Source organism: Pontibacter brevis (assembly GCF_054779655.1).
The window spans coordinates 1-57,671 of the sequence record NZ_BAAGXV010000030.1 but is presented as its reverse complement, the minus strand read 5'-3'; the positions used below and the strand labels follow the sequence as shown (position 1 = coordinate 57,671).

The window sequence follows — 57,671 nt, the reverse complement described above, 5'->3', positions numbered from 1 at the left end:
CCATCGTTATCGTTGTTCCAGCCACCAGTTCCACCTACACCTTGAACTGAAAATATAATTTCTGGGTTGTTTTCCCCTTCCAGAAGAAATATACTTTCGAAGTCCTCTTCCAATCTATGCTTACCTGAATTTATGATAGCATTTGTCAGATCTACTACCTCCTGATACTGGTCTTGTGTAGCCCATGGCGTTTCTGAACATCCTTCAGGAGTAGATTGCCAAAGCTTAGACTTAGCCAGAAGAGCTCGTGCAGCACCTTTCGTTGCTCTACCTACGTCCGCTCCACTATAGGATTCGGGAAGTACTTCAATGGCCTCTCTCAGATCCTGCTCTATCTGAGCCCAGTTTTCTGCGACAGACGCCGGACGTGGAACGAAAACCTCCTCTGGGTTAAGTACACTTGTAATGATTGGAACGCGTCCGAAAGCTTTTACCAAGGTAAAATAATAGTGGGCTCTCAGGAACTTCGCTTCACCCAGGATTCTGGCCTTCAGTGTTTCGTCCATCTCAATAGGCGGTACACGCTCCAGCACCAGGTTAGAACGGTAAACACCATCATACAATTGGCTCCACCAGTCATTCAAATCCGCAATACCTGATGTATGGGTAAAGTACTGGAACTGCCGAATCTGGATGTAGTCCTGGTCATCGGTACTTCCTTTGTCCGTATCACCGCCTACTACGTCTCCAATAATCCAGTCCATACGGGAATGTACATCCCACTGCAAAGGGTCGTATGCAGCATTCAGTGCTGCCAGCGCATCTTCCGCTGAAGTGTAGAAGTTGGCAGTTGTTAAATCAGACAGCGGCCTTCTATCCAGAAATTCATCATCACAGGCCTGAAGTGCCGCACCACCCGCGATTAATCCGCCCGCTACTAGAGACAGATAGATCGTTCTTTTTAAATTTATCATTGGTTTGTTTGAGTTAATACATTAATTAAATACCGATGTTTACTCCGAACAGGAATGTTCTTGACTGCGGATAAATACCTCGGTCCACACCTATTTCCAGCACACTGTTAGACTGACCTTCCAGCCATCTTGAAGAACCAATTTCCGGATCGAATCCATCGTCATACCTTGTCCAGGTAATCAGGTTGGCGGCACTTACATACACTCTCAGGCGCTGAATTCTTGCTCTTTGAGAAATTGCTGCCGGCACATTGTAACCAAGCTGAAGGTTTTTAAGACGAACGTAAGAACCATCTCTTATCCATCTGTCAGAATCCGGTCTCAGGTTATTGTTCGGGTCACCGGCAATCAGTCTTGGGAATTCTGCATTCGGGTTATCCGGCGTCCAGGTATTTCCGATTAGGGAACTGAACTTGTTGCCTGGGTCAGCAGAGTAACCGTAAAGTGCGATAGCACTGAATATGTCGTTGCCGACGCTGCTGTTAAACAGGAAGTTCAGGTCGAAGTTCTTGTAAGTCAACTCACCAGTAAGACCCGCTGTAAAGTCAGGAAGCGGATTACCGATAAATGTTCTGTCATCACCGTCAATCTGACCATCTCCATCGCGGTCAACAAATATGATGTCACCTAACTCAGCGTCTGGCTGAACCTGCTGTACACGGTTAAGTTCTTCCTCTGTTCTGATGATACCGGCAGTCTGGAAGCCGAAGAACTGCGCTATTGGCAGACCTTCCTGCGTACGGTTGAAAGGCTGCGTCAGCACTAACCCGTTCAGATCAAGCACCTCGTTGTCAACAGTAGTCAAGTTCAATCCAAAACCATAACCAAAGGCATTGTCCATGTTGCGGTAACCCAGGGCTAACTCGAAACCTCTGTTTCGGATACTACCTGCGTTCGTGAAGGCAGCACCAGGACCAGTACTCTCCGGGATAGGAAGCTGCAGGAGCAGGTCTTTGGTAGTCTTCACAAAGTAGTCCGCAGCAAAGGTCAGTTTGTTATTCAGGAAACCAGTTTCCAAACCGAAGTTAACCTGCTCAGTTGTTTCCCATCTGATATCCGGGTTAACCTGTACTCCCTGGAAGAAACCAGGAACCTGAATCTGATCGGCACCCAACGCATATCGGCCACCACCCTGGATTACACCATAGGTTGGGTAGTTACTGAAGATGTTCTGGTTACCTGTTTCACCCCAGCTGGCACGCAGCTTCAGGTTGCTTACAAAGCCTACATTGTCCTTGAAGAAGTTCTCCTCTGATACTCTCCAACCAATGGAGGCAGAAGGGAAAACACCATACCGGTTATTTGCAAATTTAGAAGAACCGTCTCTTCTGATGTTTGCTGTTAACAGGTACCTGTCACCAAAGCTATAGTTCACCCTGGCTAATTGAGAAAAGATAGCAGATTCAGACGCTCCACCACTCACGAAAAAGTTACTTGTTGCCTGGTTCAAATGCTGGATTTCTGCGTTTTTAAGGAATCCACCACCTCTGGCAAAGGCATTCTGGTAGTAGTTGTCCTGCGCTTCAACACCGGCAAGTACATCAATATCGTGCTGGCCAAAAGACCTATTATAGGTAAAGAGGTTCGTCCACTGCCAATTTCTGTTGGTGCTGTTGTTTACGCCCAGCTGGTTGGCAGTACTAACTCTGTTACCAATCGCATAGGCAGGATCGAAGTTTTGATTCCTGAAGTAGTTGAAGTCCAAGTTAAAGCTTGAACGGAAGTTCAGGCCCTCTATAATCTCTACCTCTCCGAACACAGAACCCAACACACGATAGTTTCTGTTGGTGTTATAAGACTCTAGCGCCAACCAAACCGGGTTTTCAGACTCGCCTTCAAAGTTTCCGGTAGGACCTGCGAAAGAACCATCCGGATTGTAAACAGGAACCGTAGGCAGCTGGCGGATACCACGTGAAAGTACCCCTGTGTTCAGGTCCTCGTTATTCGGAATCAGCGCTTCCTCGGTAGAGCTTAACTGCAGGGTGTTACCAATCTTTACCCTGTTCCCGATTTTGTGGTCTGTGTTTAAACGGAAGGTGTAGCGTTCAAAATCAGTACCGATTACAATACCCTCCTGCTGAAAGTAACCTGCAGACACATACATGGTAGAGGTTTCGCTACCACCAGACCAGGATAACTGATAGTTAGAAATTGGTGCTGTTCTGAATAACTCATCCTGGTAGTTTGTGCCTTCGCCTAATGACTCAGGATTTGCCCAGGCTGGGTTTGTTGGGAGACCTGCGGCCTGTCTGGCCATGTTGTCCAGCCTGGCGTATTCCGCGGCGTTTGTCATGTCCAGCGTTCTCCAGGCCGTCTGCACACCTGTGTAAGCAGAGAAGCTTACCTCAGACGTTCCTGCTCTACCTTTTTTGGTTGTAACAACTACCACACCGTTGGCAGCTCTTGAACCATAAATAGCAGTTGCAGAAGCATCTTTCAGAATCTCGATAGAGGCGATATCATTGCTGTTCAGGTAGTTGATATTACCTTCTACCTGCACACCATCTACTACATACAGCGGGTTGTTATTACCAATAGTACCGGCTCCCCTGATACGGATACTTGAACCGGCCCCTGGTGAACCAGAGTTAGCTGTTACCTGTACACCTGCAACTTGCCCCTGCAGCTGCTGCGCTACCGATGGCGTAGGAATTCTTTCCATGGCCTCTCCCTGTACAGAAGAAATAGCACCTGTCACGTCAGAACGCTCCTGCGTACCGTAACCCACTACAACTACCTCCTCTAAGGCCTTGGTATCTGTAGCAAGCGTAATGTTAACAGTAGAACGGTTGTTGATTGGCACTTCCTGTGTTCTGTAGCCGATGAAGGAAACAACCAGGGTTCCTGTACCGTTGGGCACATTCAGTGTAAAGTTACCGCTTGCATCTGTGGCAGTACCTATTGTTGTTCCTTTTACCACTACCGTAGCACCCGGCACACCCTGTCCGTCATCGCCCACAACTCTTCCGCTCACAGGCACTGTCTGCCGTATGCCATCCTTGGCCAGCATTATGCCATCGTTGGCATAACGGCCGAATGCACTCATACCAACAGCCTCTGCCTGCACAGAACCCTGTGACAGGCATGCAGCAACTAACAGCATGGCGAGCACCTTTTTCTGTTGTGGCTTTTTCTTATGGCTGCTATTAGTGAGCAACCACGTATTAAAGTAATTCTTTTTCATACAGTGTTTATTGTGTTAAAAAGACTATAAACTTATTATAAATAATACCACTCTTTTCTATATCAGTTCGATATACCCGCTTCCGGGAAGATTAATTTTTATTCCCAAAGAAAAAGAGCGGCTTCAGTTTCTACAACTACATATGTTAAATAGATCCTCTACAGGCTTAGTGATTAGTTACTCAGACTGGAAGTTTTCGCCAATTTAGAAAAATAATTTAGTTTTACCACATGTCGCAGAAATAATTTCCTATCTGTTTTTATAATACTTCAATCCCGTAACAGAAGATGTATAAATACCTACATCAATTAGGTAGTTCTACTTATAGCATATAGATTTGAGCAAGAGAATAGTATAAAAAAATCAAACAGAAAAAAGCACAGAGCTTCCAGCTTCAATTGTTCACAGGAAAGAAGATTGCTCCGATGAAATTGCACGCTTTATACGGTGCATTTCATTTAAAGATTGGGGAAAAACTTTTTTTGATAAAATTTAACCAAGACGCCTATACGGCAACTAAAAAAGGTGCTACTTTTTAGCAATAGATGCAAAGTGGTAAAAGTAAAAGAGTTACTGGTGCTCTTTTACTTTTTATTTAAAGCAATAGCTTTCTCTACCTTCTTTACTTGCTGATTCTGCAGCACAACCAGGCTTGCCCCTTCACTTCTCCATTTTTCCTGCCAGGCAGGTGGAGCAGGTGTATAGGTAAAAGATCCTAAAATGATATCCTCATCACCATCCTGGTCATAATCACCAGCCTCCATCGTCAGCCAATGGCCCAACTGCGACTGCGCAAAGGTGCTGGCGGCAAAGGTTAGGTTCTTTTCCTGCCGCAGGTACACAAAGCCTTTCTCCGGCACCTCTTTGAAGTCCGGAAAAAAAGAGATGGCCGCTACATCCAGGTCGCCGTCCTGGTCAAAATCACGGGCAAGCACTTTGGAGGCACTTAGTATGAGGTAAAAATAGGCTCAGGCTCACACGCTCACCTTCCAGCTTGTCTTGGTCAGGACGGCCAGTGCAAGCTGTTAAAATGACCAGACAAAGAAAGATGTAGAATGGTATGCTATAACTCTACCTTTCGTGTACGGCCGCTGAAATCCTTGATATGAACAGAAGTCACATAGCTGGTTAATGTCAGCTTGCGTGACGACTGCGAGAGGTACGTCTGGCCGTAATAGAACTCCTGCACCTGTTTTTTCCCGTTCTTATAGGTAATGGTAGCCATGCAGTCTAATGGCTGCAGCGCTATCACTTTTGCAGGGTTTCCTCCTTTGTCTTTTGCTGCAAACATGCGGAGGCTATCGTTATTCTGGGTAACGAGTGTCAGCTTTTGCCCCTTTGCATTCACCACCTGCGCAATAGCCTTGGCATCGCCATTCACAAAGAAACCGCTGCTGGTTAGAGTTGTCGGGAAAAAGCCCCCTTTGCCGTTTCCTTTCAGGTAAAGCCCTGCAAAGGCATCATACCTGCCTGTGAAAACCTCCGTTCCGTAATCGTTACCAACCAGGAGCAGGTCCAGGTTGCCATCACCGTCTACGTCATCCGGCTGCATGCCATATACGGGAGCCAGCTGCGCGGCCTTGGGCAGTAGTTTCATCTTAAATTTACCATTCCCGAGGTTCTCTATATAGCTACTCTGGAAATGTGTGGCTTTCATGATGAGGGCACCCTCACGCTCGGCCTGCGGTATCACCTCGTCTATTGTCGCATTGGCATAATGGATGTAGCGCGGGAAAAGACTGCGGGTACGCGGCATTTGCGCATTCAGGTCGTCGCGGGTATGCATCGGGAAAGGCTTCATGGTGCCATCTGTGGCTTTCAGGTAGCAGGCCAGCACCGGGTCTATACTTCCGTTATTGTCAAAGTCTTTCGCGAAAATGCTCAGGGGTTGTGTAGTTGAGGCCACATAGTTCGTGTTCAGGCCTAAGTTACCTGCCACATAATCAATGTCACCGTCATTATCAAAATCCCCCGCTGCCAGGCTGTTCCACCAGCCGGTATAGGCGGCAAGCCCTGTTGACGGGGTGATGTTCCTGAATTTACCGTTGGCATTCTGGAAGAAAGTAACCGGCAGCCACTCTCCCGCCAGCACCAGGTCCACCTCGCCGTCCCCGTTAAAGTCAGACCACAAGGCATCCGTAACCATACCTATATTTTTCAGCTCCGGACCTACGGAAGCGGTGACATCCACAAAACGCCCCCCGTCGTTCCGGAGGATATAGCTCTCCGGTGCGAGCGGGTATTTACCCGGCACCACACGGCCTGCCACAAACAAATCCAGGTCCCCGTCTTTATCATAATCTGCAGCTCTTACACAGGACTTGCTTGATGCCAGGGCAGGAAGCGCCGCCTTTTCCTGTGTAAAATGGCCTTCACCATCGTTCAAATAAAGCCGGTCGTGGAGCTGCTCTGAACCTTCCTGGAACTCATAGCTTCCGCTGGCAGCATAGAAATCCAGGTCGCCATCGTTATCTGCATCAAAGAAAAGTACCCCCATATCCTCCCCGGTCTTACCAGTTGGGATACTGCCCTGTGTTAGTTTGAAGGTGCCATCCGGCAACTGTGTGAACAAGCCTCCATCTTTGCCGGCGGATCCGCCAATATAAAAATCATCCAGGCCATCGCCATTAATGTCGCCAACCGCTATACCGGGCCCGAACTGCGACAGTTTGTGCGGCAGTGTGCGCTGCCAGTTAAAGTCAATGCCATCGTCTTCAATGCTCTTGTACTGCACGCCGTGTTCGGCTGCCACTTCTCTGAAAACCATACGCTGCTGATGGTCTTCCGCATTTTGAAGCAGGTTTTGCTGGCCCGCCTCCTGCTGGTCCAGTGTCAGCACCTGGTCTACCCTGATGTTCCTCAGCAACTGGTACTTGCCATTGGGCCATACCACCTTCAGTGAGTCTACCTTATCGACGCTGCCTAAGCCGAAGTGTGCGATGCCTTCCACAGACGAGAGATAGCCTTTGTACACACTGTTTTCGTGATGTTGTTTTTTACCCTTGCCGTAGTAAATGGTTGCCATAGCCCCCAGGCCCGCCGCATTAGGCGCAGCTCCTTTGAACTCCAGGCGCAGAAAGTGATTTTCACCTTCGCCCTTTTTTGCAGCATACAGGTTGTTCTGGTATACAAAGGCGCTGTCGTTGATGTTGTTAACTATAAAGTCCAGGTCGCCGTCGTTGTCTAAGTCAGCATAAGCCGCTCCGTTAGAGAAGGCAGGAATATCGAGGCCCCAGTTCTTGGTTTCATCACTGAAAGATAGATCTCCTTTATTCCTGAAAGCGTAGTTTGATATTTTAATAATCGGAATGGAATCGATCAGGTACATATTACCGCCTACCATACCTGCCGGTCCGCTGCGGTAAACCCGAAAATCCTGATCGGTCACGTCTTTTGGAAAACCGTTGGTGATGATCACATCACGGAAGCCGTCGTTGTCGAAATCCGCCACCAAAGGCGTCCAGCTCCAGTCGGTCTGGTACAGGCCTGTTAGCTGTGCCACCTCGCTGAAAACCGGGTGGCCGGCAGGCGTCATGCCCTGGTTAAGCTGCAGGGTGTTCCGGACGTACTGGTGCTCATATCCGTACATGTCGTTGTTGAGGTAGGTGGCGTAATTGTTCGCCATCAGCATCATCTTTTTACGCTGGTTGTCTTCGGGCAGCATGTCCAGCGCCAGGATATCCACCAGCCCATCGTTGTTGATATCGGTCACGCTGTTACCCATTGCCGAGTAACTGGTGTGCTTGATGTAGTCTCTTATTTTGTTGGTAAAGGTGCCGTCCTGGTTGTTGATGTACAGCAGGTCGTTTGAGAGGTAATCGTTGGTAACATAAATATCAGGCCAGCCGTCCAGGTTAATATCACTGATGGCAAGCCCCAGCCCGAAGCCCTCTATCAGGATGCCTGCTTCGCGTGTTATGTTGGTGAAGGTGCCGTTCCCATCGTTGCGGTACAGGCGATCGTTGTTCTGAGCGCTACCATCCTTCATTTTTTTATGGTAGGTGCTCGGCACACCAGCATTGATTACGTTGGTAAGCACATACAGGTCCAGGTCCCCATCATTATCATAATCAAAGAAAGCTGCATTAGTGGAGTGCCCTGTATCTGCAATGCCATATTTTGCTGCTGATTCCGTGAAGGTAGGGTTCCCGTCTTTGTCCGGTCCATTGTTGACATACAGGAGGTTTGCCCGGCTAAGGGAGTCCGGCTTCATAGTGGCTGCCACATAGATGTCCAGCCAGCCATCGTTGTTTATGTCTACCAAAGCCACGCCAGAGCACCACTTCCCCTCTCCTGTTACGCTGGCTTTTTCTGTGATGTCATCGAACCGGAAGCCGCCCTTGTTCAGGTAGAGTTTATTGGACACCATGTTTCCTGTAAAATAAACATCCGGCAACCCATCGTTATTGAAATCACCAATGCCTACTCCGCCACCGTTGTAGATGTACTCCGTCTGGAGAATATTCATGGTGTCTGACTCAAATATCCGGTTCGAGAAATCAATCCCCGTATTGTCCGAAGTCAGTCTTTCAAAAAGGCGCTTGTCCTGCTGCTCGCAGGCAGGCAATACAAGTACTGATAAGGCGAATAGCAGGAGGTAACGTGTGCTGAAAAAGCGCATAGAAGAAAGGGTAAACGGGTAATACTCTTAAATCAATAGTAGCGAAGCATTTACCTAACCAAGTTACTGGTTATTAGGTTCTTTAATACAGGCAATATGCAAAAAATAAAGGCAAGATTAAAACCTTGCCTTTACTCTTCAATCAATCAGGAAATCTACTTTAATTGTTTCGGTTAGGCTGTAAAACTGACTGACCATTTACCTGGCTCTGAACAATTTGCTGCTCCGGGATAGGGAAGTACTCATCTTCACCAGCAGTAAAGACAGCACCCTGCAGGTATGGACGCTTCGTTTCCTCTACATCCAAATAAGCATTCAGCACCTCGGCTGCCACACCCCAGCGAACCAAGTCGAAGAAGCGCTGTCCTTCCATAGCCAACTCAAGCTTTCTCTCAAAGCGGATGGCTTTCATTGCCATTTCCTTGCTTGAGAATGTCGGATACATGCCTATCTGGTAATTTGCAGCTAGTGTACCATCCTCCAGTGTCACAAAGTCGGCCTCGTTGGCAGCACGCTCCCGCACCATGTTCACCAGTTCCGTTGCCCTGGCCAGCGATCCTACCTGCGCCTCTGCTTCAGCAGCCCACAGCAGGACCTCAGCAAAGCGAATGATGGCGTGTGTCTGGGCATTGTAGCCAGGTGTCCAGCTGGAACCGTCTGTAAACTGACTTTCATCGGCTTTTCGGTATACCTTTTTCTTAGGAGAATATGGCCCCATTTGCCCTTGGTTACGGATCCACAACTGGCCAGGGTGCAGCCCCCAGTCGTAATATGGCACTCCTCTTCGGCCTACTGTCTGATCAAGGCGTGGGTCAACCGGTGTGGTTCTATCTGGTGTAAATGCCTGGGCGCTTGTTAAACCCTGGTCGTTCTTCAGATCGCTTTGGTTAAAGGTATCCAGCAGCGGCAAGCCATTGGCATCTACTTTATAAGAGTTCACCAGGTTCTGCGAAGGCTGAAAAAAGCCGCAGCAACCACCGGGGGCCCCACCCCCGTTCGGGAAGTTAAGCACCTCAGCCGAGTTGGCATTCACCGCAGCGGAACCGTCGTTTACAGAAGACTGATAAGCGAACACAATTTCCTCATTGTTTTTATTTGCAATGCGGTAGATGTCACTGAACCTCTCTTCCAAAGCATACTTTTCTCCTCTGGCAGTCATGCCGTTCTCTATCACATCATTTAACAGCGGAAGTGCCTCCGCATACTTACCCTGGAACATGTATACCTTCGCCAGATAGGCCTTAGCGGCAGACTTATTTGCCCGTCCGGCTTGAGGTTGTCTTTCTGGCAGCCCTTCTATTGCAGCCAGAAAGTCAGCTTCGATCATGGGCCAAACCTCCTTGTCGTTTGCTACTTTCGCCGTATTCAGGTCACTGATGTTGACGGTTGTCTCATCTACATAAGGCACCTTCTCAAACACCTGGCGCGCATCAAAATGATAGTGACCGCGCAGGAAACGAGCCTCACCAGAAACCCTGTTCTTAGCTTCTTCAGTCATATCCGTAACTTCTGGCAAAAGCCGGAGCACATCATTTGCCCGGGCAATACCATCGTACAGTGTACGCCACTTTTCATTTAAATAACCTGTGCTTGGCAGTGTTTCATACCGCTCCATAATCAGCATCGCCACCTGGTCGGCTGGGTCAGAGCCTTTGTAGGCTTCATCAGAGGTAATACTGCCAAACACAAAGTTTGATCCGGCAGCCTCCCAGTTATTGGTGACAGAGCCGGTGCCATCCAGAAGAGAATAGGCAGCAATCAGCAGCCCCTCAACGCCTGCTTGGTTTTTTAACACACCCTCTGTAAGCGCCCCTATTGGTTGTGCCTCTAAAAACTCATCTTTACAGGCCACAAGCACTGATCCTGTAATGAGTATACCTGCTAAAAAGGTAGATATTTTTCTCTTTTTCATCTTCTTTGTTTTAGGAACAGGCCAGCCCCTCTTCATAAAGGCAGAGCAGCGGCCTGTTCTTCTTTTAATAATTAAAACCCAAAATTAACGCCAATCAGATACTGCTTCGGATTTGGCACATAGCCACCTGGGTCAATACCTAAGTTCAGGTCAGCAGTAGCGGCATTGCCACCCTGGTTGATGAAGCCCAGGTCCGGATCAATACCCTGGTATTTCGTGATAGTAAACAGGTTTTGTGCCTGCAGGTAAATTCTTGCATTACCTATACCTACTTTACCTGTGAGGGCAGCAGGCAGGCTATACCCCAACTGCATGGTACGGGCTCTCAGGAAAGAACCGTCTTCCACGTAGTAATCGTGTGTTACACTATTGCTGAAAAAGTCAGTGATATCCAGTGCAGGTAAAGTCGCATTCGGATTCTCCGGTGTCCAAGACTCCTCTAGTACCCTTGTGCTTCTATTACCCTTGAAAGTATTGAAATCAGTGAAGTACTTACTATAGTTGAAGATGTCGTTGCCAACGCTGGCATACAGGAAGGTATTGAAATCAAAGGCCTTGTATCGCAGTGTAAAATTTAAACCAGATGTAAAATCCGGGTGAGGGTTACCGATAAAGGTTCTGTCATCGCCGGTAATTTCACCGTCATTGTTCAGGTCCCTGAATCTCCATCCACCAATACGCTCACCACCTTGGTCAATAGCATCCATCTCTGCCTGTGAAGTAAAGAAGCCGTCGATCTGGTAGCCATAGAAGGAGCCCAGTGGCTGGCCTTTCTGCGTTCTGGAGATACTCTGCCCCCAGCGTGCACCATAGCTTTCAAAGTACTCCTCATCGTTATCACCCACTCTTAACACTTCATTCACATACCTGGAGAAGGTCAGATTCACGTCAAAAGTCAGATCAGACATAATTTCTCCTGCAGTAGACAGGTTGATGTCAAAACCTCTGTTCTGAATGTCTCCCAGGTTGATGAACGGCAGGGAAGCTACACCAGCGGGAGCTGCCGCCTGGCCAGGCACCAAAAGGTCGTTTGTTCTGCGGTTGTAGGCATCCAGGGTAAACATGACTTTGTTATTCCAAAGTGCCACATCCAAACCAACGTTTGTTGTAGTAGATGCCTCCCATTTCGTATTTGCGTTACCAATTCGGTCACTGTCAAAGCCAGCCTGAGCGCCAGAACTACTACCACCAATATCATAGGCACTGCCAGCAATAGCAGTACGGTACAGAGTGAACTGATTAGCTCCAGGTACCGGCAACTGGTTACCCATTTTACCCCATCCTGCCCGCAGCTTTAAATCGCTGATAGCAGGCACGGACGCCATGAAGTCTTCGCTGGAAATGCGCCAACCCACACCAACAGCAGGGAACACACCATATCTGTAGTTAGCACCAAATTTAGAAGAACCATCGCGGCGAACAGTAGCATTGAATAAATACTTATCTGCCAGGCCATAATCCACACGGGCAAACAGGGAAGCCAAGGTTTCCAAGTTACCATAACTAAAGTTGGTAAGCCCCTCAGTACCACTGTTCAATACCCGGAAGTCCGGATCTGTAGAGAACAAGCCTACCCTGCTACCCCCTACACCCCTGGAGGTATTTTTAACAGCTTCAGAACCGATCAAAGCGGTGATATCGTGCATTTCACCAAAATTACGCTTGAAAGTCAGGGTATTGGTCCAGGTCCAGTTTAGGGAGTTGTCATTACGTTCGGCGAAATTATTTTTACCGATGTTCTCTGCCCGCTCGTATGTAGAGAAAGTAAAATTCCTGCCATAGTAAGAGCCATAATCTACACCGAAGGAAGTGCGTGCTGTTAAACCTGTTATAATGTCGGCCTCGGCAAAGATATTACCGAACAAGCGCATGTTAGAGTTCTTGTTGTCACGCTGTCGGTACAATTCCGCTACAGGGTTCCGGGCATTACCTAGTTCACTGCCCCGTGTACCGGCAAAGTTACCGGCGATGTCATACACCGGAACAATCGGCTGCATCACATAAATGTGCTGAATATCCGATTCACCACCCCCTGTATTACCTACGTTACCGTGGTTATAGCTAATCTGTGCATTCTCGCCAATTCTGAATCTGTTGGCAATGGTAGCTGACGTATTCGCACGTACGGTATAACGCTTGTACTCTGTGTACTTAGCGATACCATCCTGGTCGAAATAATTAAAGCTAAAGGCATAGGAACTGTTTTCATTACCACCTGTCACACCCACCTGGTGGCTTTGAATGGAAGCAGGGTCAAACACAGCATCCCACCAATCTGTACCTTCCTTGTTAGCTCTGACTATCTGGTTAAAGTTATTTGGATCAAGGCTGTAAGCAGACTCATCCGCCGTCTGTGCACCTGCGGGCAGAATGTAGTTCGGTATGACAGGCTGTAAGCCATTACCATACTGAGGGTGTCCGTAAATAGAGCCATTAGGTGCCGTAGTTCCAAAAGCCTGTCCGGCACCGGCAGCCGAACGCCACAAGTACTCTCCGTACTGCTGGGTATTCAGCAACTCTGGTCCTTTGGGCGCTACCTGGGTGCCATAGAAAGAAGCCACATTCAATCTTGGAGCTCCTCCTTTACCTTTTTTAGTTGTGATGATGATTACCCCGTTGGCAGCACGCGAACCATATATAGAAGCAGAAGAAGCGTCTTTCAGCACCTGCAAACTCTCAATATCGTTCGGGTTGATTTCGTTGATACTAAAGGTTGGTACACCGTCTACTACATAGAGCGGGTCATTGGCACCGAAGGACCCGAAACCACGCACACGCACCTTAGCACCGGCGCCCGGCTGCCCTGTACCCGTAGTGGCCACACCAGCCACACGGCCCTGCAGCTGCTGCTGTACGTTAGGAGCCGGAGTTCTGAGCAACTCCTCTGTTTCTACAACCGAAACCGCACCAATAATATCCCGTTTCTCCTGTGTTGTGTAACCTGTTACAACCACCTCCTGTAGCGCCCTGGCATCGGTAACAAGCGTAACATTAATATTTGAACGATTGTTGATAGGCACTTCCTGTGCTTTGTAACCAATAAAGGAAATAATAAGTGTTCCACTGCCGCTCGGGGCATTGATTGTGAAATTACCGTTTGCATCAGTGGCAGTACCCACAGTAGTTCCCTTCACCACCACTGTAGCACCGGGTATACCCACTCCATCATCGCCCACAACTCTTCCGCTCACAGGCACCGTCTGCCGCAAAGCATCATTCGTAAGCAGCACACCATCCGCAGCATAGTGCCCGAAGGCACTCCCGACCATGTAGGCGGTCTCTGCATGCACAGGGTTCTGTGACAAGCACGCTGCTGCCAGCAGCATGGCAAGCACCTTTTTCTGAGGCAGGGTTTTCAAATGGCTGCGCTGGGTGAGCAACCATGTACTAAAGTATCTCTGTTTCATACATTGGTAGTTGAGATTAATAAACTTTTGAACTGTACTGACTACAAATCATCCAGCATACTCCCCCCTGGTTGCGAGCTAAAGAGCAACCAGATGCGTGCGCCGATGAGACTAAAAAAATTTGAAATGAGCGGATGCAGTAATGCTACATAGGCAAGGTGATTGACTACTCAAATATATAAGAAAATTATTATCACACCACTCTTTGTTTATTTTTTTTATTTGTACCTGATAGTTACCCCATATTCTAAAGCTATCGTTTCTTAAAAGAAAAGAACCTTCCGCAAGTTCTTCTTTTTAATGTTATTATTACACTTAACCAACACACTTCTTTAATTTTTTATTAAAAGTTATTGTCGTTATAAAAATTTTTAATCAATTTGGATTATTAATAACACCAAGACCATGAGCCAATCATCAATAGTGAGTAACCACATAGACAGCTTAAATACTATTGAAAGGAAGAAGCATCTGCAGAAGATAAAAATCATCAAGCACCTTTATGTAAAGGGTGCCAAGACCAACACAGATATCTGCAGCCGCTTTAGCATTAGCTCCCCTACTTCAATGGCTCTTTTAAATGAGCTCATCTCGGAAGGCCTGGTTGAAAAACAGGGGCAGGGCAGATCAGTGGGTGGCCGGAAACCGGATCTGTATGGGTTAAAAGACAATTCACTCTTTGTACTGAGCGTCGATATGGAAAGGTACAAAACCCGCATGGCCATCTTCGACAACAACAATAACATTGTCTCCGGCATCAGCACCTACCCTATCAGAATATCTAAAGACTTAAGTGCAGTTGAACAGCTTTATGAACATGCCAGCAGCTTAATTGCCTCCTCCGGAATAGATATAAACAAATTAATGGGGATTGGCATCAGCATGCCGGGCCTGGTGACACCCAAGGAAGGGAACAACTACTCCTTTTTAATAGATCAGCACATACCGGGTATTTTACCGCAGGAGGCACCCGTATCGCTGCAGCAAATACTGGAAAAAAAGTTTAACAAGCCGGTTTATATCCAGAACGATGTAAAAAGTGCCGCCCTGGCTGAGTTTCGTTTTGGACTTGCCCAGAATAAAAAGGATGTGCTTGTTATTTCAATGGACTGGGGCATCGGACTTGGAGTCATCATGGACGGCAAACTACGCAATGGCTCCTCAGGCTTTGCAGGAGAACTCGGTCACATTCCGCTTGTAGAGAATGGTGCGCTATGCCACTGCGGAAAGCGGGGCTGCCTGGAAACAGTTGCGTCTGGCCTTGCACTGGCCCGTATGGCTAAGGAGGGGATAAAATCCGGCAAAATCTCTATCTTAAACCAACTGTCGGACCAGGAGATAGAGCAGATAGAGCCTCAGATTATTATAGATGCAGCAAACAAAGGCGATCAGTATGCCATCAGCATCTTGTCTGAGATTGGTATAAAGCTCGGTAAAGGCATCGCCATTCTCATCCAGCTTTTTAACCCCGAGCTTATTATTCTGGGAGGAAAGATTGCCGAGGCAAAACAATTCATCACAACACCCATACAGCAATCTGTCAATACCTACTGTATGACGCAGTTGCGGGAAACAGCCAGCATAGCCTTATCTAACCTGGGAGCAGATGCAGGCATACTTGGTTCGGTGGCAACAGTCATGGAAAATATTTTTGAGGCTCAGATAGAACTGGCCCGATAAAGCAATAAGCCTGAAGCAAATTCAGCACCGGCAAACCCTGATGCAAAACATAGAATAAACAGCCGTACCACCTGGAGATCTCAATAAATCATATACTACAAAAACTATGGCCCGATTAAACCTTCTTGAAGAGACACGCTTTGAAAAACTTCCGGTAACAGTATATCCTGATGAGCACACCGCCTCCCTGAAGGTTGCCGGGCGTATAGCAGACCTGATCCGCAGCAAACAGCAACAGGGGCAGAACGCAGTACTAGGGCTCGCGACTGGCGCCACGCCCGTGGAGGTGTATGCTGAGTTGGTACGCCTGCACCGGGAGGAGGGGCTGAGCTTCCAGAACGTCATTACCTTTAACCTGGATGAGTACTATCCCATGAGCCCCACCGCAGCCCAAAGCTACGTGACGTTCATGAATGAGAACCTGTTCGACCATGTCGATATTCCAAGAGAAAACGTGCATATACCGGATGGCACGTTGGAAAGAGACAAGATAACAGCCTACTGCCTGGATTATGAGCGTAAGATTGAAGCACTGAATGGCCTGGACCTGCAGATACTGGGTATTGGACGTACCGGCCACATCGGTTTTAACGAACCGGGCTCCGCGCCAAACTCCGGCACCCGCCTTGTTACCCTTGATGACCTTACCCGCCGCGATGCCTCCCGCGACTTCGGCGGCAAGGAGAACGTGCCCACCAAGGCCATCACCATGGGTATTGGCACTATCTTCAAGGCGCGCGAAATCATTCTCATGGCCTGGAGCAAGAAAAAAGCGCCTATCATCAAGAAAGCCGTAGAGGGAGAAATTTCCAGCGAAGTGCCTGCCACCTACCTGCAGCTCTCTGAACATGTAGAGTTTGTGCTGGATGCCGATGCAGCCTCTGAACTGACGCGCTTTAATACACCATGGCTGGTAAAGGACTGTGTCTGGGACGAGAAACTGACAAAAAAAGCAGTTATCTGGCTTTCCGAAACAGTTAAAAAGCCAATACTGAAACTAACAGACGAAGACTACAACAATCATGGTATGGCGCAGCTGGCAGTAGAGAACGGCCCTGCCTATACTATCAATATCCATATCTTTAACAAGCTGCAGCACACCATTACAGGCTGGCCGGGAGGCAAACCCAATGCCGACGACTCCCAGCGGCCTGAGCGTGCCGAACCGGCGCAGAAGCGTGTCATTATCTTTTCGCCACACCCCGATGACGATGTTATATCAATGGGAGGCACCTTCATACGCCTGGTAGACCAGGGGCATGATGTGCATGTGGCGTACCAGACCTCGGGCAACACAGCAGTGTGGGACGATGATGTGCTGCGCTACATGGAGTTTGCCATTGATTTTGATAAGAGCATAGGCGAAGACAGCAGCAGGCTTAAGAAGCTCTACGATGAGATGCGCAGCTTCTTTGAGCAGAAGCAACCGAACCAACCTGACCCCATGGAGGTGCGCAATGTAAAAGGCTTCATCCGTAAGAGCGAGGCCATCGCCGCAGCGCGCTATGCGGGGCTGGACGACGACCACATCCACTTTATGGCACTCCCCTTTTATGAAGAGGGCAAGGTGCGCAAAAACCCTGTGACAGAGAGAGACATTGAAATGACAATGGACCTGCTGCGCCAGGTAAAGCCGCACCAGATATTCGCAGCCGGTGACTTTGCCGACCCACACGGTACGCACATTGTCTGCTTCCGCATTATTATTGAAGCCCTGCACCGCCTCCGGCAAGCAGAGGAGCAATGGCTGAAGGACTGCTGGCTATGGATGTACCGGGGAGCCTGGCACGAGTTTGAAACACACGAAATAGAGATGGCTGTGCCGCTCTCGCCGCAGGAGGTGGAGCGCAAAAGGAATGCCATCTTTAAGCACCAGTCGCAGAAAGACAGGCCGGTTTTCCCGGGAGACGATGCCCGTGAGTTCTGGGTGAGGGCTGAAGAAAGAAACCGCGATACAGCCAAAGATTACGATTGCCTGGGCCTGGCCAACTACGAAGCAATGGAGGCTTTTGTCAGGTACAGATTCTAAGCAACAGGAGAAGCTGCATTTTAATTTAGTCATAGAAATCTGCAGAACATTCGCACAGCCTGAAGCTAATTACCGGATAATGGATATATTGGTAGGCAAAGCCTGCAAAGTGGCGCACAAAACCCTTGCAGCTATTCTAACTCCGGCACAGGCTAATAAATAAAAAATCATCTATTCCACCATACAACCAGTACCTTACGATGGCACAAAAATCAATGTTAAGAGAAGAAAAAGCGGCCACTGCCAGCCAGGGCGGAAGCAGCATGCGGTCGATGCTGATCATTGGCGCGCTCTTCTTTATTTTCGGCTTTGTAACATGGCTCAACTCCGTCCTTATCCCCTACCTGCGGATTGCCTGTGAGCTCAACAATTTCGAGTCGTACCTGGTGGCCTTTGCCTTCTATGTTTCATACCTCGTGATGGCCATTCCGTCTGCCTGGGTACTGAAACAGACAGGCTTTAAGAAAGGCATGTCGCTGGGGCTGGCTGTGATGGCCGTAGGCGCCCTTGTCTTTGTGCCAGCCGCCATGACCAGGACCTACATCTTCTTCCTGATTGGCCTGTTTATACAAGGCACTGGCCTGGCTGTGTTGCAGACAGCGGTGAATCCTTATGTCACCATACTGGGGCCACGCGAAAGCGCAGCCAAGCGCATCAGTATCATGGGTATCTGCAACAAGATTGCCGGTGCCATGGCACCGCTCATCCTTGGAGCCATTGTACTGGAAAATGCCGACGCATTGTTGAACAGCCTCAGCGGCATGAGTGTGGCGCAGCAGGCAATAGCACTGGATGCCCTGGCCACCAAGGTTATCATGCCTTATATCATCATGGCTGGGGTGCTGGTGGTGCTGGCTGTACTGGTTTCCTTCTCTGCCCTGCCCGAGGTAGACACAGACCAGGAGGATGAAACTGTAGCCACGGCTAATACCAATAAGACAAGCATCCTTCAGTTTCCGCACGTGTTGCTGGGAGCTTTCACACTTTTCCTGTATGTGGGTGTGGAAGTAATGGCAGGCGATACCGTTATCAGCTATGGGGCCGAACAAGGGGTTGATTTATCAACAGCCAAGTATTTCACCACTTACACCATGATTGCCATGCTCGTGGGCTACGTTATCGGCATTATAGCCATACCCAAGTATATTTCCCAGTCAAAGGCACTACAGGTATCGGCGGTGCTGGGTGTAGTGTTTGTGCTGGTAGCCCTTTTCACTGATGGCTATGTCTCGGTGCTGTTCATCTCTTTGCTGGGTCTGGCAAACGCCCTGATGTGGCCTGCCATCTGGCCACTGGCCATTGCAGATTTAGGCCGTTTCACCAAAATAGGTTCTTCGCTGCTGATTATGGGTATTGCCGGCGGAGCCATTCTGCCACTGCTTTACGGCTGGCTGGCTGATACCATTAACCCGCAGCAGGCTTACTGGATTATGGTGCCCTGCTACCTCGTTATTTTATACTTTGCTGTTTTCGGCCACAAGATCAGAACAGGAGCACAGCCGGTATCCGGCAACCTTCCTTTATAGTGCACGCATCCTAAAAATCAGAAGAGCATGAAGAAAGTCTTATTCCTACTCCTACTGCTGGCCCAGGTGGCGACAGCCCAGGAAATCAACATTATCCCAAAGCCTGCCAGTGTCCAGGCAAAGCCGGGAAAGTTTACCATCACCCGTAACACAACCATTGCTGTAAAGGACAAACAGGACCAGAGTACCGCCAATTTCCTGAACGATTACCTGCAGCAGGTATATGGCTTTAAGCTGAACGTGAAGAAAAATGCCTCCAAAAATTACATCCGCCTGTCGTCGCGCAAGCCTGCAACTGATGCCGGAAAGGATGCTTATAATTTAGATATAAACAAGGATGGCGTAACAATAGCAGGCGAGACTTATGCCGGCACCTTCCACGGGGTACAGTCCCTGATACAGCTGCTGCCTGTGGAGAAAAGCACTTCGCTGGAGATACCGGCTGTGGCAATACAGGATGCCCCGCGCTTCTCGTACCGCGGCATGCACCTCGATGTAGGCCGCCACATGTTTCCGCTGTCTTTTATAAAAAAGTACATCGATTACCTGGCCCTGCACAAGATGAACTACTTCCACTGGCACTTAACAGAGGACCAGGGCTGGAGAATTGAGATAAAGAAGTACCCTGAACTGACGAGCGTAGGCGGTTACCGCGACGGCACCATCATTGGCCGCTACCCTGGCACCGGCAACACGGGCAAGCGCTACGGCGGCTACTACACACAGGAGGAAGCAAAGGAGATAGTAAAATATGCCGCTGACAGGCACATCACTGTTATTCCTGAAATCGAGATGCCGGGCCACTCCAGTGCTGCGCTCACCGCATACCCCTGGTTGGGTTGCCCTGACACCGGCCCATATAAAGTTGAGCAAACATGGGGCATTTTTGATGATGTTTACTGCGCCGGTAAAGAATCCACCTTCACGTTTCTGCAGGATGTGATGGATGAGGTGATGGCCATTTTCCCATCGAAGTACATGCACATTGGCGGCGACGAAAGCCCGAAGACAAACTGGAAAACCTGCCCGCTGTGCCAGAAGAGAATCAAAGAAGAAGGCCTGGAGGATGAGCACGAGCTGCAGAGTTACTTTATTCAGCGGATGGAGAAGTATATCAACAGCAAAGGCAGAACCATTATTGGCTGGGACGAAATCCTGGAGGGTGGCCTGGCACCGAATGCCATTGTAATGAGCTGGCGTGGTGAAGCAGGAGGCATTGCCGCAGCACAGCAAAACCATTACGTTATCATGACCCCAGGTTCACATGTGTACCTTGACCATTCCCAGAGCCAGCGCGAGGACTCGGTGACCATTGGCGGCTTCACCACCGTTCAGAAAACCTATAGCTATGAACCAGTTCCAAAAGAGCTGACGGCAGAGCAGGCAAAATACGTTTTGGGAGCACAAGGCAATGTGTGGACGGAATACATGAGCAGCCCGGCCAAAGTAGAATACCAGATTTTCCCGAGGATGAGTGCCCTCAGCGAAGTACTGTGGACGGCACCGGAGAAAAAGGACTGGAACGACTTTGAAAAGCGGCTGCTCACACAGTTTAAGCGCTACGATTTGTGGGGAGCAAATTACAGCAATGCCTATTATGATATTGTGGCAGATGTTTTACCTGCCGAAGGCCAGGAGGGCATCATCCTGAAGCTGGACGGCAAGAAAGAATTAGGCAAGCTGCTTTATACTGTGAAAGGTAAGCAGGCCCCGCAGGAGTATACAAGTCCAATTCAACTCAAAGAGTCTTCGCAGGTAACCGGGTTATTTTACAAAGACGATAAGCTGATAGACTCCCTGACCCTGAAACTAAACATCAACAAAGCCACCGGGAAAGCAATAGCCCTGAAAGAGCAGCCTTCAGAGTATTTCCCTGGTAACGGTGCTTTCACTCTGGTTGATGGTATCATCAACCAGAAAGGTGGCCGGGATCAGCAATCTATTGGTTACTCCGGCAGCGACCTGGAGGCAACCATAGACCTGGGAAGCGCACAGCAGGTAAATAACGTAGTAGTGCATGCACTAAATGCAGGCGGCACCTATGTATATCCTCCTAAAGCAGTAGAGGTATACGGTTCAACTGATGGCAAAAACTTTAAGCCGCTAGGTACTACGAACACTGTATCAACAGTAGCCGGCTCAAAGGCCATTGTAAAAGTAGACTTTGCCCCTGCCACCACCCGCTTTGTGAAAGTGGCAGTGAAAAACACTCAAACAGTGCCGGAAGGAAAGCAAGGCGCCGGAGAAAAGACCTGGCTCTTTCTTGATGAGATTGAGGTAAACTAAACAAACGGAAGGCGCTGCTTCTTTGGGAGGCAGCGCCTTTTTTCATTTATTTCTATGGCAACTTCTAAAAACTTCCTGTTCCTTCTGCACATAGCTGGCCTTATGGCTTTACTGTTGCTGTCCTGCTGCCAGTCTGAGCCTGCAACAGAGTCGCAGCTACTCCAGAACACACTGGCTTACCATGACCCGGAAGGTAACTGGCAGGAACTGAAAACACGCCTTTACTTAAGCTCTGCTGATACAGCCGGGCAGGAAAGCTCCTTTGAGATAGAAATGGACAACAGTACAGGTTACTTCGCCCACATCAGCCGTGAAAACGGGAAAGAAGCTGTGAAGGGAATTGCTAATGGCAAGGAGTTTTACCTGCTGGACGGCAGCCAAAACATAAGCGCAGAAGACCGGGAAAACTATAACCTCACACCCGAAGACTTGAAATGGGTGCACAGCTTTTACGGCTACCTCTATGGACTCCCTATGAAGCTGACCGACGATGGGGTGCACGTAAAGGACGCCGCCGATGCCGAGGAACTGGAGGGGAAAACATACCGGGTGCTACAGGTGAATTATGATGCTGCCGTAGGTACTGATAACTGGTTCTTTTACCTCAATCCAGAAACGTATGCGATGGAAGCTTACCGCTTTAACCACGGCCAGCCGGAAAGCGGGGAGTACATTCTGCTGGAACAGGAGGTTGTGGTAGATGGCATCCGAATACCGAAAGTGCGCAGGTGGTACTGGAACAAAAACAACGAATATATAGGTACCGACACGCTGATTAAGGCGGAACCACTGACTGCATACAGAATCTAAAATCCTTTGCTACCTACCTTCTCCTGGTTACTACGAAGCTTACCAGCATGGTCTGTATCAAACATAAGGTTTCTTTGAACACGGAAAAGGAGAGGAAAAAGTAAACTGGTACAAAATAACCAAACAANACAAAACGGCCGCTTTGCCATATGGCAAAGCGGCCGTTTTGTTTCAGACTGTTCCTGTGGCAGGCGTAATTTTATGCCGGGACAGCGATGTCCTCTTGAAGGGTAAACCTATAACTCAGACTCAACAGCACCAGCAGCACCTCATCTGTCAGCCCAAATTGATTATGATCCTGCTCTATTTCGTCCCAGGAAGTAAAAACTTTCCATGTTTCGCTGCTTCCGTAAGTCAATCGCTCGTTCATGGTGAGTTCCCGTTCAAAAAAAACGGTAAGTTCTACATCCTCTTCGCGCATTGGCACCTGTACTAAAGTACTGCTGCTGTTGATAACCTGTATTATTTCTGCTCCCCTGTTACTGTTCGCAGGTAAATAAAAGTAGCGCACGCAAGGCACTGCGCCTTTAAGGTGATGTTTAGACATGGTGGTCATTTGTTGGTCTTGTAATGTTCCGGCTCTTCATGAGCTTTACTTGTTGTTGCACCTGGCTGATTTACTAAACAATGCATGGCAAAAGGTACAGTCCCATTGCTCTCTTCTTTCAGAGGCTCCCCGTTGCCCCTGAAAATGCCCCGCTACTGATATCCAGCTTTTCCTCTCTTTGAAGACAAATCTAAATCAGTACAATTGGCAGCTACAGCTTTCACCTTATATGCAGGCCGCTGCATCCTGCATTAGCCAGGATTTGTCTCCCTATACCTGCCTAACTTCAAACTTGTTATGCTTTATAGTAAAATTTATACAAGTTCTATATATAGTTCCTATGCTATAACTTCTACATATAGAATTACAATTGAAAGGCTATCAATCCTGTCCAAAAAACAACGTGTATCTTTTCTGAATCTGATTTGTTAACTTTGTAAAATATTTCACCAATAAATTTTATACTTATGGCAATGTATCCTGAATATATGGTTGCGCCTATCCGTGAGGACCTTACCTCTGCGGGCTTTGAGCAACTCATGTCACCTGAAGAAGTAGAACAGGCGATTAAATCGGAAGGCACAGTATTGGTAGCAGTGAATTCTGTTTGTGGTTGTGCTGCCGCTAAGGCACGTCCGGCGCTTAAAATAGCAGTGGCTGCTTCTGAAAAAAAGCCATCTAAGCTTGTAACAGTATTTGCTGGTATGGAGCAGGACGCCGTAGCGAAAGCTCGTGAGCACATGCTTCCTTATCCTCCATCATCGCCTTCTATCGCTCTGTTTAAAGACGGCGAGCTGGTGCACATGATCGAGCGTTACCACATTGAGGGCAACGAACTGAACCGCATTGTAGATAACCTGCAGGGTGCGTTTGAGGAGTACTGCTAAGCTGAAGAGCCTCATAAAAACAGCGAAGGCCGGTGAGTTTCACCGGCCTTCGCTGTTTTTATGAACTGATATTTGCTTCTAAGCATGCGTTCCTTTCAGGTCAAACCCAATATCATGGCGGTAATAACGGTCCTGCCACGTGATAGTTTCGGCAGCAGCATTCGCTTTCGCCAGCGCCTCCTCCATAGTGTCGGCAAGGGCAGTAACAGCTATAACACGGCCTCCGCTGTTTACCAGCTTGCCATTTACCATTTTGGTGCCTGCATGGAAAACCAGCACATCAGAAGGCACCTTGTCGATACCACTGATTTCTTTTCCTTTCTCGAAACCTTCCGGGTAACCTCCTGACACCAGGAACACTGTAGTGGCTGTACGTGGATCTATTTCCAGCTGGAACTCGCCCAGTTTATGATCGTGCAGGGCTCTGAACAGCTCGAACAGGTCTGACTTGATGCGGGGCAGAATAGCCTCTGTTTCAGGATCGCCGAGACGCACGTTGTACTCAATCACATACGGTTCGCCGTTTACATTCATCAACCCGATGAAGAGGAAGCCTGTGTAATCCATCTGCTCTTCCTGCATGCCGCGGAGTGTCGGGTCAATCACTCGCTCTTTCACCTTCTGCATGAACACATCGTCTACAAAAGGCACCGGCGATATGGCTCCCATACCGCCCGTATTCAATCCTGAGTCGCCCTCACCAATGCGCTTGTAATCTTTCGCCTCCGGCAGCAACACATAGTCTTTACCATCTGTCAATATGAAAACAGACACCTCAATGCCCTGCAGGTACTCTTCAATCACCACCTTGCTGCTGGCATTTCCAAAGCGCTTGTTACGCAGCATATCTTCAAGGGCATCAATTGCCTGGTCATAGTCCTGGGCAATAATGACACCTTTGCCTGCCGCCAGGCCATCCGCCTTCAGCACCACCGGGTAGCTGTGTTTGCGCAGGTACTCTGCTGCCTGGGCGAAGGTGTCTTCTGTGAAAGTCTGGTAACGGGCTGTCGGAATGTTGTATCGCTGAAAGAAGGCTTTACAGTAGTCTTTGCTCCCCTCCAGCATGGCACCCGTTTTTTTAGGGCCGACAACAAGGATGTGCCTGAGATATTCTGAGCTTTGAAAAAAGTCATGGATACCATCAACCAGGGTATTTTCCGATCCAACCACAATCATCATAATATCGAAGTCGGTAGCGAACTTCGCCACCTCATCAAAATCATGGATGTTTACAGCAGCCGTTGTACCAAACTGGGTAGTGCCTGCATTACCAGGTGCTAAAAATATCTTCTCGCAATATTCACTTTGATTCAGCTTCCAGGCAATGGCATGCTCACGGGCTCCGGATCCTATTATCAGTACGTTCATTGGTTGATTATTAATGGCTGTTGTTGGTTATTTAGCTGTTGCTTTTGTAGGCTAAAGCCCTGCTGCGAAGTTAAAGATTTATACTTGCTCATGCTGCACAAATTATTTTTTAATAATCCTGAAAGGAATCGAGCGGCCAAAAGCGAAAGCGGTTACAGAAAGCTCCTGAGGAATAAGCAAATGTGAACTCAAAGCTTTTTAACTCTGTCTAGTTCTCGAAATACTCAGTAAGTCATGCACCTGTGTTGCTGAAGCAACAATAGAGTATAATAAATTTAAAGTGAGTATCTTACGAGGATGAAATATAGTTTCCTTTTCTGCAGGAGCGCCTACGGGCGTTTTTGTGCATAAACGATGAATAAGGTAAGTATGAAAGGCCCTTCTGTCTCAGTAATTATTGCGGTTTATAATAAAATGGACTGGCTTTTATTGCTGCTTGCAGGCTTCGAACAGCAATCGTTCCAGGATTTTGAGATAGTGGTTGCGGACGATGGCAGCAGTGAAACATTTGTAGCTGCGCTAAATGAGTATATCAGCAAGTCTCCATTGCAGATTCAGCATGTCTGGCATGAGGACAAGGGCTTCCGCAAAACAAGAATTCTAAACAAGGCTGTTCTGAAATCGAGAGGTGAATACATCATTTTTGTTGATGGGGACTGCCTTCCGGACAGGCACTTTGTGGCCGACCATTGGTATAACCGTTCCCCTGGAACTGCTTTAGCAGGCCGCCGGGCAAACCTTTCAGAAGAACTGACAAAAAGCCTTTCTCCCGAGAAAATCAGGGGCGGTTTTTTAGGCAGTATAGCCTTTTTAAGAAAAGTGTGGGTGGACAGCTTTCGTAAAATAACAAACCATGCCGAAAAATCACTGAGACTCCCCCGCCCTATCTACAAAATGCTGCCGGCAAAATCGAAGGGCATACTGGGGTGCAATTTTTCACTCCATAAAGAAGACCTGCTCCACATTAACGGCTTCGATATCCGTTATGAGGCCCCTGCAACAGGTGAAGACACTGATGTGGAACTGCGCCTCCGTTGGGCAGAAAAAAAAGTAAAACTGCTAAGGTTCCAGGCCATTCAGTTTCACCTCTATCATAAAAGGCTGGACCGGCCGAACGGCAATGACGGAATCTTTGCAGAGGTACAGGCCCAGAAAAAAGCCGTTACCCCCTTCGGAATCCGGGAAATGCAGCGCCAGTTGTAGAGGCAGCCTGCATCATCGTAATGCTGTTTTGCCGCTACGCTATTAGGTTTTCGTTTCAGGCAGAAGTTCTGTGGCATAACACAAAGCAGCTGTCGGCAGGATAGAACATCTAAATAAAAAGGCCGGTGCAACAGCACCGGCCTTTTTATTTACAGCAAGCAACAGAGAATTAAGGTTAGCTCTCTTTTGCTCTACTATTGTTAATTAGCATATTCTGAAAGGAACTTCACGCGCATCAGGCGAAGGTCTTCCTCAGTGTAATCGTCTGTCCCAAGTTCCTTCAGAGCAGCCGCGATGTTATCGGTGCTGGCGCTCATGAAGTATTCATAAATTTCTTCCTGGCGCTCCTGGTCCAGCACACTGTTGATGTAGTAGTTCAGGTTCAGCTTAGTGCCGGAGTAGCAGATATGCTCAATCTCTTCAATCAGCTCCTGCATGGTCAGGTCTTTGGCCGCCGCTATTTCCTCCAGTTCCACTTTCTTATCAATCTGCTGGATGATGTAAATCTTGATTTTCGACTTGTTTACCGTTGTCTTCACAACAACATCCGCAGCCGTTACAATATCGTTCTCCTCTACATATTTGCTTATCAGGTCCAGGAACGGCTTGCCGAACTTCTGCACCTTTCCCATGCCTACGCCGCCTATGTGCGCTAGCTCATCCCTTGTAGTAGGATACACAGTGGCCATCTCCTTTAGCGATGGGTCCTGGAACAACACGTAAGGCGGCAGGTTTTTCTCCTTCGCCAGCTTCTTGCGCAGATTCTTCAGCAGATCGAACAGCACCTCATCATGCCCGGCAGAAGCCTGTGTTTCTTCTTTTTCTTCGTCTTCCTTCACTTCCTGCTCGTAATTATGGTCTTTGGTTAACTGGATAGGGTGTGGGTTCTGAATAAAGTCTACCCCTTTCTGTGTGAGTTTCACCACCCCAAAGTTCTCAATATCCTTCTCCAGGTATTCTGACAGAAGCACCTGGCGCACTACAGAGCTCCAGAACTGAGCATCATTCTCCTTACCTGCACCAAACACTTCCAGCTTATCATGGTCATAACTCACCACGTACTGGTTGCGCAGGCCTGTCAGCACTGCCGTGATATGTTCTATGGTAAAGCGCTGCCCTGTCTGCTCCACTGCTTTCAGTGCCAGCTGCACCTCCTTCTCCGCCTCAAAGCGCTCCTTCGGGTGCAGGCAGTTATCACAGAAGCCGCAGTCTTTTTCGTAGGCCTCGCCAAAGTAATGCAGCAACTGCTTACGGCGGCATACAGCGGAGTCGGCGTAGGAAGCCATTTCCTGCAACAGCAGCTTAGAATTGTCGCGCTCCGTTACCGGCTTGTCTTTATTGAATTTTTCCAGCTTGATGATGTCGTCGTAGCTGTAGTACATGATACAGTTACCCTCCATGCCATCACGTCCGGCCCGGCCCGTCTCCTGGTAATAGCCTTCAATAGACTTAGGGGTGTCGTAGTGAATCACAAAGCGCACATCCGGCTTATCAATTCCCATGCCGAAGGCTATTGTGGCCACGATCACATCTGCCTCTTCGTTCAGGAAAGCATCTTGGTTGGCCATCCGCACGTTGGCATCCAGACCGGCATGGTAAGGCAGCGCCTTCACATCGTTTACCCGCAGCAACTCCGCAATCTCCTCTACCTTTTTACGGCTCAGGCAGTACACAATGCCGCTTTTGCCCTTGTGCTTCTTTACGTACTGTATCAGCTGCTTTTTGGTATGGTGCTTCGGACGTACTTCGTAGTACAGGTTGGTGCGGTTAAAAGAAGACTTAAACACGGAGGCTTCATCCATCTGCAGGTTGCGCTGTATATCAAGCTGCACCTTTGGAGTAGCAGTAGCTGTAAGCGCAATTATCGGCAGGTTACCAATCTGGTCGATGATGCCACGGATGCGCCGGTACTCCGGGCGGAAGTCGTGCCCCCACTCCGAGATACAGTGTGCTTCATCGATGGCCACAAAAGAGAGGTTAGAATTGCGCAGGAACTCTATGTTTTCTTCTTTCGTAAGCGACTCCGGTGCCACGTAAAGCAGTTTTACCTCACCGGCCAGGGTCTCCTTCTTTACTTTGTTTATTTCGGATTTCGATAAAGTTGAGTTTAAGAAATGAGCATTCACGCCAAAGGCATTCAGCTGGTCTACCTGGTTTTTCATCAGGGCTATCAGCGGTGAAATAACAATGGCAGTCCCCGGCAGGGAAAGAGCAGGTAACTGGTAACACAACGACTTGCCCGCGCCTGTTGGCATAATCACGAAAGTATTCTTGCCGTTAATAATATTGTTTATTATCAGCTCTTGATTCCCTCTGAATTGATTATACCCAAAAACTTCTTTTAATTTGTTCTTGAGATTTATCTCTTGTTTTACTGACATGTACTCGTGCGAAAAAAAAAATTAATCAGGTGGCAACGTACTTCCCTCACCCTGTATACTAATACAAATTTAATTTGAATATCTCTAATAAAATAACCCTGACCGCAAAAAAAGTCTTACAACTTGAAGCCGAAGCAATCGGCAGACTGGCTGATTTTATCGACGAGGGTTTTGAAAAATGCGTTGAAACCATATTATCGATCAAAGGTCGGGTTGTGGTAACAGGCATTGGAAAGAGTGCCAACATAGCTCAGAAAATAGTTGCCACCCTGAATTCCACCGGTACACCAGCCCTGTTTATGCATGCTGCTGATGCCATACACGGTGACTTAGGGATGATACAGGCAGATGATTTTGTGATTTGCATCTCAAAAAGCGGGAACACCCCGGAAATCAAAGTGCTGGTTCCGCTACTCAAACGCAAAGGCTCTAAACTGGCCGCAATGGTTTCCAGCACAGATTCTTACCTGGCCAGATGCGCCGATTTTGTATTGAATGCTAATATTGAGCGCGAAGCTTGCCCGCACAACCTGGCCCCTACCACAAGCACAACGGCAGCACTTGCCTTGGGCGACGCACTGGCTGTTAGCTTGCTGGAGGCACGTGGCTTCAGCAGCTCCGATTTTGCACACTTGCACCCGGGTGGTTCTTTAGGGAAACGCATGTACCTGAAGGTAGAAGATATTTATAAACAGAACGAGGCACCCCGTGTTACTGCGAATGCGCCCCTGAAAGACATCATCATCGAGATTTCCTCTAAGCGCCTGGGTGCCACCGCTGTGTTAAGCAATGAGGATGGCAAACTGATAGGAATCATAACAGATGGTGACCTGCGCCGCATGCTTAACAAGTTTGACTCTATTGAGGGCATTATTGCCACTGATATCATGACACCGGCCCCTCTAACTATCGACACATCAGAATATGCCGTTGAGGCTCTGGCTGTAATGCAGCGTAAAAGTATAACACAACTAATTGTCACAAATGCAGGTAAGTTTGAGGGCTTTGTGCATCTACACGATCTATTAAAAGAAGGACTTATATAAATATGAAAAACGATACTTATGTGATCATCATGGCTGGTGGCATCGGAAGCCGCTTCTGGCCTTTTAGCCGTAGCAATTACCCGAAGCAGTTCCACGATGTATTAGGAACAGGCGAGAGCATGCTGCAAATGACGCTGAAGCGCTTTCAGGACATCTGCCCTGTTGAGAACGTGTTTGTGGTCACTAACAAGGACTACAAGGAACTGGTGCAACAGCAACTGCCGGAACTAACAGAAAACCAGATTTTGCTGGAGCCCGTTGGCCGCAACACTGCCCCCTGCATTGCTTACGCCTCTTACAAAATAAGGGAACTTAACCCGAAGGCAAACCTTGTAGTAACTCCTTCTGACCACGTGGTGCTAAAGCAGGACGTTTTTACAAGTGTCATAAAAGACGCTGTGGATGCCGCCTCCAAAGATGACATCCTGATTACGCTGGGCATAACCCCAAGCCGGCCTGACACTGGCTACGGCTACATCCAATACATCGATGACGAGTCGCAGAAGATAAAAAAGGTGAAAACCTTTACGGAAAAGCCAAACCTGGAACTGGCCCAGATGTTTCTGGACAGCGGGGACTTTGTGTGGAACTCAGGGATCTTTATATGGAACGTGCAGACTATTTTGACTGCCTTCCATCAGCAACTGCCTGAAATCACCGAGATCTTTGATGAAGGCGTGTCTAAAATGAACACACCCGAAGAGAAGGACTTTATATTCCAGGCTTACTCACACTCCCGTAATGTGTCTATTGACTACGGCATCATGGAGAAGGTAGACAACGTGTATGTGCTGTTGGCCGACATTGGCTGGTCTGACCTTGGCACCTGGAACTCCCTCTATACCATTAACGACAAAGACGAGAACGGTAACGTGGTGGATGGTGATGTGATGCTTTATGAGACAAAGGACTGCATCATCAAAACCCCGAAAGAGCGCCTGGTGGTACTACAGGGCCTGGAGGATTACATTGTGGCGGAGTACGATAATGTCCTGATGATTTGCAAGAAAACAGAAGAGCAGAAGGTAAAAGACTTTATGGCTGATGCCAAGTCGAAAAGAGGACCTGAGTACATATAGCTCCGGTAGTTCAAACTCCTGATAAAAGACAATGGACAAAAGAAGATAGACTGTAAATGCTTTCTTCTTTTGTCCATTGTCTTTTTTTGTCTATATAAAATCTACCTCGGCTCCAGGCTGCCAAGGCTGGAGTAGCCCCCATCCTGCAGGCGCTGCCGCACCGCCTCGTACAGAATGATTCCTGTTGCCACCGATACGTTCAGCGACCCAATCTGGCCTAACAACGGAATCCGCACCCTGGCATCGGCACGCTTCAGGTATTCAGGCGAAATACCGTCTTCCTCACTACCCATGATGATGGCCGTTGGTCCTACCATGTCCAGCGACATATCCGACAGGTTCTGCTCTGTTTTCTCGGTACAAGCCACTATCTGAAAACCAGAGTTTTTGAGGTAGTCAATTGTGTCTTTCAGGTTTGGCTCACGGCAAACCGGCACCAGGTGCAGTGCACCAGCTGAGGTCTTCACAGCATCTGCATTGATTTGTGCGCCGCCCCGGCTTGGTATTACAATGGCATTCACGCCCATGCACTCCGCGTTACGGGCAATAGAGCCAAAATTACGCACATCGGTTACCCGGTCCAGTATCAGTAACAGGGGGCTTTTGCCCTGTTCAAACAACGATGTTACTGTTTCAGCTAAAGGCACATAGGAAATGGGCGAGATTAGCGCAACTGCACCCTGGTGGTTTTTCCGTGTCAGATTATTCAGTTTTTCCAGGGGCACCGTCACAACCGGTACTTCCAGCCTTTTGGCCAGCTGTACAATCTCATCGGTGGTAGGGTTCTTTGCCCCCCTCTGAAGGAAGATCTTCTCCAGTTCTTTTCCAGCCGACAGCGCCTCTAAAATAGGGCGCGAGCCGAAAATCATTTCTGTTTTATCTTCTTTTGGTGTTCTGGAGGAACCTCCGAAGCGGTTACCTACATATTTATTCTGCCTGCTCTCCATTTTGCTACTGTACTGTACCAGCTCTCTCCGTACCCACGGCGCCGTACCAGCTCATAATGATTTTCGGTAAAGTTATTCTCTTTTCTGTTAAAAACGAATTTGGTGGGAGGTGCCGTCTCTGTCTTATTATAGAACCAGGTAACACTTGAGCCAACTTCGCTGGTGTCGTCAGGCGGGCCGAAGATAATGTAGATCATGCCGCGGTCCGTTGCCCAGCCTGCTTTATGCGAGGAGTAAAGCTTGTTTGCCAACTCTACCCGGCTGTAAAATGTTTGGATTAAGTTACGGGCAGCCTCTTTGTTGCCGCCGGCCAGCTCTAACCAAAACCGGTCTATGGCCGCTTTTGTGTCGCTTGCATTCAGCAGTGCCTCCCGCTCCTCAGACGTGGTCAGGTATATCAGGGGCTGCAGCATTTCCTTTGCCTGAGTAATCAGGGGGAAATTATTCGGTTGCACTAAAATAGCCCTTGCATAGCTGGTATTCGGGTCAAACAAGTACACTCCTTCCTCCTGCAACGTAATGGTATCTGCGGGGACAAGGGCCAGAACATCAGCAGCAGAAATGGTGCGGGGACCAGCCGGCCTGCTCATAGACATGGGTGGTGCAGCGGGCCTGAAGTCTGCCTCGAAACGCTGCACTTTAAGCCCCCCCCCGGCATCTCCATAACTGCGAACCGAAACTTTGCTGCCGGTAGTAGTATAGTTTTGAAAAAGGGGCTTACCTGAAGAGGCATCTATCAGCAGATACTCCTTCTGGAGCATCTTGGTGCTTAGCGGCAGCCTGAACTTTGTTCCAATGAGCTCGGACCCGGAGAGCAACTGCCACAGCCGAAAATGCAGCACATTCGGTTCGTGCACCACCTGTGCTGGCAGCACCAGCCTTACCACTACCTGCCCCTCTATGTCAGTTATTTTCCGGTCGGGCAGGTCCACAGAATCACGCCTGACAAGATCAGCTTTTTCCGTGCTACCCGTTCTTATCTCATACTCATAGGAGGTAGCCATTTGCAGTATATCCACCACCTCCTTTGCGTCTTCAAATTTAAAGAGCAGGTGCAGGCTGTCGTCGCTTGTATAATAGCTGTGCTGCATGGTTATTTCGGGCGTTTCCCGCTTTACCTCTATAGGAGCAAGACTACTTGTAGAGCGTAAGCCTCCACAGCCTGCAACTAAAAAAGACAGTAGAAGGAGTAGCACGTGAGGGTATCTCATCAATACAGAACTTTTCTTAATATCCACCTAATATAAAGGCCGAATCGTATATCGCGATTCGGCCTTTATTGTTACTGTATCCACGGCTATTTTGTTTAACGGCGCATACGCTGCAGGTACTGCATAAATTGCTGCTGTAGCTGCGCTGCACGGTCCTGCATCCCAAGGCTTTCTGCAGCTCCTATCAGCTGCTGCAGAATAACCATGTTGGTCTGGATTTCGGTATCGAAGAGAGCACCCTTCGCAAAAAAGTAATCCAGTGCTTTCTGCGAATCCCGGGCCATATCGTTCAGCAACTGTTCGGCCTTTTCCTGTTCGCCCAGCGCATCGTAAATTGGAATAAACTGCGGGGTATAATAGTCATAAGGCACTGTGCCAGGCGGCAACACATTGAATGCGTGCTCCACCACTTCTTTTGCGCGAGCCGTGTTGCCTTCATCCAGGTAGGCAGTTGCCAGGCGGGCAAACTTATCGCGGGCATTGGCGGAGAAGCGGTAGTAGTTCTCGTCGTAGAAGATATCCGGGTCATCGAAGTTACGGAACTGGAACTTCTTCATCATGTTCTCATACATCAGCTCCTTGTTTACAAAACCCTGCTCTTCTGAGGTTGATTTTACCGGTACTACCCGGTAAGCCAGTCCTTCTAGCTGGAAGTAATCTGACAAGCCGATAAAATCAGCACTGTTTACAGTAGATGAGAAATAGATCGGCCGCTCCCAGTTATTTGTGGCCAACAGGTCCAACATAATCAGGTGCTTCTTTTCCAGCAACGACTTGTTAATCGTCCACTGCATGCGGCTCACGATTTCATCTTCCTTGTCTTCTGCCACAAAGTCCAGCTGCCTCACTTTGTTCTGGTCTACATTCAGAATAAAGTTCTTGGTAGGCATAGTGAGCAATGTAGTGCCCTGGCCATATTGCACCTGCAGGGCCGGGTGGTTTTGTTTTACGAGGCTGATGTACTGGTCAAGGTTGATACCGGCTGCTACCTGTGGGCGCTCCACATATGGTAAGTAGTCGTTGGTGCCCTGGCGGTAGTTTTCGTTTTCCAGTGAAAGCGGCCATGGTTCTGACAAATAGGACCTGCGCTTCATCTGGTCAATATACCAATCTGTGTTCAGGTAGCTTAGCACAGCCACCCGCACATCCGTACGGTAGCCTTCCACTTCCTGCGCATACCAGAGCGGGAAAGTGTCGTTGTCACCGTTTGTAAACAGAATAGCGTTTGGAGCACAGGAGTCCAGCAAGTTCTTCGCGGAGTCCACCGAATGGTAACGGCCAGAGCGGTCATGGTCGTCCCATCCCTCTGCCGCCATAATACCCGGCACAAACAAGCCTATGAGGGTGGCAACAGCAGCACGGGTTTGGGTGTTTTTAAGCCCTTTTCCCAACAAATCCGCCAGGCCCATCACACCTAGTCCAATCCAGATACTGAAGGCGTAGAAGGAACCGGCAAAGGTATAATCCCTTTCACGCGGCTCTACTGGCGGCTGGTTGAGGTAAAGCGCGATCGCAATACCGGTAAAGAAGAAAAGGAGACCAATCACAAAAGCATCCCGCTCCGCCTTGCGCACCTGGTAAATAAGGCCAATAATACCAATAAGCAGGGGCAGCAGGTAAAAGCAGTTGCGGGCCTCGCTTTCCAGCACACGTGCCGGCGCATCAGGGTCGCTCTTTCCAAACCACAGCACTCCTGCATTCTGCACATCGCTCTCACGGCCTACAAAGTTCCACAGGAAATAGCGCCAGTACATAAACCCAAGCTGGTAGCGCATCAGGAAACTCAGGTTCTGCCCAAAGGTTGGTGCCTGGCCCTCCCGCAGATCCACCCACTTCTTGTAAGCATCTACGTGCTGTGGCTGATCGCTGTAAATACGGGGCAGCAAGGTTTTATCTTTACTTTCGTAAACAGGCTCTATTTTAGGAGTGGTAGGCACATATTTGTTTTCCCCTCTTCTGTAGCGCATAGCGCCCTCTTCCTGTGCCACTGGCTGTGCATTATACTGCGGGCCATACAGCAGTGGCCGGTCCCCATACTGCTCTCGTTTCAGGTAAGCTACAAAAGTCAGAATATCGTCCGGGTCGTTTTCGTCTATGGTCGGGTCGTAAGAAGAGCGAATCGGAATCATCATATAAGAAGAATACCCGATTATTACGAAGACAAAGCAAAGCAAAGCCGTGTTCAGTACGCGGTTGTTGTTAGCAATGGAGTAACGTAGGCCGAACACAATGGCTCCAATAAGCAGAATAACAAATACAATCAAACCCGAGCCAAACGGAAGGCCAAAATTGTTCACGAAGAACACTTCAAACCCTCCTGCCAATGTCGGCAGCCCCGGGATAATACCCCAGAGTATAGCTACCACTACAATAGCACTAATAACAAAGGCGATTACACCACCCCAGAAGGTAGGCTTATAAAGGCGGAAGTAATAAATGAAAGCCAGCGCCGGAATGGTAACCAGGTTCAGCAGGTGAGCGCCGATGGAGAGGCCGACAAGGTACGCAATCAGTATAAGCCATTTATCTGAATGCGCCTCTCCTACCTTTGCTTCCCAGCGCAATATGGCCCAGAAAACAATAGCTGTAAAGAAAGAGGACATAGCGTACACCTCTGCCTCTACAGCTGAGAACCATGCAGAATCGGAGAAAGTATAGGCCAGTGCCCCTACCACGCCACTGCCCATAATCAGCAGCAGGTTTCCCTGAGTTGGCGCTGCACCTTCTTTAACCAGCAGCCTGCGCGCCAGTATTGTTATGGTCCAGAACAGGAACAGCACTGTAAAAGAGCTGCAAAGCGCAGACAAAAGGTTTACCCACCAGGCCACTTGCGTTGGATCAGCGGCAAACATGGAGAAGAGGCGCCCCACCAGCAGGTAGAAAGGTGCCCCGGGCGGGTGTGGCACCAGGAGTTTGTATGAACAGGCAATAAATTCACCGGCATCCCAGAAACTGGCTGTTGGTTCCAGCGTCAGTACATACACTGTAGTCGCGATAAAAAACACAACCCAGCCTACAATATTGTTTATCTTTCGATAATCAGTCATAGCTATTTTAATTCAGCCCCGAAAATAATAAATAATGTGAAGCGGCTGCGTAATTATTAGATGTTTATAAACAAAAAGCCGACCAAAAGGTCGGCTTCCTATGCTTCATCCGTTTTAGAAATCCTTATTTCTGCAGTACAAGGCGTTTTGTTTCCACAGTCTTGTCGTTTACCAGCAGGCTGTAGAAATAAACACCTGAAGGATAACTGCTCAAATCCAGGGCTACCTCCATTTTTTCGGCAGGCCCAAGTTCATGCACTCTTATTACCCGTCCGATAGTGTTGGAAATACGGATTTTATAAATATTGTCACCAGGCAGGTTCAGCGCCAGCACAATATTGCCCCGCGATGGATTAGGGTAAGCATTGATAGAGGGCACTGGCTTTATCTCTTTACCAGGCGCAATGGCAGCTAGTGCGATGTTGGTATAAACAGGTTTTTCTGTTTTAGCTTCTACCGTATGAAACACCTGACTAACGGCGGAAGCGTATATCTTAGAGCACGTATGCTTCTCCGGGTTCATCACAAAAGCCGGACGGGAGTTACTGGCAGATACTACAAGCGGGCTTGTTCCCCCATGAGTAGGCATGAGCTTCCAAACAGTATCTCCTCCTTTTCTAACCGGGTCTATACCTGCTTTAACCATAGCGGTACCTGCAAAGCTCAGCAAATGCGAAGAAATGAGTGTAACTACTAATACTATTTTTGTAAAAATTCTCATAGACTATGCCATTATCTGTAAAACCAACGGTTTGGTTACACACACCAAATATAGTTTAAATTAACTAAAGAAATAATACCTTTTTAAAATAATGATGAAAAGATGCAAACACTCACTCAATTTTACATCTGTTTGAACGTTATGAGGCACTTTCGAATAATTTGTTAACAACAATATTCATGCCTCTTCTTCCACCGGCTCTGCTCAATGGCCTCTTTTCGAAAAAAATTTAGAAGCTGTTTTAACACACTGGCATACACTACAAACTGGCGGTTGTCACCTCCGCTGCTCCTGATTGGTCAGCACCAGGATGCATCTGCAGCACCTGGCGGTCTATGTAACTATGCACTAACGAGACAACAGCATGCTCTGTCAGCCGCTGCAATTAAGAGATGAAGGTCAGAAGACATAACTTATTTCTTTAAAAGCGAAATAGTGGAGTTTGTTCCCGATTTCTACCGCAAGGCACCCGTTTTCATTCACGCCTACTATTTGCCCCTGCACCTGCCGGCCATCCACAACAAAAGGGTGCACTTCCTGGTAGCGGTACATTGCCTGCAGGTACTCATGCCGCTGTTTGCTGGTTTTTCCACTTCGCAGTTCGAGGTAGCGCTTCTCCAGCAGTTCCAGCAGTCGCACCGTCACTTTCTCTACGTCCAAAGTGTCGCCTGTTACGTTACACATAGAAGTTGCCGTTGTGTAATCAAAATACAACTGGTTCACATTTAAACCAATCCCGACGATACTGTGTTGTAGTAGGTAGCTATTTATGGTGTTTTCTATCAGAATCCCGCCAAGTTTCTTACCTTCATAAAATAAATCGTTTGGCCACTTTACCTGTGCCTTGTGCAGCCCCTGTTCATGGAGCATATCAAGCACAGCTAACGACACAGCTATGTTAAGGTAGAACTGCTGCCTGGCCGCCAGGAACGAAGGTGACAATATTACAGAGAGCGTCACGTTTTTACCAGGCTCAGCCTCCCAGGAATTACCGCGCTGGCCGCGCCCTTTTGTTTGCTGGTGCGTAATAACTGTGCAGCCCTCTGTGGCTTCATTTTTGATAAGAAGCTGTTGGGCCTCTGAGTTAGTGGATTCGCAAACCGGCAGAAAGTAAAGCTGCTGGCCTATAAACAGCGTATGAGGCAACATAAATTAAGGTATAATTAGTACTTTTGTAGATCAAAATTATAGAGCAATAATGAAAGAAACCAAGGTTGAGGCAACTTCAGACATTTTGGCAGAACTTGTAGTGAAGGGAATGCAGGAAAAGAAGGCGACCGATATTGTTATCATAAACCTCAAATCACTAAAGAACGCTGTATCAGATTATTTTGTAATAGCATCCGCAAACTCCGACACGCAGATTGATGCCATTGCGTCTTCGATAGAAGAAGAAGTATTCAAAGCAGTACGGCAAAACCCGTGGCAAAGCGAGGGACGCACCAACAACGAGTGGGTGTTGCTGGATTATGTAGATGTTGTAGCGCATATTTTCTTAAAGGACAAACGCGAATTTTATGCTTTGGAGGAGCTTTGGGGCGATGCCAAAATAGAACAGGTAGCGTCTGTCTAAACATAGCTGGCTGTAGCTGAACAATTAGCCAAGGCCAGTGTTTTCCATGTATCTGAACTTAAACATCAATGGCAGAAAATAATAATAAAGGCAATAACAAGAAAAAAAAGCCGATGATCCCGAATACGCCCCCACGCCCAACCATGCAGTTGTGGATGCTGGCGGTGCTGATTTTGCTGATTTTCGGTTTAACTTATCTGAACAAAAGCAACTCCTCTATTGAAACAACACAGCAGGAGTTTGAAGAGATGCTGCTGAGCGGAGACGTTAGCAGACTGACTGTAGTGAACGGCAAGACCGTAGAAGTGTACCTCAAAGAAGAGGCACTGCAAAACGAGAAGTACAAGACTGAACTGAATAACCGTGGTGCCTTCTCAATGGAACAGGGACCGCAGTACCATTTCCAGGTTATTTCAGCCGAGATATTCAAGGAAGACCTTGATCAGCTTCAGGAGAACCTGCCGCGCGAGCAGCGGGTGCCGGTAAAACCAGAGTCACGAACCGGCTTTGCTGATTTCTTCCTGCAGTGGGGCTTCCTGATACTACTTGTGTTTGGTTTCTGGTTCCTGATGCGCCGTGTTACCACAGGTGGCGCAGGTGGCCAGATTTTCAACATTGGCAAGTCTAAGGCTGCCCTTTTTGATGCAGAGAACAAAGTAAAAATCACGTTCAAGGACGTGGCTGGTCTGGAAGAGGCTAAAGAGGAGGTACAGGAAATTGTTGAGTTCCTGAAGAACCCTTCCAAGTTCACGATTCTGGGTGGTAAAATACCGAAAGGTGCTTTGCTGGTAGGCCCTCCGGGAACAGGTAAAACCCTTTTGGCAAAAGCCGTGGCAGGTGAGGCCGATGTACCGTTCTTCTCTCTGTCTGGTTCTGACTTTGTGGAAATGTTTGTGGGTGTAGGTGCCGCGCGTGTGCGTGACCTCTTCAAACAGGCAAAAGCAAAGGCGCCTTGTATCATTTTTATCGATGAGATTGACGCCATTGGCCGTCACCGTAGCCGTGGGGCCACGCCAGGCGGTAACGATGAGCGCGAGAATACCCTGAACTCCCTGTTAGTGGAGATGGATGGTTTCGCAACGGATTCAGGTGTTATCATCCTGGCCGCCACTAACCGCCCTGATACCCTTGACTCTGCCCTGCTGCGCCCAGGTCGTTTCGACCGACAGGTGAGCATCGACAAGCCAGACATTAACGGCCGTACAGAGATTTTCGATGTGCACCTGAAACCACTTACACTGGCTGCAGATGTAGATGCCCGTAAGCTTGCTGCACAAACGCCTGGCTTTGCCGGTGCTGAAATTGCGAACGTTTGTAACGAGGCAGCGCTTATCGCCGCCCGCCGCAACAAAAAGGCTGTAGACCAGCAGGACTTCAACGATGCAATTGACCGTGTTATCGGTGGTCTGGAGAAGAAGAACAAGATTATCTCTCCGGAAGAGAAGAAAATTGTGGCCTACCACGAGGCGGGCCACGCCATTGCAGGCTGGTTCCTGGAGCACGCAGACCCATTGGTGAAAGTGAGTATTGTGCCACGTGGTGTAGCTGCATTAGGTTATGCCCAGTATCTTCCGAAAGAACAGTTCCTGTACACCACAGAGCAGCTGATCGACGAGATGTGCATGGCCTTAGGCGGACGTGCTGCCGAGGAACTTATTTTTGGCAAAATTTCGACTGGTGCATTGAGTGACCTGGAGCGCATTACCAAAATGGCGTACAGCATCGTGACGATGTATGGTATGAACCAGAAAATAGGTAACGTCTCTTTCTATGACTCAAAACAGAACTCTGATTATACTTTCAGCAAGCCATATTCTGAGGCCACTGCACAGACCATAGATGAGGAAGTACGCACCATCATTCAGGCAGCTTACGACCGTACAAAGCAGTTATTGGCTGACAAAGGCCGTGAACTGGAAATTGTAGCCCAGGAACTGCTGGCAAAAGAAATTCTGTTCCAGAGTGACTTGGAGCGCTTAGTAGGTCCGCGTCCGTTTGATGCACTTACCGCTTACCAGGCGCACACGGCGGGCACTGATCGCAGCAAAACCAAAAGCGAGGTAGAGCCACATGCCTCTGCTCCTGTAGAGCAAGGCCTTACACAGCACCCAGAGCAGAACGAAGGCCGGGTGCCAGGCACACCGCTGGATGGCAATGCACCGGCTGATCAGGATGACACTATAAGAAGTTCTAAAACAGCTTGATAAAACAGGCATGTACGAAGCAAAATCTAAAGAAATAGTATTAAGAAGAGTAAGAGAGGCGCTGGCTAAGTCGGCGCCTTTTCTGCCTCCTACCCCTGACTTTACCTCTCCACTGCACCCGATAGTACCCATAGAGGATATGTCCATTGTTTTTGCGGAAAACTTTATCCGCAACAGCGGCAAGTTTGTGTATTGCGAGAACCAGGAGGATTTCTTTGACCAGCTCTACATCTACAAAAAAGAGCAAAACCTGCAGCACCTGTATGTGTGGGAGCGCAACCTTCAGAATGCCCTCCAGTATGCCGGCATAGAGTTCAGCGACAACGAAGAAACTTTTGTGAAGGACGTAGAGGCCAGCCTGACCACCTGTGAATCGTTGATAACCCGCACAGGCAGCATTTTAGTCAGTTCCGCCAATGCCGGAGGTCGAAGGTTGAGTATTTATCCGCCTACCCATATGGTGGTAGCCCAGGCCAGCCAGCTGGTGCCGGATATAAAGGATGCCTTGCAACGCCTCCGCAACAAGTATAAAGAAAACAACTTCCCATCTATGGTTTCGATGGTGAGTGGGCCAAGCCGCACAGCTGACATTGAGAAGACGCTGGTAATGGGTGCCCACGGCCCGAAGCAGCTAGTACTGTTCCTGATTGATGACATTCCGAATTGACACACTTTCACCAGGTAAGAAAGTATACTTTGCCTCCGATTTCCATTTAGGCGTACCCGATGCTGCCACCAGCAAAGCAAGAGAGAAAAAGATAGTGCGCTGGCTGGAAATGGCCCGGCAGGATGCAGCCGCTATACTTCTGGTCGGCGATATTTTTGACTTCTGGTTTGAGTACAAACATGCCATCCCGAAAGGTTTTACACGGCTGCAGGGAAAACTGGCAGAGTTAACTGATACGGGCCTTCCGGTGCTTGTCTTCACGGGCAACCACGACATGTGGATGTTCGACTACTTTCCGGAGGAGCTTAATGTTCCGGTGCTCCGTGAGCCTATTTCCACCACTTTGGGTGATAAGACATTTTATATCGGACACGGCGATGGGCTTGGCCCCGGCGACCATACTTATAAGCTGCTGAAGCGGGTGTTTAACAACAAAGCCTGCCAATGGCTTTTTGAGCGGGTGCACCCTAACTTAGGTATCGGTGTGGCAAACATGTGGTCGAGAAGGAGCCGCATCAGCAACATAAAAAAAGACGAAGCTTTTTTGGGCAATGAGGAGTGGCTGGTACAGTATTGCCAGGAAGTAGAAAAAGAGCAGCATCATGATTATTATATATTCGGGCACCGCCATCTGCCGCTCGACCTGCCTATCGGCGACAGCAGCCGCTATGTTAACTTAGGAGAATGGGTTAATTTTTGCACTTATGCTGTGTATGACGGAGAGACACTAGACCTGAAAACCTTTGAAGGCTAACACTTACATAAGCTTGCTCCTGGTGGTGCTATTCCTGGCACCCTTGCAGGCTTTTGCCCAGCAGGAAGAAGCACGGCTACTTTACAGCCACAGCATACCTGTTAGCTCTGCTACAAGTATTTCGCAGGACCGCAACGGCTATCTGTACATATTAAACCCACAGCGTAATCTCCTCCGCCTCGACTCGTTGGGACAACCGCTGGATACTTTCTCTCCCCCTACCCGTGGCCGCATCAGCAACATAGAAGCCTGGAACCCGATGAAGATACTGCTTTTCTATGAAGACAGGCAAGCACTGCTCTTGCTGGACCGCTTCCTGCGTCCCATTAGCAACACCAGCCTGCGCGACATGAGCTATGAAGGCATTGCCAAAACTGCCACACTTTCTGCAGATGACGGCTTCTGGCTTTTTGATGAAACAAACCTGACACTTAGCAAGCTGGACCCGCGCCTGCGCAAGGTCACTGTAGAAACACCTCTTAACCTGATACTGGACAGGGAGCGCTTTGATGTGCACCAGTTGCGGGAGTACCAGAACCTGGTGTACCTGCTGGACTACAACAACGGTATCTACGTGTTTGATAACCTGGGCAACTACAAGAAAAACATTCCTTTTAAAGGGGTCAGTTATATAGGCTTTCGTGGTAATGAACTGTATTTTGTGCAGGATGGGCAGCTACATTTTTATGACTTGTATACTTCAGAAAAGCGAAGCATATCGCTGCCGGAAAAAGAACAGTACAGCACAACACTGGTCGGGGACAGTCAATGCTATCTTTTCAGCAAAAGTAAGGCAGACATCTATATCTGGCAGTAACAGCTTATTTAGCGCCTGAAAATAATTTCAGCCCTACTACACCGGTTATAATAAGCAGAATACAAAAGATACGGATGAAATCACGCGGCTCGTTGAGGAAAACAATACCTAAAATAGCCGTGCCAGCTGCTCCGATACCCGTCCAGATGCCGTAGGCAGTACCCAGCGGCAAGTGCTTCATAGCCTGCGACAGCAATACAAAGCTTAGTATCATCACAATCACAGTTACAATACTCACTCCTATCTTTGTAAAACCCTCACTGTACTTCAGCCCAAAGGCCCAGCCAATTTCACAGAGTCCTGCCAGGATCAGGTAAAACCACGCCATGTTCATAATTTAAACATTTTATTCTGAGGGCAAAGATACACAATAGCCACGGCAGGTAAACCTGTTTCCCTCATTTGTGCCTTTCGCATGTACCTGCGCCACAAGTCAAACAAGGGAACATATATCACTTATTTCCCATGAAGGCCATTGCACCTGAACTTATGCTCTCCAGCTTTACGGCACACACACACGTTATACAATAGGCAACACCATTTCGTATTGACTGAGCATATTCCTGAAGTGGCGCCGCTCCAGGTACGTTAAAAGGGATGTGGCTGAGCTGTCGATGTTCACAAACATAAGAGAGGAGGTTTTGGTGAGCCGCACAGCCTCGCGCAGTAGTGCTGTACCAGTGCCTTTGCCACGACTCAGTTTATTAACTGCAAACTGCGCAACAGAGCCCGCATTAGGAAAAAACACGATGTAGCCTACAACTTCCTGGTTATTATCCCGCGCCTCCAGCATAATTTTCTCATCAGGGCTTTTCATGATTGCCTCTGCCGTGTTTTGCCAGGAAGGTGCTGCATCCCAGAAACAGCCATACGTCTTCCAGTCAGGCTTACTGACGGACGCAATGGTTACCGCATCAGGCTCCTCTGCCTTCAGCAGCAACTCACTTTTCTGCGCCCTGAGTAATTCCAGGGAACGTGTTACGTTAAACCCAACGCTCTTGTAAGCCCTCAACGCAGGTGCATTCTCCTGAATCACTTCCAGCAGGCATTGCTCAACTCCGCTCTCCCTAAGCTTGGGCAACATAAAAGTGTAGAGTTGCTTTGTCAGTTGATACCCTCTGAACTGCGGTAGCACACCTGTACCGGCATTGTATGCAGTAGGCGTACCATGCCATTCTCCCAAACCGGTCAGGATAAACCCCACCATCCGTTCGCCTGCGTAGGCAGCCACACAAAAGGAAGGAACTATTCCCTCCCGCTTTACTTTGGCCCTGAATTGCTCCGTATTCAGCTGAATAGGCATCAGGTAATCTGCAAAAGACTGCAGAAAAGTCTCGTGCAGCTTAGGCATCTCTTTTTCAGAAAGAAAGGCAAGTCGAAAGTCAGGCATATTCACGGCAACAGGTAAGTGTTTAGGTTATTTACGGCCAACCACAGAAAAGTTGGGCAACTGCAAAGCTATAGCGATGGTAAATAGCGGTTTACAACGCATTCCTTGTCTGAATCGTTAGTATTACCGACACATATAGCCAGCTCAACTGGCAAAACATCTAAAAACTTAATCAAAACTATGAAAGCAGCAGTATTTCACAAAATGAAAGATATACGGGTTGACAATGTAGAAGACCCGAGAATACTTGACCCCACGCGACGCCATCATCCGCGTTACCTCCACCGCCATTTGCGGCTCTGACCTTCATATTTACAATGGCATGATTCCGCAGTTAGGAAACATGGTCATGGGGCATGAATTTATGGGAATTGTGGAGGAAACCGGATCGCAGGTAAAGAATGTAAAAAAGGGCGACCGTGTGATTGTGCCTTTTCCTATTTCCTGCGGCAGCTGTTTCTTCTGCCAGCACGGGCATTACCCGCATTGTGAGAACTCCAACCCCGAGCACTATGGCCCGGAAGGTGGCCTGATGACAGAAAAAGGCGCCGCACTGTATGGCTACACTGACCTGTATGGCGGCTACGCCGGTGGGCAGGCCGAATACGTGCGTACACCTTTTGCTGACACAGGGCTTGTCAAAGTTTCGGACAGGTTTACGGACGAACAGGTACTCTTCCTGACAGATATCTTTCCAACCGGCTACTCTGCTGTGCATTGGGGCGAAGTGAAGGGCGGTGAAACAGTAGCAGTGTTTGGCTGCGGCCCTGTAGGCTTGATGGCGCAGAAGGTAGCCTGGATTCGGGGAGCCAAAAGAGTTATTGGTATTGACCTCGAGGACTATCGCCTGGACATGGCACGCCGCTCAGCCGGATCAGAAACCATTAACCTGAAGAATATAGACCCGGTTGAGGCGATTCGGGAGATGACTGGTGGCCGCGGTGCTGATGTATGTATTGATGCCGTGGGTATGGAAGCTGACAAATCGCTCTTGGATCGCGCCATGTCGGTTCTTCATATGGAAAAAGGAACTATCAACGCTCTCAGGATGTGCCTGAGCGCTGTACGTCGAAGCGGTATAGTATCAGTTGTCGGCGTATAGGGTTCCCCTTACGACAATTTCCCGTGGCACCAGATCTTCGACAAAGGACTCACCATCAAAGCAGGCCAGGCACCTGTTCAGTACTTCGTCGACGAACTCTACAGTTGGGTAGATCAGGGAAAGATAGTGCTGGATGACATTATTACCCACACATTACCGCTGGAGCAAGCCTCTTATGCTTATGACATCTTCAATAAAAAAGAAGACAACTGTGTGAAGGTCGTGTTGAAGCCGTAAGGTTATGAATATAATCAATAAGCAGGGGGCGGAGTTGTTAACTTCGCCCCCTGCTTATTATAATCTTGTTAAGCAGATAATCGTTATCTTTCGGGTCAGGTACTTGTAAGTATCTCAGGCATAGGGCAACATGATTGATATATCAGTAATCATTTTAAACTACAACACATTTCAGCTGACTTGCGAATGTATTGCATCCGTTTATGCGCAAACGCATGGCATCAGTTATGAGATTATTGTAGTAGACAATGGCTCCACAGAATGCGACCCGAAACTTATCAAAGAGGCTTTTCCTGATATAAAACTCGTTGGGAACACGACTAATGTTGGTTTTGCGAAAGGCAACAACATTGGGCTTCAGTATGCCAGTGGCAAGACTATACTGTTGTTAAACAGTGATACAAAGCTTCTGAACAACGCATTGTTACTGGCTTTTAAGCGGCTACAAGAAGATCCGCGTGCTGCTGCCATTACCGGCAAAGTTACGTATCCTCATGGAGCCCCTCAGCATGTCGCGCAAAACTTCCCTTCCATCCTTTTATTGTTATCCGAGATTTTCCGCCTGTATAAATTTATACCTAAAAAGAAGTGGGGGGAAATTTATGCGGCTCACTACTTCGATTATGAACAGGAACTCTATCCGGATTGGATTTGGGCAACGTTCTTCTTAATCAGGCGCAATGCCATTGACTTATTCCCTGGAGGCAAATTCCCGGAAGATTTTTTTATGTATGTGGAGGACAAGCTTTGGTGCTATTATCTCAAGAAGCGAGGGTACAGATTCATTTATTCCCCTTTGCCTCATGTGGTACACTATGTAGCAGCCAGCACCAAAGATGCCAAAGACTTCAATAAGAATATTACACATGTACTTGTAAATGAGTTTCTGTTTCTTAAGAAGACAAAAAGCGTGATTTATGCTCAGATTTATTTTGCTTTGCAAGCTTTTTATTATCGCACCTCCAGGTATAGTTTAGCTCCCCAGCTTGCGTGCATATATTGGTCCATTGCAAAAAAAACGCCACAGCAAGAGCTCCCTTACTTTGCAGAAATCTAAAATGAAGCTCAAAATTGCCTACTCCATCAGCTTCTTCCCTGCGCTGACAGAGACTTACCTGCTTAACCAACTTGCATCACTTTTTGAGGACGGGCATGATGTGACTATTTTTTCGATCGGCAAACCACCTGAGGATTATGTGGAGCATGCTATCATTGCGCAATATAACATGTACTCAAAAGTGGTTTACCGCCCTCACATTCCCCGGAACCGCTTCAAAAGAATTCTGAAGGCACTGTACCTGCTCTTTCGCAACTATCCTGATGTAAAACACCTCCTGCCAACGCTGAATTTCTTTAGGTATGGCATGTATGCCTTTAACCTGCAGTTCTTTTATGACTCTATTCCTTTTCTAAAACAGAAGCAGTTTGATGTCGTTCATTGCCATTTTGGTCCTAATGCCATCAAAGCACTTAACTTCAGGGAGATTGGATTGCTACAAGGAAAATTGATTACATCATTTCATGGGTATGATGTAAACCATCAGGAGTACCTATCCTGGAAAACGCATGCCTCGCGTAAAGGCCTGTACAGGGATTTGATTAAGGAATGCAAGGTATTTACGGTTAATTCGCTTTACACAAAGCAAAAAGCGCTGAAGTTAGGAATACCAGATTCTGCTATTGTTTACCTACCTGTAGGCTTGGATACGGGCAAGTTCAAGCCTTCTCATGAACATGCAAAGAAGTTCCTATCAAACCCTGTCATACTCACTGTAGCGCGTTTAACAGAATTCAAAGGAATTGAATACAGTATAAGAGCAGTCGCAACGCTCGTGCCCCTGTATCCTGACCTGGAGTACCATGTTCTTGGGGAAGGAGAACTCAGAAGCGATGTAGAACAGGTGATAGACAGCCTAAAATTAAGAAAGCATGTTTTTTTACATGGTGCTTGTACACAGGAAAAAGTGTTAGAGTACTATAACAAAGCACATGTTTTTGTACTTGCAGGCATTCAGGCTCAGAATGGAGAAATAGAGGCGCAGGGTCTTGTTGTACAGGAAGCCCAAAGTATGGAACTGCCCCTGGTGGTAACAGACGCCGGAGGGATACCAGAGGGAATGCTACCCCGAGTTTCGGGTTTTGTAGCTCCTCAGAGGGACGCAGGAGCTATTGCCGATAAAATACGACTCCTGTTGGAAAACCCTGATTTGAGAAGAAGCTTTGGAATGGCAGGCAGAGCCTATGTAGTAGAAAACTTTGATAACAAGGTACTGCACCAGAAACTGATAGCGCTTTATACTGGCTCTAAGTCCGGTTTAGAAAATACTCCGCAGCCTTATGCTTAGCAACAAAGCTATGCACATAATCAGGAAAGACACAACTGCTTTTGTCAACAGGTCCACGTCTGCTAAGAAATAAACTGTCAGCAATGCCATCACATTTAAAGGTAACCAAAGCCAGGGGTAGTAATTAACCTGCTGTATCTGCTTATACTCCTTCAGCAGGTAACCGGCGTAGCCCATATACATGAGGGATGCAAAGGTGGTAAACGCAGCTGCTTCGATTCCCCAAAAGGGTACGAGCAAGAGATTGAGGAGAACATTACCGATGCCTGCCACTGTAGAGATTTTCCAGAGTTCCTTCGTCTTCTCCTGATATACCAACTGATTCACCACCGCCAGGTACATAGGCTTATAACTGTACCCCATCAATATGATAATCGCTAAAGGATATGCCTCTTGCAACACCTCGTTCTTTATCAGCAGCGCAAATATTTCCTTCATCCAGAGCGCGACAAGAGAGGTGGCTATGAGAAACAAAATCTGCAGCGAAAAAGTCAGTTGCCTTGCCTGCATTGCAGCCTCCTGGTTCTCATGCTTTGCATACAGGCGCAAATATACCGGACCTGCGGCCTGCACTACGGCATTGGAAGCCGCAGCAAAATAAAGACCGAAGCTGGAGGCTATATTGTAGAAGCCTATACGGGGGAGAGGTACCCGCAGCACGTCCATCACTAGCCTGTCAGAAGTATCTAACAGAAAAAACGAGAAGTGATGTGGTATAATATGGATCGATACCTGCAGCGAACTTCTGATGCGCTGCCAGTTAAACCATAAAATCGGCGTCATCCGCTCCTTAAGGTAAAGCATGGGGCTGTAAATCAGAAACCCGACTACCGTTCCTATAAAGTTGGAGTAAAACCAACCCATATAGCCCATCCGGAGGTAGGCTATGGTATAGATGTTTAACCCTACTACCAATGTTCCTACTACAAAAGAGCGGAGGGCAACAGGGAAAGGCCGCTGCTGCATCTGGTAGTACATGCTGCCCAGGAACTCCGTATTGTTGAAAAGCAGGGCGGGCAAAGTGTTTAACAGCACAATCTGCCATCTGTTCTCAACCGCCCCGTTCGGAATGACCAGGTAAAGCACCGTTCCCAGCACTAGTCCATACACAATTGACCAAAGCAGCGTAAAGCCATGCAACTGCCGCCAAACCCATTTGAAGCGTGTAGGATACCGGACAAAGCTGCTTGTCATCACCGCAGACAAGCCCAGGGATTGTGTAATACCCAGGGCTCCCACATAGGCCGTTACCACACCAGCCACGCCATAATCAACTGTGGTAAGGAACGGTGTAATAACGGGCAGTGCCAATACTCCTGCCAACCGCGGCACATGTGCCGCCAGCCCATAGATAGCCGCATGTGAGAGAAGGGTTCGAAGCATCGCTTAAAATTATACTTTAATTTCCAGCCTTACCCTACCAGCCGCTTTTTTTCGTGTTTCCCTGCTGCCTCCGTTTTTTCTGCTTCCTGCTGCACCAAAAGCACCTGCTTTGTGTTGCTCAGCATAGTAGTTTTATTGGCTTCCACATAAAAGCCTGAAAAATTATTATATTTGTTAATTAAGTGAATTAGAAAACAAGAATAGCCTAGCTATATAAGGAGATATAAAAGTGGGATGTAGTTCATGTTCTAGTGGCGGATGCAGCACCGGCGTAAGCGGCTGCAAAAGCAACGGCGGGTGCAGCACAGGAGGCTGCAACCGTTTAAACGTGTTCGACTGGCTCAGCGACATGGAGTTACCAACATCGTTTGAGGAGTTCGACATTATAGAAGTAAGATTTAAAGGAGGTCGCAAAGACTTCTTCCGTAATACCAACAGGCTCGAGTTAACAACTGGCGATGCCGTGGTGGTAGATGTGCCGAACGGCCACCATATTGGCTATGTGTCGCTGAAAGGAGAACTGGTGCGCCTGCAGATGCTGAAGAAAAAGGTGGATAACAACGAAGAGATCCGCTCCATCTACCGCATCGCCAATGAGCGCGACATGGAGAAGTTCCAGGAAGTACGCGACATGGAGGCTACTACAATGTACCGTAGCCGTGAGATAATCCACAGCCTGAAGCTAAGGATGAAACTGTCTGACGTAGAATACCAGGCTGACAGAAGCAAGGCGACTTTCTACTACTCAGCCGATGACCGTGTAGACTTTCGCGACCTGATAAAGAAGCTGGCAGAAGAGTTTAAAGTGCGTATTGAAATGCGCCAAATCAGCATGCGCCATGAGGCGGGCCGCCTGGGTGGTATTGGCTCTTGTGGCCGTGAACTCTGCTGCTCTACCTGGCTCACCGACTTCAAAAGTGTGTCTACCACAGCAGCGCGCTACCAGAACCTGTCGCTTAACCCAAGCAAGCTTTCCGGCCAGTGTGGCCGCCTGAAGTGCTGCCTCAATTATGAGTTGGAGACCTATATGGATGCACTGAAGGATATACCAACAGTAAACCGGCCGTTGCAGACAAAACTTGGCGATGCCGTGCTGCAGAAAACAGACATCTTCAAAAAGATGATGTGGTTTGGCTACAAAGGCGACAACAACTGGTATCCTGTGCCAGTGGCACGTGTTCAGGAGATTCTAGAGCAAAATGCAAAGGGCGTGGCAGTAGAAGCGCTGTTGCTGGAAGTGCCGGATGAGCCAAAGCAGAATGAGTTTGTGGCACAGGTGGAAGGAAGCCTGGAGCGCCTTGATGACAAGTTCAAGAGCAAAAAGAAGAAAAAGAAGAAGAAAAAGCCAGCTGTTGCAGCTGACCAGCCGGCAAAGACCGATGCGCAAGAGCCAAAGCAAAAGCTGAAGCAGGAAAGAGGCCAGGGACAACCAGGTGAGCAAACCCAGGCGCCTGACAGACAGCGGCCTCCAAGAAACAGAAACCGTAACAAAGATGCACGTGGACCACGTGAAGGAAGAGAAAACCGGGAGCCTAAAGATAACAGGGATAACAGGGACAACAGAGATAACCGGGAAAACAACCGGGAGCCGAGGGAAAGAAAGCCTGCAAGGCCACCCCGAGCGGAGTCACAGTCACAGTCTCAGCCACAGCCGCAAGGTCAGGCGAGCGCAGAAGGCCAGCAGCCTAAAAAGCAACGTTCGCGCAAACCTTTCAGAGGCAAAAAGCCTGATCAGTCAAATAAACCGCCGCGTACTGATGCATAAAGCCTTCGTGGTGTGGATGGCAGCTTTGCTGGTGCTGACAAGCTGTGATCCGGAACGGGTTTACGAACAGAACGTAGAGCTACCCGACAATAACTGGCAGATTGATAATGCGCCGGTTTTCGAGTTTGAGATACAGGATACCACACAGGTATACGATGTGTACTTTAATGTGCGCTACAACCTGCAGTACGATTATTATAACCTGTACCTGCGCCACCAGCTTGTTGGGCCCGACAGTGCACAGCTGTCGGCTTCGCTACACGAGTTGCTGCTCATGGACCCTAAAACAGGGCAGCCGCTTGGCAGTGGCTCCAGCGACACGTATGATGTACAGGCACTTGCGCTGGATGATGTAAGATTCAGTAAAGCGGGTACTTATAAGCTGAAGCTAACACAGTATATGCGTCGTGACCCGCTGCCTCAGATAATAGCCGTAGGCGTGCGCATAGCAAAAGACCAGGCACAGCAGTAATAAAATCTATTAGAAAGGAGCCCCTGCAGAAGCAATAGAAGCATCTGCAGGGGCTCCTTTCATTTTGTACTCTCCCATGCTTCGCCGTGTGTTTCAGAAATTCCGTACAGAATAAGCAGGCGGCAACAAAAGGTGTCGCGCTTTAGTATGCAGATAGCACCCAAACTATAACAGCACCTGTAAAAGCATGAAGAGCACCCTCATCATATTAGGTTTTTTGTTTACCCTTTTCTCCTTTCTACCACTTATAAAAACACCTTTGTGGTGGATCAGGGTACTGGACTTTCCACGCCTGCATATTGCCGTGCTGCTTACTCTCGTGTTGGTTACATACCTGTTTCTATTCAATATAGAGGGCACTGCTGAAACAGCCATGATTGTTGTATGGGTATTGGCCATACTGAATGAAGTACGGTTTATCTACAACTTTACACCGCTGGCAAAATGCGAAGCGCTACGCACAGAACAGCATCCACCTGCCAATGCTTTCACGCTCATGATTGCCAACGTACGCATGGTGAACACAAAATATGAGAAATTTCTGCAACTGGCACTAAAGGAGAACCCGGACTTGCTGGTGATGAATGAACCAAACGAGGCCTGGCACGAAAGTGTGCGTCATGAACTGGACAAGCGTTACCCTTACACCATTAAAAAGCCCTTGGAGAACACGTATGGTATGATGCTCTGGAGCAGGCTAAAGCTGCACGAAAGCGAGATAAGGTTTTTGGTGGAAGATGGCATACCATCCTTCTATACAGTGGTAGAACTGCCAAGCGGCAAAAAGTTTGATTTGTTCACGGTGCACCCACAGCCTCCACGCCTGATGAGAAATACAGAGACGCGCGAGGCAGAGCTCCTGTTGGTTGCCAAGCAGTCCAAGAATACCAGGTATCCCAGTGTGGTAGCCGGCGATCTGAACGATGTAGCTTGGTCTAAAACTACAAAGCTTTTCAAGGAAATAAGCGGCATGATAGACCCACGTGTGGGCCGGGGTTTCTATAACACCTACAGTGCCCTGGTACCTCTATTTCGATATCCCCTTGACCACGTATTTTATGATCCTGAATTCAGATTGGTGTCCCTGCAAAGGCTCGAAAAATTCGGTTCAGATCATTTCCCTATAGCCATCACCTTAAACTACGAGCCGCAGCATGAGGAAGAGCAGCCACACTACGTGGCCGACTTGGAAGACAAGCAGGAGGCAGACGAACTGATTCAGGAGGGGCTGGAGAAAGGTGAAGAGCGCAGCAGGAAGGAGGCGGAAAATAAAAAACCCGCTCAGCAGGGCTAAGCGGGTCAAAATAGATGAATGGTTGCCTTGCGGCACTATATGTCTTTAACTTAGATACGCTCTACGTTAATTGCATTCAATCCTTTTTTACCATCCTTCACTTCGAAAGATACACGGTCATTCTCACGAATTTCGTGGATCAGACCAGACTGATGCACGAAGATGTCCTGATTAGTATCATCGGCAACAATGAAACCGAAACCTTTAGATACGTTGAAGAATTTTACTTTACCTGTTTTCATTACAATAAATTAATTAATTAATGAAGCAAAGTTAAGTATAACTTCTGATATTATAACTTCTTTTTAAAAATAAATAACAAAAACACCATCAGGCACTTAGCTGGTTTTTCGGCAGGCTCTGGTTGCATTGTGTCATATCACACACACTATTCCTTCCCCCGGTGGTACTCCTCCGGTTCGCCGTTTCACCTGAGTTGCTGTACTCCTGCTACCAGCCGCTGAAGCACTGTCCGTAAAAAACTATGTCACCCGTGGTTCGTATAGTTAAAACGTTCAGTTACACCAAAAAAACAGCTTAATCACTATGTATTTTGGTCTAACGAAAACCAATAATCAGCCACATCTGCTGCCCCTGTGGCTTACCTGTGCGGGGTCTGCAACAAACTTAATTTTTTAACTAAATCTAAGGAGATTAAACTATGAAAGACACAGAGAAAGATCAGAACTCGACTGAATCATCAAATTCATCGGGGAACACATCTAACACACCAAGTTCATCAACATCAGGTAGCACAACGGGTAGCACCAGCGGTACAGGTTCAACAGCATCCACAGGTTCTACTTCGTCAGCATCCAAAGACAATAGCGGCAAGACGACAGCTTCTGGCTCCAAGTCATCTTCAACAAAAGCTAAGTCAAGCTCTTCTTCTAAAAAAGAGGGCAAAACATCTGATACCAAAACTTCAAAATCATCAGGGTCAACAGCATCAGGTTCAACAACCAGTGGCTCTACCACAGCCGGTTCATCCACATCAGGCAGAACCTCCTCTACCAGTGGCAGCTCTGATAATAGTTCCGACAACAATGCATCTGGCAGCAGCTCAGACTCAAACCGCCAGCTTTCAGCATATGGGAACTATGGTTCCATGAGTGGTACCTCCCAAACCAGCACAGACGAAGGAAGCTACGGAAATCAGAATTATAACCAAGGCTCTGGCAGCAACCAAAACTCCGGAAACCAAAGCGGGTACGGCTCGCAGGGTGGCTATGGGTATGGTTCGCAGAACAGTAACTACGGCGGCCAGAGCGGTTACGGCTACCAGGGAGATTATGGCTCACAAAGCAGCAGCGGCCAGGGCGGTTACGGTTCTTCGAATCAGGGTAATTCAGGCCGTATGGGTTATGGCTCCCAGGGCAACTACGGCAGCCAAGGTGGCTACGGTACTTCAGGACAAGGTTCACAGGGCGGTTATGGATCAGGCCAGGGCGGCTATGGCTCTCAGTCTGCCAGTGGATCACTGAGCGGCTTTAACTATGGCAACCAAGGCGGCATGGAAGGCAACCGCACAAGGTTTCAGGACCAGGATTATGGCACAAGCCGTGGCGGCCTTCAGGGTGGCTACCAAGACAGAGAAGGCGACCGACAGGGCGGCATGATCTCTGGTGGTACTTCCGGTGCCTTTGGTACACAAGGAAACTCCTCTCAAGGCAACTATGGTAGCTATGAGAGTGGCCAGAGTGGTAACTTCGGTAACATGGGCGGCGGCTACACCAGCAGCAACCAGGGTGGCCGTGGCGGCCAGGGTGGTGGCTCTTCTTATGGAGGAGGCTACGGCCAGGGCGGTAGTTCACAAGGCAACTTCGGTAGCCAAGGTGGATATGGCTCATCAAGAGAAGGTAACTTCGGTGACCAGAACAACTATGGCAGCCAGGGCTATGGCAGCCAGGGAGGCTACGGCTCGTCAAGAGGCGGCGACCAGGACCGAAACCGGGGCTATGGCATGATGAACGACCAGGGCGGTATGGGCCGATACAACCAGCAGGGCTCCCGTGGCCAGGGTGGTTATGGCTCCCAGGGCAACTATGGTTCCTCTTCACAGGAGTATGGCTCACGGGGTGGATACGGCTACGGCGGCTCAGGCCAGGGCGGTAGTGGTTCCAGCATGTCAGGTGCCGGCACGTCCCGTTCATCTAACAGCGGCAACTACGGCGACAGAGACCGCTATGGCTCAATGGGCTACGGCTCATCCAGAGGCATGAGTGAGTATGATAATGACGACAGAGGCTCCTCAAGAGGCTATGACTCTCAAAGTTCTATGCAGGGCGGATACGGTAGTCAGGGCGGTTACGGCGGCTCAAGAGGCGGGTCATATAACGACGAGTATGGCGATAGCGACCGTTCTTCAGCCAGATACGGCTCACAGGGCAGCGACTATGGCATGGGCGGCTTTGGCAGTTCAGGAGGCTATGGTTCCAACTCTGGTGGCTACACTTCGAACAGAGGTGGCGGCTACGGCGACAGCAACTCAGGCCGCGACATGAGTGGTGGCTATGGCTACGGTTCAGGCAGTTACCGCGAAGGCGGCTACAACCAGGGTGGCCGTGGTGGCGACCAGAGTCGTTATGGCTCCATGGACAGCGGCACTTCGTACTACAGCGACAACCGTGGTTCAAGCTCACGTGAGAACTACCGTTATGGCAGCAACCAGGGCGGTAGCAGCCAGAGTGGATACGGCTCTTCTAACCAGGGCAGTAACCAGGGTGGAAACCAGAACCGATACGAAACGCGCCGCAGCGACCGTTACAGAGACATGGACAGAGACTAAGTTAGTCACACGTCAATAAATAACAGAAAGCCACTCCTTTATTGGGAGTGGCTTTTTTATGTGGCTCCTTATCTGCTGTTATTCAAAGGCATCCTGATGGTCTTTCACAAACTGACGAAAGGAATGGGGAGAACGGCCGGTAACCTGCTGCACTGTATCGGTGGTTTCACTGAAGTAGTTTCCTTTGTATTCGCTCTCCAGTTCCAGCATTGCATTGACCATCCACGCAGGCATTTGTTTTTCGAGCATGGCGCTTTTGGCAGCGTCTGCCGGTACATCCACATACTGCACCGGCATCCCGGTTACTTCCCCAATAATCTGCGCTGCTTCCTGGTTTGAAATGGCTTCAGGACCGGTAAGCTCATACGCTTTCCCTTCGTGGCCTATACCAAGCAGCACCTCTACCCCTACCGCGGCGATATCGCGCACATCAATACACGCTACCCTGCCATTGCCGGTTGAATGGTAGAATCTGCCCTCGTTCTTAATGCTTGCCGCATCATAGTTTATGTAGTTTTGCATAAAAGAGGAAGGCCGCAGAAAAGTGTAGGGTATGCCGCTGTCCTCAATATACTTCTCTATTTCTCTGTGCCAGCGCCCAATCAGGATGCCCGGCGCTGCGTCCGCCTTGATCACCGATAGCTTTACGAGGTGCTTTACATCTGCTTTCTTCGCCTCATCCACCAGTGTTTTGGCCATCTCCACCTGGTCTTCTGTAAAAGGCGTAACCATGAAAACTTTATCTACGTGTGTAAAAGCAGCATGCAGTGAGTTCTGGTCCTTGAAGTCCATCTCCACCACTTCCACATCCGGCAGGCGCTTCAGGTTTTCTCCTTTTATAATGGAGTGTACTCCTGCCCGAACCCGCACATCATCCACCACAGAAAGCTGTATCACCACTTCTTTCCCAACGGTGCCTGTAGCGCCCGTTACCAATATTGTTTTATGCATAGCTTTATCTTTAGCGTTATTCCTCCTCATACGGCTATTCAGGAATGTAGGTAGACCCTTAACCTAAAAGCCTCCCTGCTCCTTTGCCTTATTTTGCCTGAACATTCATTCAGGGGCCGCCAAAACATAAAGCCTGCGGTACGCTGTAAAAATGACTTACCTTTTACTGCTTATAGTAACCCGGTACAGCTTTCCGTTCTCGTTAGTGATGAGCAACTGGTTTGGCGAGAGGTATAGTATGGCTTCTGCCTGCCCTGTTTTGCCTATTGGCAGGCAACTGCGTTTGCCACTGAAGTTCACACGCCCGTTCTCCACCTGGAACAGGTACAGCCTTCCGTAACCCAGCAGGGCGAACTGGTCCTGCGCCGGCGACATGGCAGCAGCCGTTATCGGTGACTTTACCTGGAGTTCTTCCTGAGGCGCTAAAGCATAGTTACCTCCTTTGGCCGGCAAGGCATAGCGCTTTGTTACCGTTTTGCGAAGGGCGCGGCTTTTAGTAAAGAGCTGAAGGCTGTCGGCATGATAGAAAAATCCTTCCAGGTCATAGTGGCGTTCAGGGCGCTCAGGCGGGAACGCTGTCTGATCAGCATATCGAAAACGGATAGTGTCTTCTACAGCCATTGTCTCCTGCCGTACTTCATACACCTGAAGGCTGCGGCGGGTATTGGTGTTGTTCCCAAAGTCCCCGATATAAAGCTGCCCCCGCGCATCCTCCGCCAGATCTTCCCAGTCCTTATTAGGTACCTGCAGCGGCACTGTTTGCAGCAACTCGCCTTTCAGGTTAAACAGGTACAGCTCGTTCAGCGGTCCGCCGTCGGAATGTGTCCAGAAAGTGGTGTCGGAAGCAAAAGCGAGGCCGGAGCTTTCGGGTATGCGGCTGTCAAGGCGCCCCAGCCTTTGCACCTCCACTTTATAAGCTTTTCGCAAGCGAGCAAAATCGCTGCTGCGCCTGTCAGAACCACAGCCGCAGAACATGGCCTGTAAGTAAACATATACCGTGAAGAGTTTTATCAGCATGTAAATTTTGGGTTGTGGTCTAGAATGTATGATGGTTTCGGTAATAGAATATTAGCTTCATGGCGTTGTAGTGATTCTGCTCTTTTTTAGAGAAGCAGGCTGTTTT

General features: G+C 48.5%; 40 protein-coding genes and 3 pseudogenes (1 of these 43 running past the window's edge). 21 read left to right on the top strand and 22 right to left on the bottom strand.

Going from position 1 to position 57,671, the window contains the following annotated elements; all coding sequences use genetic code 11:
- From ACYVB1_RS09810 to ACYVB1_RS09785, 6 genes are all read right to left on the bottom strand, one after another.
- Positions 1-914 carry the 5' portion of a RagB/SusD family nutrient uptake outer membrane protein gene (locus ACYVB1_RS09810; protein WP_460923321.1) on the bottom strand. Its footprint begins 724 nt before the window's first position, so only the first 914 of its 1,638 coding nucleotides appear in the window; its start codon is at positions 912-914; the stop codon falls past the left edge of the window.
- Positions 915-939: 25 nt separating this feature from the next.
- Positions 940-4,098 (bottom strand): SusC/RagA family TonB-linked outer membrane protein, encoded by a 3,159-nt coding sequence (locus ACYVB1_RS09805; RefSeq protein ID WP_460923319.1) that lies wholly within the window; start codon positions 4,096-4,098, stop codon positions 940-942.
- A gap of 584 nt (positions 4,099-4,682) precedes the next feature.
- Positions 4,683-5,033: an FG-GAP repeat domain-containing protein gene (locus ACYVB1_RS09800; protein WP_460923317.1), complete on the bottom strand. Its 351-nt coding sequence runs from the start codon at positions 5,031-5,033 to the stop codon at positions 4,683-4,685.
- A 128-nt stretch (positions 5,034-5,161) separates the two neighbouring features.
- The gene (locus ACYVB1_RS09795) at positions 5,162-8,719 is read right to left on the bottom strand and encodes a VCBS repeat-containing protein (RefSeq protein ID WP_460923315.1); all 3,558 of its coding nucleotides are present in this window, start codon (positions 8,717-8,719) and stop codon (positions 5,162-5,164) included.
- Positions 8,720-8,879: 160 nt separating this feature from the next.
- Entirely contained in the window at positions 8,880-10,631 is a 1,752-nt protein-coding gene (locus ACYVB1_RS09790) for a RagB/SusD family nutrient uptake outer membrane protein (RefSeq protein WP_460923313.1), read from the bottom strand.
- A 71-nt stretch (positions 10,632-10,702) separates the two neighbouring features.
- Positions 10,703-14,038 (bottom strand): SusC/RagA family TonB-linked outer membrane protein, encoded by a 3,336-nt coding sequence (locus tag ACYVB1_RS09785; RefSeq protein WP_460923311.1) that lies wholly within the window; start codon positions 14,036-14,038, stop codon positions 10,703-10,705.
- 405 nt (positions 14,039-14,443) lie between these two features.
- Here ACYVB1_RS09785 and ACYVB1_RS09780 point away from each other — a divergent pair, with 405 nt between their 5' ends.
- The 5 genes and pseudogenes from ACYVB1_RS09780 (at position 14,444) to ACYVB1_RS09760 (ending at position 22,369) form a co-directional block, all read left to right on the top strand.
- The gene (locus ACYVB1_RS09780) at positions 14,444-15,718 is read left to right on the top strand and encodes an ROK family protein (RefSeq protein WP_460923309.1); all 1,275 of its coding nucleotides are present in this window, start codon (positions 14,444-14,446) and stop codon (positions 15,716-15,718) included.
- Between the two features lie 103 nt (positions 15,719-15,821).
- Positions 15,822-17,747: pseudogene (gene nagB / locus ACYVB1_RS09775) on the top strand (glucosamine-6-phosphate deaminase); the annotation flags it as partial.
- A gap of 200 nt (positions 17,748-17,947) precedes the next feature.
- A complete protein-coding gene (locus ACYVB1_RS09770) occupies positions 17,948-19,273 on the top strand; it encodes a sugar MFS transporter (protein ID WP_460923307.1) in 1,326 nt (441 codons plus the stop codon).
- Between the two features lie 27 nt (positions 19,274-19,300).
- On the top strand, positions 19,301-21,559 hold the full coding sequence (locus tag ACYVB1_RS09765) for a glycoside hydrolase family 20 protein (RefSeq protein WP_460923305.1): 2,259 nt from the start codon (positions 19,301-19,303) through the stop codon (positions 21,557-21,559).
- 102 nt (positions 21,560-21,661) lie between these two features.
- Positions 21,662-22,369, top strand: a complete 708-nt coding sequence (locus ACYVB1_RS09760) for a DUF6503 family protein (RefSeq protein WP_460923303.1) — start codon at positions 21,662-21,664, stop codon at positions 22,367-22,369.
- Positions 22,370-22,568: 199 nt separating this feature from the next.
- Here the strand turns inward: ACYVB1_RS09760 and ACYVB1_RS09755 are convergent, their stop codons facing one another.
- Entirely contained in the window at positions 22,569-22,916 is a 348-nt protein-coding gene (locus tag ACYVB1_RS09755) for a hypothetical protein (protein ID WP_460923301.1), read from the bottom strand.
- 473 nt (positions 22,917-23,389) lie between these two features.
- Between ACYVB1_RS09755 and ACYVB1_RS09750 the strand changes: the two genes are divergently transcribed.
- Complete coding sequence (locus tag ACYVB1_RS09750; protein WP_460923418.1) at positions 23,390-23,803, top strand: BrxA/BrxB family bacilliredoxin; 414 nt, start codon at positions 23,390-23,392, stop codon at positions 23,801-23,803.
- Positions 23,804-23,881: 78 nt separating this feature from the next.
- Here the strand turns inward: ACYVB1_RS09750 and purD are convergent, their stop codons facing one another.
- A complete protein-coding gene (gene purD, locus ACYVB1_RS09745) occupies positions 23,882-25,171 on the bottom strand; it encodes a phosphoribosylamine--glycine ligase (RefSeq protein ID WP_460923299.1) in 1,290 nt (429 codons plus the stop codon).
- A 354-nt stretch (positions 25,172-25,525) separates the two neighbouring features.
- Here purD and ACYVB1_RS09740 point away from each other — a divergent pair, with 354 nt between their 5' ends.
- Positions 25,526-26,374, top strand: a complete 849-nt coding sequence (locus ACYVB1_RS09740) for a glycosyltransferase (protein ID WP_460923297.1) — start codon at positions 25,526-25,528, stop codon at positions 26,372-26,374.
- Between the two features lie 200 nt (positions 26,375-26,574).
- Here the strand turns inward: ACYVB1_RS09740 and recQ are convergent, their stop codons facing one another.
- Positions 26,575-28,755 carry a DNA helicase RecQ gene (gene recQ, locus ACYVB1_RS09735; protein ID WP_460923295.1) on the bottom strand — a complete coding sequence of 727 codons (2,181 nt, stop codon included), beginning with the start codon at positions 28,753-28,755 and terminating at the stop codon, positions 26,575-26,577.
- A gap of 74 nt (positions 28,756-28,829) precedes the next feature.
- On the opposite strand from recQ, the gene ACYVB1_RS09730 reads away from it, so the two are divergent.
- Positions 28,830-29,801, top strand: coding sequence for a KpsF/GutQ family sugar-phosphate isomerase (locus ACYVB1_RS09730; RefSeq protein ID WP_460923293.1), 972 nt, complete (start codon positions 28,830-28,832; stop codon positions 29,799-29,801).
- A gap of 2 nt (positions 29,802-29,803) precedes the next feature.
- Entirely contained in the window at positions 29,804-30,880 is a 1,077-nt protein-coding gene (locus ACYVB1_RS09725; RefSeq protein ID WP_460923291.1) for a mannose-1-phosphate guanylyltransferase, read from the top strand.
- 101 nt (positions 30,881-30,981) lie between these two features.
- Here the strand turns inward: ACYVB1_RS09725 and rlmB are convergent, their stop codons facing one another.
- The 5 genes from rlmB to ACYVB1_RS09700 all read right to left on the bottom strand — a co-directional run bounded on the left by rlmB (position 30,982) and on the right by ACYVB1_RS09700 (position 37,955).
- Positions 30,982-31,827 carry a 23S rRNA (guanosine(2251)-2'-O)-methyltransferase RlmB gene (rlmB, locus tag ACYVB1_RS09720; RefSeq protein WP_460923289.1) on the bottom strand — a complete coding sequence of 282 codons (846 nt, stop codon included), beginning with the start codon at positions 31,825-31,827 and terminating at the stop codon, positions 30,982-30,984.
- On the bottom strand, positions 31,800-33,038 hold the full coding sequence (locus ACYVB1_RS09715; protein WP_460923287.1) for a GWxTD domain-containing protein: 1,239 nt from the start codon (positions 33,036-33,038) through the stop codon (positions 31,800-31,802). The genes rlmB and ACYVB1_RS09715 overlap by 28 nt, the downstream gene beginning before the upstream one ends.
- Positions 33,039-33,133: 95 nt before the next feature.
- Positions 33,134-36,085 carry a glycosyltransferase family 117 protein gene (locus tag ACYVB1_RS09710; RefSeq protein ID WP_460923285.1) on the bottom strand — a complete coding sequence of 984 codons (2,952 nt, stop codon included), beginning with the start codon at positions 36,083-36,085 and terminating at the stop codon, positions 33,134-33,136.
- Positions 36,086-36,209: 124 nt separating this feature from the next.
- Positions 36,210-36,806, bottom strand: coding sequence for a T9SS type A sorting domain-containing protein (locus tag ACYVB1_RS09705; protein WP_460923283.1), 597 nt, complete (start codon positions 36,804-36,806; stop codon positions 36,210-36,212).
- A 399-nt stretch (positions 36,807-37,205) separates the two neighbouring features.
- Positions 37,206-37,955 carry a biotin--[acetyl-CoA-carboxylase] ligase gene (locus ACYVB1_RS09700; RefSeq protein WP_460923281.1) on the bottom strand — a complete coding sequence of 250 codons (750 nt, stop codon included), beginning with the start codon at positions 37,953-37,955 and terminating at the stop codon, positions 37,206-37,208.
- 49 nt (positions 37,956-38,004) lie between these two features.
- Between ACYVB1_RS09700 and rsfS the strand changes: the two genes are divergently transcribed.
- The 5 genes from rsfS to ACYVB1_RS09675 all read left to right on the top strand — a co-directional run bounded on the left by rsfS (position 38,005) and on the right by ACYVB1_RS09675 (position 42,821).
- Positions 38,005-38,379, top strand: coding sequence for a ribosome silencing factor (gene rsfS / locus ACYVB1_RS09695; protein ID WP_460923279.1), 375 nt, complete (start codon positions 38,005-38,007; stop codon positions 38,377-38,379).
- 68 nt (positions 38,380-38,447) lie between these two features.
- Entirely contained in the window at positions 38,448-40,583 is a 2,136-nt protein-coding gene (gene ftsH / locus ACYVB1_RS09690) for an ATP-dependent zinc metalloprotease FtsH (protein ID WP_460923277.1), read from the top strand.
- Between the two features lie 10 nt (positions 40,584-40,593).
- Positions 40,594-41,250, top strand: a complete 657-nt coding sequence (locus ACYVB1_RS09685) for a LutC/YkgG family protein (protein WP_460923275.1) — start codon at positions 40,594-40,596, stop codon at positions 41,248-41,250.
- The gene (locus tag ACYVB1_RS09680) at positions 41,234-42,004 is read left to right on the top strand and encodes a UDP-2,3-diacylglucosamine diphosphatase (protein WP_460923273.1); all 771 of its coding nucleotides are present in this window, start codon (positions 41,234-41,236) and stop codon (positions 42,002-42,004) included. Before ACYVB1_RS09685 ends, ACYVB1_RS09680 begins: the two co-directional genes overlap by 17 nt.
- On the top strand, positions 41,994-42,821 hold the full coding sequence (locus ACYVB1_RS09675; RefSeq protein ID WP_460923271.1) for a hypothetical protein: 828 nt from the start codon (positions 41,994-41,996) through the stop codon (positions 42,819-42,821). Before ACYVB1_RS09680 ends, ACYVB1_RS09675 begins: the two co-directional genes overlap by 11 nt.
- A 4-nt stretch (positions 42,822-42,825) precedes the next feature.
- On the opposite strand, the gene ACYVB1_RS09670 is transcribed toward ACYVB1_RS09675, so the two are convergent.
- A complete protein-coding gene (locus ACYVB1_RS09670) occupies positions 42,826-43,155 on the bottom strand; it encodes a DMT family transporter (protein ID WP_460923269.1) in 330 nt (109 codons plus the stop codon).
- 186 nt (positions 43,156-43,341) lie between these two features.
- On the bottom strand, positions 43,342-44,172 hold the full coding sequence (locus ACYVB1_RS09665; RefSeq protein WP_460923267.1) for a GNAT family N-acetyltransferase: 831 nt from the start codon (positions 44,170-44,172) through the stop codon (positions 43,342-43,344).
- Between the two features lie 219 nt (positions 44,173-44,391).
- Between ACYVB1_RS09665 and ACYVB1_RS09660 the strand changes: the two are divergent.
- The 3 genes and pseudogenes from ACYVB1_RS09660 to ACYVB1_RS09650 all read left to right on the top strand — a co-directional run bounded on the left by ACYVB1_RS09660 (position 44,392) and on the right by ACYVB1_RS09650 (position 47,895).
- Positions 44,392-45,550, top strand: a pseudogene (locus tag ACYVB1_RS09660) (zinc-dependent alcohol dehydrogenase).
- 130 nt (positions 45,551-45,680) lie between these two features.
- A complete protein-coding gene (locus ACYVB1_RS09655) occupies positions 45,681-46,607 on the top strand; it encodes a glycosyltransferase family 2 protein (RefSeq protein ID WP_460923265.1) in 927 nt (308 codons plus the stop codon).
- A gap of 1 nt (position 46,608) precedes the next feature.
- Positions 46,609-47,895, top strand: coding sequence for a glycosyltransferase (locus ACYVB1_RS09650; protein WP_460923263.1), 1,287 nt, complete (start codon positions 46,609-46,611; stop codon positions 47,893-47,895).
- Here ACYVB1_RS09650 and ACYVB1_RS09645 read toward each other — a convergent pair.
- Positions 47,866-49,278, bottom strand: coding sequence for a lipopolysaccharide biosynthesis protein (locus tag ACYVB1_RS09645; RefSeq protein ID WP_460923261.1), 1,413 nt, complete (start codon positions 49,276-49,278; stop codon positions 47,866-47,868). The genes ACYVB1_RS09650 and ACYVB1_RS09645 overlap by 30 nt on opposite strands.
- A 328-nt stretch (positions 49,279-49,606) precedes the next feature.
- Between ACYVB1_RS09645 and ricT the strand changes: the two genes are divergently transcribed.
- From ricT to ACYVB1_RS09630, 3 genes are all read left to right on the top strand, one after another.
- Positions 49,607-51,043 carry a regulatory iron-sulfur-containing complex subunit RicT gene (gene ricT, locus ACYVB1_RS09640; protein WP_460923259.1) on the top strand — a complete coding sequence of 479 codons (1,437 nt, stop codon included), beginning with the start codon at positions 49,607-49,609 and terminating at the stop codon, positions 51,041-51,043.
- Positions 51,036-51,515 (top strand): gliding motility lipoprotein GldH, encoded by a 480-nt coding sequence (locus tag ACYVB1_RS09635; RefSeq protein WP_460923257.1) that lies wholly within the window; start codon positions 51,036-51,038, stop codon positions 51,513-51,515. Before ricT ends, ACYVB1_RS09635 begins: the two co-directional genes overlap by 8 nt.
- Before the next feature lie 187 nt (positions 51,516-51,702).
- Positions 51,703-52,809: an endonuclease/exonuclease/phosphatase family protein gene (locus ACYVB1_RS09630; protein WP_460923255.1), complete on the top strand. Its 1,107-nt coding sequence runs from the start codon at positions 51,703-51,705 to the stop codon at positions 52,807-52,809.
- A 50-nt stretch (positions 52,810-52,859) separates the two neighbouring features.
- On the opposite strand, the gene ACYVB1_RS09625 is transcribed toward ACYVB1_RS09630, so the two are convergent.
- Together ACYVB1_RS09625 and ACYVB1_RS09620 are read right to left on the bottom strand one after the other, a co-directional pair.
- Positions 52,860-53,051, bottom strand: coding sequence for a cold-shock protein (locus ACYVB1_RS09625; protein ID WP_115565521.1), 192 nt, complete (start codon positions 53,049-53,051; stop codon positions 52,860-52,862).
- A gap of 439 nt (positions 53,052-53,490) precedes the next feature.
- Positions 53,491-53,853, bottom strand: coding sequence for a hypothetical protein (locus ACYVB1_RS09620; protein ID WP_460923253.1), 363 nt, complete (start codon positions 53,851-53,853; stop codon positions 53,491-53,493).
- A gap of 64 nt (positions 53,854-53,917) precedes the next feature.
- Between ACYVB1_RS09620 and ACYVB1_RS09615 the strand changes: the two genes are divergently transcribed.
- On the top strand, positions 53,918-55,597 hold the full coding sequence (locus tag ACYVB1_RS09615; protein ID WP_460923251.1) for a hypothetical protein: 1,680 nt from the start codon (positions 53,918-53,920) through the stop codon (positions 55,595-55,597).
- Between the two features lie 78 nt (positions 55,598-55,675).
- Here the strand turns inward: ACYVB1_RS09615 and ACYVB1_RS09610 are convergent, their stop codons facing one another.
- The 3 genes and pseudogenes from ACYVB1_RS09610 to ACYVB1_RS09600 all read right to left on the bottom strand — a co-directional run.
- The gene (locus ACYVB1_RS09610) at positions 55,676-56,548 is read right to left on the bottom strand and encodes an SDR family oxidoreductase (protein WP_460923249.1); all 873 of its coding nucleotides are present in this window, start codon (positions 56,546-56,548) and stop codon (positions 55,676-55,678) included.
- A gap of 156 nt (positions 56,549-56,704) precedes the next feature.
- Positions 56,705-57,565, bottom strand: a complete 861-nt coding sequence (locus ACYVB1_RS09605; protein WP_460923247.1) for a hypothetical protein — start codon at positions 57,563-57,565, stop codon at positions 56,705-56,707.
- A gap of 19 nt (positions 57,566-57,584) precedes the next feature.
- Positions 57,585-57,671 (bottom strand): annotated as a pseudogene (locus ACYVB1_RS09600) (IS1 family transposase); the annotation flags it as partial.

Excerpts from the sequence above, each read along its gene's own strand:
- ftsH (WP_460923277.1), top strand. The coding sequence starts at position 38,448 with ATGGCAGAAAATAATAATAAAGGCAATAACAAGAAAAAAAAGCCGATG.
- ACYVB1_RS09725 (WP_460923291.1), top strand. The coding sequence starts at position 29,804 with ATGAAAAACGATACTTATGTGATCATCATGGCTGGTGGCATCGGAAGC.
- ACYVB1_RS09785 (WP_460923311.1), bottom strand. The coding sequence starts at position 14,038 with ATGAAACAGAGATACTTTAGTACATGGTTGCTCACCCAGCGCAGCCAT.
- ACYVB1_RS09655 (WP_460923265.1), top strand. The coding sequence starts at position 45,681 with ATGATTGATATATCAGTAATCATTTTAAACTACAACACATTTCAGCTG.
- recQ (WP_460923295.1), bottom strand. The coding sequence starts at position 28,755 with ATGTCAGTAAAACAAGAGATAAATCTCAAGAACAAATTAAAAGAAGTT.
- ACYVB1_RS09680 (WP_460923273.1), top strand. The coding sequence starts at position 41,234 with ATGACATTCCGAATTGACACACTTTCACCAGGTAAGAAAGTATACTTT.
- ACYVB1_RS09765 (WP_460923305.1), top strand. The coding sequence starts at position 19,301 with ATGAAGAAAGTCTTATTCCTACTCCTACTGCTGGCCCAGGTGGCGACA.
- purD (WP_460923299.1), bottom strand. The coding sequence starts at position 25,171 with ATGAACGTACTGATAATAGGATCCGGAGCCCGTGAGCATGCCATTGCC.
- ACYVB1_RS09630 (WP_460923255.1), top strand. The coding sequence starts at position 51,703 with ATGAAGAGCACCCTCATCATATTAGGTTTTTTGTTTACCCTTTTCTCC.
- rsfS (WP_460923279.1), top strand. The coding sequence starts at position 38,005 with ATGAAAGAAACCAAGGTTGAGGCAACTTCAGACATTTTGGCAGAACTT.
- ACYVB1_RS09805 (WP_460923319.1), bottom strand. The coding sequence starts at position 4,098 with ATGAAAAAGAATTACTTTAATACGTGGTTGCTCACTAATAGCAGCCAT.
- ACYVB1_RS09670 (WP_460923269.1), bottom strand. The coding sequence starts at position 43,155 with ATGAACATGGCGTGGTTTTACCTGATCCTGGCAGGACTCTGTGAAATT.
- ACYVB1_RS09790 (WP_460923313.1), bottom strand. The coding sequence starts at position 10,631 with ATGAAAAAGAGAAAAATATCTACCTTTTTAGCAGGTATACTCATTACA.
- ACYVB1_RS09750 (WP_460923418.1), top strand. The coding sequence starts at position 23,390 with ATGTATCCTGAATATATGGTTGCGCCTATCCGTGAGGACCTTACCTCT.
- rlmB (WP_460923289.1), bottom strand. The coding sequence starts at position 31,827 with ATGGAGAGCAGGCAGAATAAATATGTAGGTAACCGCTTCGGAGGTTCC.
- ACYVB1_RS09755 (WP_460923301.1), bottom strand. The coding sequence starts at position 22,916 with ATGTCTAAACATCACCTTAAAGGCGCAGTGCCTTGCGTGCGCTACTTT.
- ACYVB1_RS09685 (WP_460923275.1), top strand. The coding sequence starts at position 40,594 with ATGTACGAAGCAAAATCTAAAGAAATAGTATTAAGAAGAGTAAGAGAG.
- ACYVB1_RS09650 (WP_460923263.1), top strand. The coding sequence starts at position 46,609 with ATGAAGCTCAAAATTGCCTACTCCATCAGCTTCTTCCCTGCGCTGACA.
- ACYVB1_RS09700 (WP_460923281.1), bottom strand. The coding sequence starts at position 37,955 with ATGTTGCCTCATACGCTGTTTATAGGCCAGCAGCTTTACTTTCTGCCG.
- ACYVB1_RS09605 (WP_460923247.1), bottom strand. The coding sequence starts at position 57,565 with ATGCTGATAAAACTCTTCACGGTATATGTTTACTTACAGGCCATGTTC.
- ACYVB1_RS09635 (WP_460923257.1), top strand. The coding sequence starts at position 51,036 with ATGCATAAAGCCTTCGTGGTGTGGATGGCAGCTTTGCTGGTGCTGACA.
- ACYVB1_RS09625 (WP_115565521.1), bottom strand. The coding sequence starts at position 53,051 with ATGAAAACAGGTAAAGTAAAATTCTTCAACGTATCTAAAGGTTTCGGT.
- ACYVB1_RS09740 (WP_460923297.1), top strand. The coding sequence starts at position 25,526 with ATGAATAAGGTAAGTATGAAAGGCCCTTCTGTCTCAGTAATTATTGCG.
- ACYVB1_RS09610 (WP_460923249.1), bottom strand. The coding sequence starts at position 56,548 with ATGCATAAAACAATATTGGTAACGGGCGCTACAGGCACCGTTGGGAAA.
- ACYVB1_RS09795 (WP_460923315.1), bottom strand. The coding sequence starts at position 8,719 with ATGCGCTTTTTCAGCACACGTTACCTCCTGCTATTCGCCTTATCAGTA.
- ACYVB1_RS09615 (WP_460923251.1), top strand. The coding sequence starts at position 53,918 with ATGAGTGGTACCTCCCAAACCAGCACAGACGAAGGAAGCTACGGAAAT.
- ACYVB1_RS09760 (WP_460923303.1), top strand. The coding sequence starts at position 21,662 with ATGGCTTTACTGTTGCTGTCCTGCTGCCAGTCTGAGCCTGCAACAGAG.
- ACYVB1_RS09780 (WP_460923309.1), top strand. The coding sequence starts at position 14,444 with ATGAGCCAATCATCAATAGTGAGTAACCACATAGACAGCTTAAATACT.
- ACYVB1_RS09665 (WP_460923267.1), bottom strand. The coding sequence starts at position 44,172 with ATGCCTAAGCTGCACGAGACTTTTCTGCAGTCTTTTGCAGATTACCTG.
- ACYVB1_RS09645 (WP_460923261.1), bottom strand. The coding sequence starts at position 49,278 with ATGCTTCGAACCCTTCTCTCACATGCGGCTATCTATGGGCTGGCGGCA.
- ACYVB1_RS09715 (WP_460923287.1), bottom strand. The coding sequence starts at position 33,038 with ATGAGATACCCTCACGTGCTACTCCTTCTACTGTCTTTTTTAGTTGCA.
- ACYVB1_RS09770 (WP_460923307.1), top strand. The coding sequence starts at position 17,948 with ATGGCACAAAAATCAATGTTAAGAGAAGAAAAAGCGGCCACTGCCAGC.
- ACYVB1_RS09710 (WP_460923285.1), bottom strand. The coding sequence starts at position 36,085 with ATGACTGATTATCGAAAGATAAACAATATTGTAGGCTGGGTTGTGTTT.
- ACYVB1_RS09705 (WP_460923283.1), bottom strand. The coding sequence starts at position 36,806 with ATGAGAATTTTTACAAAAATAGTATTAGTAGTTACACTCATTTCTTCG.